At 61.1% G+C, this 51,398-nt stretch carries 52 protein-coding genes, 5 tRNA genes and 1 other RNA gene (1 of these 58 only partly in view); 34 read left to right on the top strand and 24 right to left on the bottom strand.

Annotated features, from left to right (window positions below; all coding sequences use genetic code 11):
• A partial coding sequence (gene aceE / locus CQ020_RS17825; RefSeq protein ID WP_181151936.1) for a pyruvate dehydrogenase (acetyl-transferring), homodimeric type occupies window positions 1–2,126 on the bottom strand: 2,126 nt, incomplete at its 3' end.
• A 380-nt stretch (window positions 2,127–2,506) separates the two neighbouring features.
• Between aceE and CQ020_RS17820 the strand changes: the two genes are divergently transcribed.
• The 7 genes from CQ020_RS17820 (at window position 2,507) to CQ020_RS17790 (ending at window position 7,439) form a co-directional block, all read left to right on the top strand.
• Entirely contained in the window at window positions 2,507–2,926 is a 420-nt protein-coding gene (locus CQ020_RS17820) for a DUF3052 domain-containing protein (protein ID WP_024817136.1), read from the top strand.
• Window positions 2,923–3,420 carry a peroxiredoxin gene (locus CQ020_RS17815; RefSeq protein ID WP_105693057.1) on the top strand — a complete coding sequence of 166 codons (498 nt, stop codon included), beginning with the start codon at window positions 2,923–2,925 and terminating at the stop codon, window positions 3,418–3,420. The genes CQ020_RS17820 and CQ020_RS17815 overlap by 4 nt, the downstream gene beginning before the upstream one ends.
• Window positions 3,421–3,449: 29 nt before the next feature.
• Window positions 3,450–4,379 (top strand): NAD-dependent protein deacetylase, encoded by a 930-nt coding sequence (locus CQ020_RS17810; protein ID WP_181151935.1) that lies wholly within the window; start codon window positions 3,450–3,452, stop codon window positions 4,377–4,379.
• A 66-nt stretch (window positions 4,380–4,445) separates the two neighbouring features.
• A tRNA-Val gene (locus CQ020_RS17805) sits at window positions 4,446–4,521 on the top strand.
• Window positions 4,522–4,631: 110 nt separating this feature from the next.
• A complete protein-coding gene (locus tag CQ020_RS17800) occupies window positions 4,632–4,922 on the top strand; it encodes a hypothetical protein (protein WP_146116651.1) in 291 nt (96 codons plus the stop codon).
• Between the two features lie 222 nt (window positions 4,923–5,144).
• Entirely contained in the window at window positions 5,145–5,939 is a 795-nt protein-coding gene (locus CQ020_RS17795) for an IclR family transcriptional regulator (protein ID WP_105693054.1), read from the top strand.
• 141 nt (window positions 5,940–6,080) lie between these two features.
• Window positions 6,081–7,439 (top strand): MFS transporter, encoded by a 1,359-nt coding sequence (locus tag CQ020_RS17790; RefSeq protein ID WP_105693053.1) that lies wholly within the window; start codon window positions 6,081–6,083, stop codon window positions 7,437–7,439.
• Between the two features lie 91 nt (window positions 7,440–7,530).
• Here CQ020_RS17790 and CQ020_RS17785 read toward each other — a convergent pair whose 3' ends face one another.
• Window positions 7,531–8,034: a hypothetical protein gene (locus CQ020_RS17785; RefSeq protein ID WP_146116650.1), complete on the bottom strand. Its 504-nt coding sequence runs from the start codon at window positions 8,032–8,034 to the stop codon at window positions 7,531–7,533.
• A 102-nt stretch (window positions 8,035–8,136) separates the two neighbouring features.
• Complete coding sequence (locus CQ020_RS17780) at window positions 8,137–9,204, bottom strand: D-2-hydroxyacid dehydrogenase (RefSeq protein ID WP_105693051.1); 1,068 nt, start codon at window positions 9,202–9,204, stop codon at window positions 8,137–8,139.
• Between the two features lie 70 nt (window positions 9,205–9,274).
• Between CQ020_RS17780 and CQ020_RS17775 the strand changes: the two genes are divergently transcribed.
• From CQ020_RS17775 to CQ020_RS17765, 3 genes are read left to right on the top strand one after another with little or no spacing between them, the layout of a single operon-like run.
• Window positions 9,275–10,183 carry an NAD(P)-dependent oxidoreductase gene (locus CQ020_RS17775; protein ID WP_105693050.1) on the top strand — a complete coding sequence of 303 codons (909 nt, stop codon included), beginning with the start codon at window positions 9,275–9,277 and terminating at the stop codon, window positions 10,181–10,183.
• Between the two features lie 53 nt (window positions 10,184–10,236).
• Window positions 10,237–11,007, top strand: a complete 771-nt coding sequence (locus CQ020_RS17770) for an SDR family oxidoreductase (protein WP_105693049.1) — start codon at window positions 10,237–10,239, stop codon at window positions 11,005–11,007.
• Window positions 11,007–12,056, top strand: a complete 1,050-nt coding sequence (locus CQ020_RS17765) for an L-idonate 5-dehydrogenase (RefSeq protein WP_105693048.1) — start codon at window positions 11,007–11,009, stop codon at window positions 12,054–12,056. Before CQ020_RS17770 ends, CQ020_RS17765 begins: the two co-directional genes overlap by 1 nt.
• A 4-nt stretch (window positions 12,057–12,060) precedes the next feature.
• Here the strand turns inward: CQ020_RS17765 and CQ020_RS17760 are convergent, their stop codons facing one another.
• Window positions 12,061–12,789 (bottom strand): FadR/GntR family transcriptional regulator, encoded by a 729-nt coding sequence (locus CQ020_RS17760; RefSeq protein ID WP_024817125.1) that lies wholly within the window; start codon window positions 12,787–12,789, stop codon window positions 12,061–12,063.
• A gap of 210 nt (window positions 12,790–12,999) precedes the next feature.
• Here CQ020_RS17760 and gndA point away from each other — a divergent pair, with 210 nt between their 5' ends.
• The gene (gene gndA, locus CQ020_RS17755) at window positions 13,000–14,436 is read left to right on the top strand and encodes an NADP-dependent phosphogluconate dehydrogenase (protein ID WP_105693047.1); all 1,437 of its coding nucleotides are present in this window, start codon (window positions 13,000–13,002) and stop codon (window positions 14,434–14,436) included.
• 119 nt (window positions 14,437–14,555) lie between these two features.
• Entirely contained in the window at window positions 14,556–15,395 is an 840-nt protein-coding gene (locus tag CQ020_RS17750; RefSeq protein WP_105693046.1) for an oxidoreductase, read from the top strand.
• Here the strand turns inward: CQ020_RS17750 and epsC are convergent.
• The 3 genes from epsC to msrA all read right to left on the bottom strand — a co-directional run bounded on the left by epsC (window position 15,392) and on the right by msrA (window position 17,544).
• Window positions 15,392–15,976, bottom strand: a complete 585-nt coding sequence (gene epsC, locus CQ020_RS17745) for a serine O-acetyltransferase EpsC (RefSeq protein ID WP_024817122.1) — start codon at window positions 15,974–15,976, stop codon at window positions 15,392–15,394. The two genes, CQ020_RS17750 and epsC, sit on opposite strands and share 4 nt — an antisense overlap.
• A 41-nt stretch (window positions 15,977–16,017) precedes the next feature.
• The gene (cysK, locus tag CQ020_RS17740) at window positions 16,018–16,953 is read right to left on the bottom strand and encodes a cysteine synthase A (protein WP_024817121.1); all 936 of its coding nucleotides are present in this window, start codon (window positions 16,951–16,953) and stop codon (window positions 16,018–16,020) included.
• 66 nt (window positions 16,954–17,019) lie between these two features.
• The gene (msrA, locus tag CQ020_RS17735) at window positions 17,020–17,544 is read right to left on the bottom strand and encodes a peptide-methionine (S)-S-oxide reductase MsrA (RefSeq protein WP_105693045.1); all 525 of its coding nucleotides are present in this window, start codon (window positions 17,542–17,544) and stop codon (window positions 17,020–17,022) included.
• A gap of 145 nt (window positions 17,545–17,689) precedes the next feature.
• On the opposite strand from msrA, the gene CQ020_RS17730 reads away from it, so the two are divergent.
• Entirely contained in the window at window positions 17,690–18,601 is a 912-nt protein-coding gene (locus CQ020_RS17730) for a Nif3-like dinuclear metal center hexameric protein (RefSeq protein WP_105693044.1), read from the top strand.
• Between the two features lie 88 nt (window positions 18,602–18,689).
• Window positions 18,690–19,427: a zinc ribbon domain-containing protein gene (locus CQ020_RS17725; RefSeq protein ID WP_105693043.1), complete on the top strand. Its 738-nt coding sequence runs from the start codon at window positions 18,690–18,692 to the stop codon at window positions 19,425–19,427.
• A 30-nt stretch (window positions 19,428–19,457) separates the two neighbouring features.
• Here the strand turns inward: CQ020_RS17725 and CQ020_RS17720 are convergent, their stop codons facing one another.
• On the bottom strand, window positions 19,458–20,222 hold the full coding sequence (locus tag CQ020_RS17720) for a YaaA family protein (protein WP_105693042.1): 765 nt from the start codon (window positions 20,220–20,222) through the stop codon (window positions 19,458–19,460).
• Window positions 20,223–20,280: 58 nt separating this feature from the next.
• Here CQ020_RS17720 and rnpB point away from each other — a divergent pair.
• The 4 genes from rnpB (at window position 20,281) to CQ020_RS17700 (ending at window position 23,667) form a co-directional block, all read left to right on the top strand.
• An RNA gene (rnpB, locus tag CQ020_RS17715) (RNase P RNA component class A) lies at window positions 20,281–20,673 on the top strand.
• Window positions 20,674–20,937: 264 nt separating this feature from the next.
• Complete coding sequence (locus CQ020_RS17710) at window positions 20,938–22,425, top strand: glyceraldehyde-3-phosphate dehydrogenase (RefSeq protein ID WP_105693041.1); 1,488 nt, start codon at window positions 20,938–20,940, stop codon at window positions 22,423–22,425.
• Window positions 22,426–22,498: 73 nt separating this feature from the next.
• Window positions 22,499–22,708 (top strand): hypothetical protein, encoded by a 210-nt coding sequence (locus CQ020_RS17705; protein ID WP_105693040.1) that lies wholly within the window; start codon window positions 22,499–22,501, stop codon window positions 22,706–22,708.
• Between the two features lie 158 nt (window positions 22,709–22,866).
• Window positions 22,867–23,667, top strand: coding sequence for an HNH endonuclease family protein (locus tag CQ020_RS17700; protein WP_105693039.1), 801 nt, complete (start codon window positions 22,867–22,869; stop codon window positions 23,665–23,667).
• Here the strand turns inward: CQ020_RS17700 and CQ020_RS17695 are convergent.
• The 4 genes from CQ020_RS17695 to orn all read right to left on the bottom strand — a co-directional run bounded on the left by CQ020_RS17695 (window position 23,652) and on the right by orn (window position 26,089).
• The gene (locus CQ020_RS17695; RefSeq protein ID WP_105693038.1) at window positions 23,652–24,518 is read right to left on the bottom strand and encodes an acyltransferase domain-containing protein; all 867 of its coding nucleotides are present in this window, start codon (window positions 24,516–24,518) and stop codon (window positions 23,652–23,654) included. The two genes, CQ020_RS17700 and CQ020_RS17695, sit on opposite strands and share 16 nt — an antisense overlap.
• Window positions 24,519–24,521: 3 nt before the next feature.
• Entirely contained in the window at window positions 24,522–25,094 is a 573-nt protein-coding gene (gene def, locus CQ020_RS17690; protein WP_024817041.1) for a peptide deformylase, read from the bottom strand.
• A 151-nt stretch (window positions 25,095–25,245) separates the two neighbouring features.
• Window positions 25,246–25,321: transfer RNA gene (locus tag CQ020_RS17685), tRNA-His, on the bottom strand.
• A 132-nt stretch (window positions 25,322–25,453) separates the two neighbouring features.
• Complete coding sequence (orn, locus tag CQ020_RS17680; RefSeq protein ID WP_105693037.1) at window positions 25,454–26,089, bottom strand: oligoribonuclease; 636 nt, start codon at window positions 26,087–26,089, stop codon at window positions 25,454–25,456.
• Window positions 26,090–26,236: 147 nt separating this feature from the next.
• Here orn and mptB point away from each other — a divergent pair, with 147 nt between their 5' ends.
• Window positions 26,237–27,793 (top strand): polyprenol phosphomannose-dependent alpha 1,6 mannosyltransferase MptB, encoded by a 1,557-nt coding sequence (gene mptB, locus CQ020_RS17675; RefSeq protein WP_105693063.1) that lies wholly within the window; start codon window positions 26,237–26,239, stop codon window positions 27,791–27,793.
• A 34-nt stretch (window positions 27,794–27,827) separates the two neighbouring features.
• Here mptB and CQ020_RS17670 read toward each other — a convergent pair whose 3' ends face one another.
• Window positions 27,828–28,514 (bottom strand): DNA alkylation repair protein, encoded by a 687-nt coding sequence (locus CQ020_RS17670; RefSeq protein WP_105693036.1) that lies wholly within the window; start codon window positions 28,512–28,514, stop codon window positions 27,828–27,830.
• A gap of 100 nt (window positions 28,515–28,614) precedes the next feature.
• On the opposite strand from CQ020_RS17670, the gene map reads away from it, so the two are divergent.
• Window positions 28,615–29,382 carry a type I methionyl aminopeptidase gene (map, locus tag CQ020_RS17665; protein WP_105693035.1) on the top strand — a complete coding sequence of 256 codons (768 nt, stop codon included), beginning with the start codon at window positions 28,615–28,617 and terminating at the stop codon, window positions 29,380–29,382.
• Window positions 29,383–29,409: 27 nt separating this feature from the next.
• Here the strand turns inward: map and CQ020_RS17660 are convergent, their stop codons facing one another.
• Both CQ020_RS17660 and CQ020_RS17655 read right to left on the bottom strand, forming a co-directional pair.
• Window positions 29,410–30,006 (bottom strand): GNAT family N-acetyltransferase, encoded by a 597-nt coding sequence (locus CQ020_RS17660; protein WP_105693034.1) that lies wholly within the window; start codon window positions 30,004–30,006, stop codon window positions 29,410–29,412.
• A gap of 63 nt (window positions 30,007–30,069) precedes the next feature.
• Window positions 30,070–30,624 (bottom strand): single-stranded DNA-binding protein, encoded by a 555-nt coding sequence (locus tag CQ020_RS17655; protein ID WP_105693033.1) that lies wholly within the window; start codon window positions 30,622–30,624, stop codon window positions 30,070–30,072.
• Between the two features lie 220 nt (window positions 30,625–30,844).
• On the opposite strand from CQ020_RS17655, the gene CQ020_RS17650 reads away from it, so the two are divergent.
• Window positions 30,845–30,917: transfer RNA gene (locus tag CQ020_RS17650), tRNA-Arg, on the top strand.
• Between the two features lie 48 nt (window positions 30,918–30,965).
• On the opposite strand, the gene CQ020_RS17645 is transcribed toward CQ020_RS17650, so the two are convergent.
• Complete coding sequence (locus CQ020_RS17645) at window positions 30,966–31,415, bottom strand: SRPBCC domain-containing protein (RefSeq protein ID WP_105693032.1); 450 nt, start codon at window positions 31,413–31,415, stop codon at window positions 30,966–30,968.
• Between the two features lie 109 nt (window positions 31,416–31,524).
• Between CQ020_RS17645 and CQ020_RS24560 the strand changes: the two genes are divergently transcribed.
• Window positions 31,525–32,013: a DUF6993 domain-containing protein gene (locus tag CQ020_RS24560; protein ID WP_258142057.1), complete on the top strand. Its 489-nt coding sequence runs from the start codon at window positions 31,525–31,527 to the stop codon at window positions 32,011–32,013.
• Window positions 32,014–32,069: 56 nt separating this feature from the next.
• Window positions 32,070–33,752 carry an energy-dependent translational throttle protein EttA gene (ettA, locus tag CQ020_RS17635; protein ID WP_105693031.1) on the top strand — a complete coding sequence of 561 codons (1,683 nt, stop codon included), beginning with the start codon at window positions 32,070–32,072 and terminating at the stop codon, window positions 33,750–33,752.
• Window positions 33,753–33,834: 82 nt separating this feature from the next.
• Here the strand turns inward: ettA and CQ020_RS17630 are convergent, their stop codons facing one another.
• On the bottom strand, window positions 33,835–34,740 hold the full coding sequence (locus tag CQ020_RS17630; RefSeq protein WP_105693030.1) for an acyl-CoA thioesterase II: 906 nt from the start codon (window positions 34,738–34,740) through the stop codon (window positions 33,835–33,837).
• A gap of 63 nt (window positions 34,741–34,803) precedes the next feature.
• On the opposite strand from CQ020_RS17630, the gene CQ020_RS17625 reads away from it, so the two are divergent.
• Complete coding sequence (locus tag CQ020_RS17625; protein ID WP_105693029.1) at window positions 34,804–35,475, top strand: hypothetical protein; 672 nt, start codon at window positions 34,804–34,806, stop codon at window positions 35,473–35,475.
• Between the two features lie 3 nt (window positions 35,476–35,478).
• Here the strand turns inward: CQ020_RS17625 and CQ020_RS17620 are convergent, their stop codons facing one another.
• Both CQ020_RS17620 and CQ020_RS17615 read right to left on the bottom strand, forming a co-directional pair.
• The gene (locus tag CQ020_RS17620) at window positions 35,479–35,955 is read right to left on the bottom strand and encodes a globin (protein WP_105693028.1); all 477 of its coding nucleotides are present in this window, start codon (window positions 35,953–35,955) and stop codon (window positions 35,479–35,481) included.
• The gene (locus CQ020_RS17615) at window positions 35,948–36,646 is read right to left on the bottom strand and encodes a mechanosensitive ion channel family protein (RefSeq protein WP_105693027.1); all 699 of its coding nucleotides are present in this window, start codon (window positions 36,644–36,646) and stop codon (window positions 35,948–35,950) included. Before CQ020_RS17615 ends, CQ020_RS17620 begins: the two co-directional genes overlap by 8 nt.
• 87 nt (window positions 36,647–36,733) lie before the next feature.
• On the opposite strand from CQ020_RS17615, the gene CQ020_RS17610 reads away from it, so the two are divergent.
• Window positions 36,734–37,765 (top strand): epimerase, encoded by a 1,032-nt coding sequence (locus tag CQ020_RS17610; RefSeq protein WP_105693026.1) that lies wholly within the window; start codon window positions 36,734–36,736, stop codon window positions 37,763–37,765.
• On the opposite strand, the gene CQ020_RS17605 is transcribed toward CQ020_RS17610, so the two are convergent.
• Window positions 37,762–38,241 carry an OsmC family protein gene (locus tag CQ020_RS17605; RefSeq protein ID WP_105693025.1) on the bottom strand — a complete coding sequence of 160 codons (480 nt, stop codon included), beginning with the start codon at window positions 38,239–38,241 and terminating at the stop codon, window positions 37,762–37,764. The genes CQ020_RS17610 and CQ020_RS17605 overlap by 4 nt on opposite strands.
• Window positions 38,242–38,299: 58 nt before the next feature.
• Window positions 38,300–40,861: an aminopeptidase N gene (gene pepN, locus CQ020_RS17600; RefSeq protein ID WP_105693024.1), complete on the bottom strand. Its 2,562-nt coding sequence runs from the start codon at window positions 40,859–40,861 to the stop codon at window positions 38,300–38,302.
• Between the two features lie 133 nt (window positions 40,862–40,994).
• Between pepN and CQ020_RS17595 the strand changes: the two genes are divergently transcribed.
• From CQ020_RS17595 to CQ020_RS17585, 3 genes are all read left to right on the top strand, one after another.
• Complete coding sequence (locus tag CQ020_RS17595; protein ID WP_105693023.1) at window positions 40,995–41,999, top strand: hypothetical protein; 1,005 nt, start codon at window positions 40,995–40,997, stop codon at window positions 41,997–41,999.
• Between the two features lie 79 nt (window positions 42,000–42,078).
• Window positions 42,079–42,561, top strand: a complete 483-nt coding sequence (locus CQ020_RS17590; RefSeq protein ID WP_374955190.1) for a ribose-5-phosphate isomerase — start codon at window positions 42,079–42,081, stop codon at window positions 42,559–42,561.
• Window positions 42,561–43,448, top strand: coding sequence for an Fpg/Nei family DNA glycosylase (locus CQ020_RS17585; protein ID WP_105693021.1), 888 nt, complete (start codon window positions 42,561–42,563; stop codon window positions 43,446–43,448). Before CQ020_RS17590 ends, CQ020_RS17585 begins: the two co-directional genes overlap by 1 nt.
• A gap of 91 nt (window positions 43,449–43,539) precedes the next feature.
• On the opposite strand, the gene CQ020_RS17580 is transcribed toward CQ020_RS17585, so the two are convergent.
• Window positions 43,540–43,610 (bottom strand) — tRNA-Gly (locus tag CQ020_RS17580).
• Between the two features lie 128 nt (window positions 43,611–43,738).
• On the opposite strand from CQ020_RS17580, the gene CQ020_RS17575 reads away from it, so the two are divergent.
• The 6 genes from CQ020_RS17575 (at window position 43,739) to CQ020_RS17550 (ending at window position 48,992) form a co-directional block, all read left to right on the top strand.
• Window positions 43,739–43,813 (top strand) — tRNA-Pro (locus tag CQ020_RS17575).
• Window positions 43,814–43,882: 69 nt separating this feature from the next.
• Window positions 43,883–45,265, top strand: a complete 1,383-nt coding sequence (gene tig / locus CQ020_RS17570; RefSeq protein ID WP_105693020.1) for a trigger factor — start codon at window positions 43,883–43,885, stop codon at window positions 45,263–45,265.
• A gap of 220 nt (window positions 45,266–45,485) precedes the next feature.
• Window positions 45,486–46,097 carry an ATP-dependent Clp protease proteolytic subunit gene (locus CQ020_RS17565; protein WP_024816919.1) on the top strand — a complete coding sequence of 204 codons (612 nt, stop codon included), beginning with the start codon at window positions 45,486–45,488 and terminating at the stop codon, window positions 46,095–46,097.
• A gap of 39 nt (window positions 46,098–46,136) precedes the next feature.
• Entirely contained in the window at window positions 46,137–46,796 is a 660-nt protein-coding gene (locus CQ020_RS17560) for an ATP-dependent Clp protease proteolytic subunit (protein WP_024816918.1), read from the top strand.
• 182 nt (window positions 46,797–46,978) lie between these two features.
• Complete coding sequence (gene clpX, locus CQ020_RS17555; RefSeq protein WP_024816917.1) at window positions 46,979–48,268, top strand: ATP-dependent Clp protease ATP-binding subunit ClpX; 1,290 nt, start codon at window positions 46,979–46,981, stop codon at window positions 48,266–48,268.
• Between the two features lie 79 nt (window positions 48,269–48,347).
• A complete protein-coding gene (locus CQ020_RS17550; RefSeq protein ID WP_105693019.1) occupies window positions 48,348–48,992 on the top strand; it encodes a DsbA family protein in 645 nt (214 codons plus the stop codon).
• 10 nt (window positions 48,993–49,002) lie between these two features.
• Here the strand turns inward: CQ020_RS17550 and CQ020_RS17545 are convergent, their stop codons facing one another.
• Both CQ020_RS17545 and valS read right to left on the bottom strand, forming a co-directional pair.
• Window positions 49,003–49,878 carry an Fpg/Nei family DNA glycosylase gene (locus CQ020_RS17545; protein WP_181151933.1) on the bottom strand — a complete coding sequence of 292 codons (876 nt, stop codon included), beginning with the start codon at window positions 49,876–49,878 and terminating at the stop codon, window positions 49,003–49,005.
• A gap of 367 nt (window positions 49,879–50,245) precedes the next feature.
• On the bottom strand, window positions 50,246–51,398 hold the 3' portion of the coding sequence (gene valS / locus CQ020_RS17540; protein WP_105693017.1) for a valine--tRNA ligase. 1,469 nt of this gene lie beyond the right edge of the window; the window shows 1,153 of its 2,622 coding nt (coding positions 1,470–2,622); its start codon lies beyond the right edge, outside the window; it ends in the stop codon at window positions 50,246–50,248.

Here is a 51,398-nt window from a genome sequence, read left to right as displayed (position 1 = left end):
CTGTTTTCGCCGTACATTTGTTCGAGGCCGTGGCGGATGATGTGGCCGATTTCGTAGCCGTAGGCGGGGTCGTAGGTTTTCACGGCGGGGTTGGTGGAGGCCAGCAGGGGTGAGTGTCCGTCGGCGTGTTGGAGTCCTTCGCCGGTGAGGGTGGTTCGTCCTGCGGTGGCGCCGATGATGAACCCGCGGGTCATTTGGTCCGCTGCTGCCCAGAAGGAATCTCCGGTGCGTTGGAAGCCGAACATGGAGTAGAAGACGTAGATCGGGATCAGGGGTTCGCCGTGGGTGGCGTAGGAGGTCCCGGCGGCGGTGAACGCTGCGACGGCGCCTGCTTCGTTGATGCCGGGGTGGATCAGTTGGCCGGCGGGTGATTCTTTGTAGGCCAGGACGAGGTCGCGGTCCACGGAGAGGTAGTTCTGGCCTTTGGGGTTGTAGATTTTCGCGGTGGGGAAGAACGCGTCCATCCCGAAGGTCCGGGATTCGTCCGGGACCACGGGCACGAACCGGGCACCGAAGTTCTTATCCCGCATCAGGTCTTTGAGGAGCCGGACGAAGGCCATGGTGGTGGCGGCTTGTTGTTTCCCGGATCCGCGTTTGGCCACTTCGTAGGATTTGGCGTCCGGGAGGACTACCTCGGTGTGGTTGCGGCGGCGTTCGGGGAGGAACCCGCCGAGCTCTGCCCGGCGTTCCATCAGGTACTTGATTTCGGGGGCGTCCATGCCGGGGTGGTAGTACGGGGGACGGTAGAGGTCAGCGTCGAGCTGGTCATCGCTGATGGGGATGCGGAGGTGGTCACGGAAGGCTTTGAGGTCTTCCATGGTCAGTTTCTTCATCTGGTGGGTCGCGTTGCGGCCCTCGAAGTGCGGGCCCAGGCCGTAGCCCTTGACCGTTTTGGCCAGGATGACGGTGGGTTTGCCCTTGAACTCGGTGGCTGCCTTGTAGGCGGCGTAGACCTTGCGGTAGTCGTGACCGCCGCGTTTGAGGCCCCAGATCTGCTCGTCGTCCAGGTCCGCGACCATGTCTTTGGTCTGCGGGGATTTCCCGAAGAAGTGTTCCCTCACGAACCCGCCGGACTCGGCTTTGTAGGTTTGGTAGTCACCATCGGGGGTTTCGTTCATGATTTTCACCAACGCCCCGTCGGCGTCGTTTTCCAGGAGGGTGTCCCATTCCCGGCCCCAGACGACCTTGATGACGTTCCAGCCCGCGCCGCGGAAGAACGCTTCGAGTTCCTGCATGATTTTGCCGTTGCCGCGGACCGGTCCGTCCAGGCGCTGGAGGTTGCAGTTGATCACGAAGTTCAGGTTGTCCAGGTTCTCGTTCGCGGCGAGCTGGAGCAGGCCACGGGACTCGGGCTCGTCCATTTCCCCGTCACCAAGGAACGCCCAGACCTGCTGATCGGAGGTGTCTTTAATGCCACGGTTTTGCAGGTACCGGTTGGACTGGGCCTGATAGATCGCGTTCATCGGGCCGATACCCATGGACACGGTCGGGAATTCCCAGAAATCCGGCATCAGGCGCGGGTGCGGGTAGGAGGACAGGGCGTGGCCTTCTTTGGACTTTTCCTGACGGAACCCGTCCAAATCCTCTTCCGTGAGGCGGCCTTCCATGAACGCGCGGGCGTACATGCCCGGAGACGCGTGGCCCTGGAAGAACACCTGATCCCCGCCAGAGGGGTGGTCCTTGCCGCGGAAGAAGTGGTTGAACCCCACCTCATACAACGTCGCAGCACCGGCATAGGTCGAGATGTGCCCGCCGACACCAATATCGGAGCGCTGCGCACGGTGAACCATCACCGCAGCGTTCCACCGCATATACGCACGGTACCGGCGTTCGAACTCCTCGTTCCCCGGGAACGGTGCTTCCTGGTCCACCGGGATCGTGTTCACATAATCAGTGGTCGTCACCATCGGCACACCCACCGACCTCGCACCAGCACGCTGCAACAAACTCCGCATAATGTACTGGGCACGCTCGGTACCCTGCTCCGCGATCAACGCATCAAGGGACTCAATCCACTCCGCGGTCTCTTCCGGATCACGATCAGGCAGCTGGGCAGTCAACCCGCTGAGGATGTGTGAGGTCTCTTCTCCTGCAGCCACGTCCAACCTTCCTTTAGGCGCATGCATCGGCGCCTCAAGTCCGGCAGGGTATCTGCCCGTCGTGAACGCGTCGTGTGCGACAACTATGTTTCAACAGCCCGGTCGGATGCGCCGGGCAGGTCTTGTGAGCGCTTGGCTGCCTGTGGAACTTCTCGGGGCGGTCGCCCTGCAGCCGTAGCGCTCATGGCCACTCTAGCTTTCGTGGCGTCACGATGCGTAGCCGCGGGCTCTGACGGGCGTTGTATGTCACACTCCCGCTGCCTCCGTGACGCAAAGCACGCAATCCCCATGGCCCCGAAACACCTTATGGAATGCGGAATATGGCCGCTGGCTGGGACAATGGCTTGAAGCACGCGCCCAAAGGGTGTTGGCTGTTAGTAATGGAAGTCACTGCAAAAGGAGGAAACGTGAGCGAGGCCGACGCCGCCACATCGGTAAATGTGGCGGAAAGAATGGGTTTCAAAGATGGGGATCTGATTCAGGAACGCGGCTACGACGACGACGTCGATTTCGACTTGCGTGAGGACATCGAGGATGTCACAGGCTCTGAGTTGTTGGATGAAGATGATCATGACGTCGTGGATGCTGTTGTTTTCTGGTGGCGGGACGGCGACGGTGACCTTGTTGATGCCCTCATGGATTCGCTCACTAACCTGAAGGAAGGTGGAGTTGTTTGGGTGCTGACGCCAAAGTCAGGCCGTGACAACTACGTATCTCCGGCAGACATTCAGGATGCCGCACCCACCTCCGGACTTCACCTCACCACCTCGGCAGGGGTTTCAAAGGATTGGAGCGCCACGCGTTTGGTGCCCAAGAAGAACAAGTGACTGAGGTCCAGCAGGCTCCTGTTGCAGTCTTGGCCCCCCGCGCAGGGCAGCTAGCACCGGATTTCGAACTGTTGAATCAGTACGGGGAGCCTGTTCGTTTGGCGGACTTTCGGGGCCGCAACGTTGTTGTCGTGTTTTTTCCCTTTGCCTTCTCCGGCATTTGCACAGGAGAGCTCTGTGAGATTCGCGACAACATCGCAGCCTTCAAGGATTCGAACGCCACGGTCTTGGCGGTTTCTGTCGACAGTAAGTTCGTGCAGCGGGCCTACGCTGAGCATGAGCAGTTCGGCTTCGACCTGCTGGCAGACTTCTGGCCTCATGGAGCGGTAGCAAAAACGTATGGCGTTTTTGACGAAGCGAGTGGAATGGCGCTGAGGGGGACGTTCATCGTCGACGCTTCGGGAATTGTCCGCTACGCCGTTGTCAATCCACGCGGTCAGGCAAGGGACTTTTCCGAATATCGCCGGGCATTGTCGTCCTTGGCGGAGCAGTAGTCGTGAGCCATCGCGGGCCCGGAGTGGGAATGACTGGATTCGCCAGCATGGCACCCGCGCCGGTGGCGGAATTGGGCCCCCAGGAAAGGACGGCCCTGAGGGCTGCCTTGGATCTCCTTGCTGGAAAGCGTATGGCTGTCCTGACGGGCGCCGGCTTAAGCACCGATTCGGGGATACCTGATTATCGTGGCCCTGGCTCTGCGCCCCGGAATCCCATGACCTACCAGGAGTTCATTGGGAGTGAGGCAAACCGCAGGCGCTACTGGGCGCGGAACCATATTGGCTGGTCCCATCTCAGGCATGCCGATCCTAATGCCGGCCATGCGGCTGTCGCCCTCCTGGAGCGTCGCGGATTGATGACAGGACTCATTACTCAAAACGTGGACAGGCTGCATGAGGACGCCGGAAGCGTCAATGTGGTGGACCTGCACGGCCGCTACGACCAAGTTGTTTGCCTCAGTAACGGGCACACCTTCAGCAGGCGTTTGATTGCGGCGATCCTTGAAGAAATCAATCCTCGTTTCGTCGAAGCTGCTGTGGAGTCCGGCGAAGTGGAGATGGCTCCGGATGCTGATGCGACAGTCGAGGACTCTGAGCTCATTACCTCGTTCGTCATGGCTGTTTGTCCCATCTGCGGTGGGACGTTGAAGCCGGATTTTGTCTACTTCGGCGAGAACGTCCCCAAGGATCGTGTGGCCCGCGCTTATGAGATGGTGGATCACTCAGAGGCCCTCCTGGTGGCGGGATCTTCGCTGACGGTTCAGAGTGGACTGCGGTTCGTGCGCCACTCGGCAAAAACTGGCAAGCCAGTAGTCATCATCAACCGCGGAGCTACCCGTGGAGATGAATTTGCTGAGCTGAAACTGGAGCTGGGAGTCAGCGGCGCTTTGGACTACTTGGCACGCTCTTTGCCGGATCTTCCACGGGCTTCGGAGCCGATTGGTGTTTCCGGCGGATGATCATGTAGAGTCATTGTTCGTTGGTTGAAGCGCTGAGGAAGTTACGAAGCGTGGAAGCCGAAGTTCGGGTCTTTAGCTCAGCTGGTAGAGCGCCACGTTTACACCGTGGATGTCATCGGTTCGATCCCGGTAGGACCCACCAAACAAACCCCGTCATTCAAGTCGCAAGGCTTGGAAGGCGGGGTTTTTTGCGTCTCAGTGTTTTCCTCTCCAAGATCTTTAATGTCGGTGCAGCGCCCTACCGTTTTCTCTATGGAGCACGTAGATATCCCCACGGTCGAGCAAGGCGCCCCGGCAATAGTAGTGAGGGGAGGCCACGAATGGCACATGGTGGTGGAACCTGTCCGCTGGTTTGAGCGGGTGGCGTGGTGGGAGGAATCCCGGCGGATGCCGCGAGGGCAGGGGCGGGTTGATGTTGAAGTCTGGCAGGTCCAGGTCCGTTTGGGGAACAACCCGGCATCCGGCATCATCACTTGGGAATTAGTGCGGGACGACTCCGGTGGGGGCTGGTCCATCCGGGGTGAGGAACTCGCTGCTGCGTAGCGCTGGTCCTGGAAATGGATGAGCTCTCCACCACGACTATTGGGGGATGCCGCGGTGGAGAGCTCGAAGATGAATATACAGAGAACTTTCGTGTTTGAAAAGTAAGGCCCTCGCCAAGGGGAAGTGCGGCTTGGCGTCGGCCCTTCTCCACCTTCCACATTCCACTATGATGAGTACTGTTCAGCAGATTGAACAATCGAATTGCGATGTTGAAGGAGAATCATGGCCGATTCCCGCTCCTCCCGTTCCGAAGGGCTGGGCGCCTCATCGCCGGCGCCTGCCGTCACCCGCGCCGCTGCGGTACTGGAGGCGCTTGCCGAGTCGCCTTCAGGCCGGTTGACGCTGAGCGATCTCTCGCGTGAACTCGGCATTCCCAAGTCTTCCACCTCCAATTTGCTGTTGGCCCTCGAGGAAGCGCGCCTCATCACCAGGCAGGGTGCGGATTTTGCCTTGGGTAGAAAGCTGGTTGAACTGGGCGCCGCTTATCTCAGCCGACTCGACGAGGTCCAGGAGTTCTACAAGTACTGTGAGCAGGCACCCACGCTTTCCGGAGAGACTGTGAGGATCGCGATGCTCGACGGTGATCACGTCATCTACCTGGCGAGATACGAGGGTCATCCGGCGGTCAGGTTGACGTCCAACATCGGCGACAAGATGCCCGTCTCGCTCTGCAGCGTAGGTAAGGCCCTGGTTGCGCAGCTGCACGATCACGATATCGACTCCATGTTCCCGGATGGCATGGCGCTGCCCACTATGACTGCCAATTCCCTCAAGACTGCCGAGGAGCTCAAGGCGCAGATTTCCGCTATTCGCAAGCAGGGGTACGCGTTCGAGGACGAGGAGTCCACGGTGGGTGTGGTGTGCCTGGCTGTTCCCGTCCCCACGCATGGAGCCCATGGCCCGAGCCTCGGCCTGTCCGTGACAGCACTGAAGGCCACCTATTCCGAAGAGCAAGGCGCGCTTATGGTCAAGGAACTCAAGGAATTGGCGCGCTCACTGGGCAACCCCATGGGCTAGATTCACAACCCTGACTAATAAATCTGATTACAACCTTGGCAGCGCGTTCAACAAGCTGTACGCTGTTCATCATAGTGATCTTGGCGGTGATGCCATCACTATCTCGCTGGGCCAACGGGGGCCCGGGGTGATTTTGAGGGAGTGCTTGTGATAACTCGTGCAAATGAAAAGCTCGCAGCCGAGGCTGACGACGCTGTAGTTGAGCCGGAACAGCTCCGCAGGGCAACGCTGGCCAGCTCTGTAGGTTCCGCGCTGGAGTACTACGACTTCTACATTTACGGCCTTGCGTCGGCGCTGATCTTCGGCCCGCTGTTCTTTTCCCCACTGGGCCCAGACGGTGCTCTGATTGCTTCGTTCGCCACTTACGGCGTTGGCTTCGCTGCACGACCGTTCGGCGGTTTGATCTTCGGCTACATCGGGGACAGGTTCGGCAGAAAGATGGTCCTGATCCTGACCATCGCCTTGATGGGGACAGCGAGCTTTGCCATTGGCCTGCTGCCCACGTTTGAACAGGCCGGAATGCTCGGGGCTGTTCTGCTGGTTACGCTGAGAATCATCCAGGGACTGGGAGCCGGGGCCGAGCAGGCCGGCGCGACGACACTTATTTCGGAAGTGGCCCCGCGCCGCCGTCGTGGGTTTTTCGCTTCGCTGCCGTTCGTCGGCATCCAGCTGGGCACGCTCCTCGGCGCCGGGACTTTTGCGCTCATCACCTTGGCGGACAAGTCCGTCCTTCAGGGCTGGTTGTGGCGCGTACCCTTCCTGGCCAGCTTCATTCTGATCGCAGTGGCCATCTTCATTCGACTCAAGCTCAAGGAAACCCCGGCGTTCCAGGAGCTGGAGAAGCACAAGAATGTGGTCAAGAACCCGATTGGTGCGCTCTGGAAGCACTCCAAGAAGAACGTGCTTATTGGCATCGGCCTCCGAATGGGCGAGAACGGCAATTCTTCGATCTATTCCGCGCTCCTGGTGTCCTTCATGAGCATGCCGGCGGGGGTCTTTGCGGGAAATAACTCCATCGGTCCGGTTGGCCTCCTGATTGCTGCCGGCTTCGCTGCCGTCATGGTTGTGACATTCGGTGCCTTGTCCGATCGATACGGTCGTGTGCCCGTGTACCGCTATGGTGCCCTCTTCCAAGCCATCATTGCCGTTCCTGCCTTCTATCTGGTGACCCTTGGCAACGTCACCCTCGTGTGGGTTGTCATGGCTGTTGGCATCGCAATCGGCGTCCAGTCGATGCTTGGCCCCCAGTGCCCGCTGCTGCCGGAACTTTTCGGATCTCAGTACCGCTTCACCGGGGTGGCTATGAGCCGCGAGATCTCGGCCGTCCTGGCCGGTGGACTCGCGCCGCTGCTGGGCGCGCTCATGTTGGCTGCCACGAACCATTCGTGGCTGGTCCTTGCCATCTACTCCCTGGTCCTGGCGCTCATCTCCTTCGTGACCACGTTCTTCACTCCGGAGACTGTAGGCAGGGACCTGGTCAGCACGGAAGACGCGAAGTAGCTCCCCAAAGAACAATCAGCAACAGCGCGGCACCCTCCAATGTGGAGAGTGCCGCGCTGTTGTTGTGTGGATAGGGGCATGAGGCCACCTACTAGCCCTGTCCGGACGATGGTGGCCTGAAAACGTTGCCTGAAAGCGGGGAGGACGCGTACCACCCGGTTCCTTCGCCTCGTGCTGTGGCTGCACGTGCGCGCGAGATTCTTTCCTGTTCCACACGAAGTGCTGCCGTCAGCGCATCAAATGCTGCAACTGCCCGGGGGTTGGGAGACTGTGCTCCGCGGAACCTGTGTGTTCGGGCGTTTTCCTCATACGATCTGAACTCGATTTCATAACCGTCGCCGAGTTCATCGGCTACGCGCTGGGCCAGGCGATGACCTTCAGCGGCGTACTTGGTGGCCCGGTCCGAGGATTTCCAGTTGAAACCAGGTGTCAATGACTCGTAGTAAAACTGTTCCCAGTCCCGGAGCTCATTCACCAGATCGTCCGTCAGGTCCGTGACGTCGTAGTTGATGGGACCATCGAGCCAGAGCACTGTATCCCCATAGTCCGGAAACAGGCGCACGACGGTGCGTTTCGGGCTTTCCGACGGCTTCATGTGGCGATGATACTGCAGGTAATGGGCGCGGCCGGGATTACTTCCTGGCCGCGCCCATTTCACGGAACTCATGTAAGCCACCGCGGGTGGCTGTATGGAGGCTTAGTAGAAGTGGATCGGATCAACCAAATGGGGCAATTCGCCACCGTCCAAGAAGGTCCGCAGGTTGCCGCAGAAGCGTTCTGTGATGAGCCGGTTTTCGGCGGCGCTCAGTGCTGAGGTGTGCGGTGACACAAGGACCTTGGGGTGACTCCACAGGGGGCTGTCCTGGGGGAGCGGCTCCACGGCGAAAACGTCCAGGCAGGCGTAGGAAACCTGGCCGTTGTTCAGCGCCTCCAGTAGAGCGTCTTCATCCACTACGGTTCCGCGGCCCACGTTGACGAAGACGGTTCCCGGTTTCATGGCGGAGAAGATTTCCTTGTTGAACAGCTTCTCTGTGTACGGCGTGCCGGGCAGTGTGTTGACCACCGCGTCCGCCTCGGCCAGCAGGCCAGGCAGGCCATCGTTGTCGGTGACTTCGTCGATCCCTTCGATGGCTTCAACGTTGCGCTTGGTTCCGCTGACTTTCATCCCCAACGCCCGGGCGATTCGGGCGGTTTCCATGCCGATTTCACCGAGACCCGTGATGACCACTTTTGATCCGTTGGCCAGTTTGGTGGGCGTCCTCAGCTCGGGCCACACCTTGGAGGCTTGGTCGTGTGCCATTTCTGCGCTGCGCTTGAAGCCGTTAAGGATGCCGAAGGCTGAAAACTCTGCCAGCGGCAGCGCGTGGACACCCGCGGACGTTGTCACACGGAACTTCTGCAGGGTTTCGGTGTCGAGTCCGGAAGCCTTCACCGCGCCACCGGCACCTGCCGCCATGGCGTGGATCCATTGAAGGTGGGGGTTGCTGCCGGCGATGCGCGCCAGTCCGGCCGGGCTTTCGTTGGGGAAGCCGTACAGGATCTGGGCCCGGTTCAGCATGTCCCAGTAGCGTTCCTCCTGCTCCGGTGTGCGCTTGAATCCGGGATCACCGGCGTGGTCGGCCGGGAAGCGTTCCGGCGGAAGAAGCTCGGGTTCGTAGAGAACTGTTACGGAAGGATCTACGGCGCGGATCAGCTCTACATGCTCGGCTTCGAGGGGTACAGCGATGGCGATGGTAAGTTCATCAGTCGTCATAGTGTTCATCATACTGAATGGAGGCTAGGATATTGAACAGAATTCGCGAAGATGACCACAAAGAAGTGAGGTATTACCTGCCATGACAAGCACACGCGTCGGCTTTGTTGGCTTGGGTCTCATGGGAGCGCCCATGGCCTCAAACATCGCAAAGGCCGGTTGGAACGTCACCGCCTGGAACCGCTCCGGTGCCGCCTTTGAAGGCTTGGCCGTCCAGCGTGCAGCCAGCGTCGCCGAACTGCGCAACGAGGACGCCATAATCTTCATGCTCCCCGACCTCCCCTTTATCGAGGAGGCTTCGACTGACTTGCTTGAGTCCTGGCGGAGCAATCCGCCGAAGCCGGGTACCGCCGTCGTTATCATGAGCAGCGTTTCCCCCACAGCGGTCCAGCAATTCGGCGAAACTGTTCAGCAGGCAACCGGCGGCAATGCGGTGGTGGTGGATGCGCCGGTCAGCGGCGGCACCGCGGGTGCGCAAAGCGGAACCCTTGCCATCATGGTGGGAGCGACCCAAAGCCAGTTCGAAACGCTGAGCCCGCTGCTCGGCACCATGGGAACCACAGTGCGGCGCATGGGGCCGCTTGGATCGGGGTCGCTCGCCAAAGCCTGCAACCAGCTCATTGTGGGAACCACGACGGCGGCCCTCGCCGAAGCAGCCGAACTCGCCGAACGCTCCGGCATGGAGGTGAAGGCCCTCTTCGAGGTCCTCTCCGGAGGGCTTGCCGGAAGCAAGGTGCTGGACAATGTTGGCCCCCGGCTGGCCGCCAAGGATTATGCCCCCACCGGGCCGGCAAAGTTCATGCACAAGGACCTGGGCTTCGTGGTGTCCAGCGCGGAAGCTGTTGGTTCCGCCGTTCCCATGGCGTCGGCGGCGATTGACCTGTACGCCGAACTCAAGCGCCAAGGCCTGGGTGATCACGACCTCGCCGTCGTCCGGCAAGCCATCGCAAACCTCAGCCACGCATCTGCCGCATCAGCCAGCACCAATTGAACCGGCAGCAGTAACTGAACCGGCCCAACCGAAGAAGGAATGAAAAACAGACTATGAGTGGACTTTTTGATCTGACCGGGCGGGTTGCCTTGGTCACTGGTTCCAGCCGCGGGATTGGTAACGCCCTGGCCAGGGGGCTGGCAGACGCAGGCGCCACGGTGGTGTTGAACGGCATCAGTCCGGACCGTCTCGAAGCAGCCCAGCAGGCCATGGAGGTTGACTATCCGCAAGGGCGGGTCCGCAGCCGCGCGTTCGACGTCACCGATGCCACGGCCGCGGCTGACGGAGTGGCCTGGATCGAGGAGAACGTCGGGCCGCTGGACATCCTGGTGAATAACGCCGGAATCCAGCACCGTGTGCCCATGCTGGACCTGGACGTCAAGGACTGGGACCGTGTCATCACCACAAACCTGACCAGCGCCTTCCTGGTGGGCAGGGAAGTGGCAAGGCACATGATCCCCCGGGGACAAGGGAAGATCATCAACATCTGTTCGGTCCAGACAGACTTGGCCCGCCCCACCATCGCTCCCTACGTGGCGTCGAAGGGTGCGCTCCGTAACCTGACCCGCGCCATGACCGCAGAGTGGGCGGCCAGCGGCTTGCAGATCAACGGCATCGCGCCGGGGTACATCCATACGGAAATGACGCAGAACCTGGTGGACGATCCCGATTTCAATTCCTGGATCCTCGGCCGGACGCCGGCCAACCGTTGGGGAACAGTGGCCGATCTGGCCGGGCCGGCCGTATGGCTCGCCTCGCAAGCGTCCAATTTTGTGAACGGTCAGACGATCTTCGTCGACGGCGGAATGACGGTGGTGGTCTGATGAGCATCACCCTCCCCACTTCAGGTCCAGCTGTGGTTGCCCACGGCAAGGGCGACCTCCGCATCGAAGACATCCCACTCTCCACGCCCGCTTCCGACGAATCGATCGTGGAGATCGCCTACGGCGGCATCTGCGGTTCGGACCTTCACTACTGGTTGCACGGAGCAGCCGGGGAGTCCATCCTCAAGGAACCCATGGTCCTTGGGCACGAAATTGTTGGCGTTGTGGTCCAGCAGGCAGCCGATGGTACGGGCCCCGCAGCTGGAACGCCTGTGGCCGTCCACCCTGCCACGCCGGCCGCCGGAGATGTCAGATACCCCGAGGACCGGCCCAACCTCTCTCCGGGCTGCACGTATCTGGGCAGTGCTGCACGGTACCCCCACACGGATGGCGCTTTCAGCCGCTATGCCAACCTGCCGGCCAGGATGCTGCGCCCGCTGCCGGAGAACTTGGAGCTTCGCACCGCTGCGCTCGTGGAGCCTGCCAGTGTCGCCTGGCATGCCGTGGGCCGTGCGGGCGATGTCGTGGGAAAGACCGCCTTGGTGATTGGCAGCGGCCCTATCGGCGCACTCGCCGTCGCCGTTCTCAAGCGGGCCGGAGCGGCCCGGATCGTCGCCGTCGACATGCATGACAAGCCCTTGGAAATTGCCCGTGCCGTAGGCGCCGACGAGGTCCTCAAGGGAGATGACGCCGAGGCCATTGCGGCAGTGGACGCCGACGTCGTCATTGAATCCTCGGGAAGCCATTTCGGCCTTGCCTCGGCCATCAAGGGCGCCACCCGCGGCGGCAAAGTGGTGATGGTGGGGCTTCTGCCCTCAGGACCCCAGCCGGTCTTCATCTCCCTTGCCATCACCCGGGAGTTGGAGCTGCTGGGCTCGTTCCGCTTCAATGACGAGATCGACGATGTCATTGCTGCCTTGGCCGACGGTTCGTTGTTTGTGGACCCCGTGGTGACGCACGAGTTTGAGCTCTCCCAGGGGTTGGAAGCTTTTGACGTTGCGAAGAACTCGGCCGAATCCGGCAAGGTGCTGCTGAACTTCCAGCAGTAACCAATCAGTTCTTAGCGACGGGGACGAACACGCGGGGCTGGTCATTCCAGCTGGGAGCCAGCTCCGCAATGGTCTGCCGCATGATTTTGGCGGCGGCATCGCGGGCGAGGGAGCCGTCTCCCGCATCTATCGCGTGGGCCACGTCCATATGCCACTGGAGCGCCTGCTTCTGGGGGTGCTCGGGCATCAGCCCGTGGACGGTTCTGCCAGTGAGGGTCTCTGTGACCTGGCCTATCAGGTTGGCGAACATTTCGTTGCCGGAGCCGGAGAGGACCAGCGCATGGAACCGGATATCGAGGTCAAGGAACCGGGCCATGTCACCGGCATCGCCGGCTTCCTTCATGGCCAGGGAGATGCCCACCAACTCCTGCCGAAGACTTTCCGGGGCGTTCCCTGCTGCCAGTTCCGCCGCAACCGGCTCGACGGCGGAACGCAGCTCAGCCAGCGACCTCAACTGGGCGCCCCGCCCCTCGCCGGCCAGCCGCCAACGAATCACCAAAGGATCGAAAGGGTTCCAGCGATGTGCAGGCAACACACGGATACCCACTCGCTTGATGGTCTCCACAAGCCCCAGCGACTGCAGAACACGGACGGCTTCACGGACCACGGAGCGCGAGACGTTGAGCTCGTCTTCCAAATGCTCGGCCAGCATGACATGGCCCGTGGGAAGGGCACCGCCGACGATTCTGGTGCCCAAGTGCTCTACGGCGCGGTGGTGGAGGCTGGTTGACATAGAGGTAAGCATAGTGGCGCGGCACCGTCAGGTGCGCAGAGGAATCCGGGGCGGCATCATAGACTGTTTATGACGCGGCACCGTTCCAAAACGTGGGCGCCGCTTTCCCGCACCTGGCTTAAATACGTATGGTTTATTACAGCCCCTGGTTTTGAAATCGCTTCCTGCGTGTCCGCAGGACTGTTTGTATACGAACGAATTGGAGTTTTGATGTCAGCACACATCGGTGTCACCGGCCTTGCGGTGATGGGCGCCAACCTGGCCCGCAACCTCGCCCGTAACGGCTTCACGGTGGCTCTCCACAACCGCTCCGTGGAAAAGACTGACGCCCTGCTCGAAAAGCACGGCACGGACGGCGACTTCATCCGCACGGAAACGCTGCAGGAACTCGTAGACTCCCTCGAAAAGCCCCGCCGCGTCCTGATCATGGTCAAGGCTGGCGCTCCCGTTGACAACGTGATCGAGCAGCTCGAGCCGTTGCTTGAGGCCGGGGACATCATCATTGACGCCGGTAACTCGCACTATGAGGACACCCGCCGCCGGGAAGCCGCGCTGGCCAAGAAGGACCTGCACTTCGTTGGCGTCGGTGTTTCCGGTGGCGAAGAGGGCGCCCTGAACGGCCCCTCCATCATGCCCGGCGGCTCCCGTGAGTCCTACGACGCCCTCGGCCCGCTGCTTGAGAAGATTTCCGCGAAGGTCGACGGCGAACCGTGCTGCGCATGGATCGGCACCGACGGTGCCGGTCACTTCGTCAAGATGGTCCACAACGGTATCGAATATGCCGACATGCAGGTCATCGGTGAAGCGTTCGACCTCCTCCGCTCCGGCGCCGGCATTGAGCCTGCAGAGCAGTCCAAGATCTTCGCTGAGTGGAACAAGGGCGATCTGTCCTCCTTCCTGATCGAAATCTCCGCCGAGGTCCTTGGCCACGTTGACGCCAAGACCGGCAAGCCGTTCGTGGACGTTGTGGTTGATGCTGCAGGGCAGAAGGGCACGGGCCGCTGGACGGTCATCTCCGCGCTGGAACTGGGTTCCCCGGTCTCCGGCATCGCTGAGTCTGTGTTTGCCCGTGCGCTGTCCTCCCAGACCGAGCAGCGCAAGCTTGGCCAGGAACTGCTCGCCGGTGAAGAAGCCACGGTGGAAATCCCCGAGACGTTCGTTGAGGACGTCCGCCAGGCACTGTACGCCTCCAAGCTGGTCTCTTACGCCCAGGGCCTGGACATGCTGACCTCCGCTGCCAAGGAATACGGCTGGGACCTCAAGCTGGACGAGATCGCGTCGCTGTGGCGTGCCGGCTGCATCATCCGCGCAGAACTCCTCAAGGACATCACCCAGGCCTACGCCGCTGAGGAGAAGCCCGCAAACCTGCTGTTCGCACCGGCCTTCACCAAGGCAATCGCCGAGGCACTCCCGGCATGGCGCCGCGTGGTGGCCACAGCAGTCCAGCTGGGCATCCCGGTACCGGTGTTCTCCTCCTCCCTGGCCTACTACGACGGCCTGCGCCGCAAGCGCGTTGCCGCTGCCTTGATCCAAGGACAGCGCGACCTCTTCGGTGCACACACCTACGGTCGCGTGGACACCGAGGGCACGTTCCACACCCTCTGGGGCGAAGACAAGTCGGAAATCTCGGCAGTCGACACCCACTAGCAACAGTTCCCGTCAAAGGCCGGTTCCACCCAGTTACGCTGGGGTGGGCCGGCCTTTGCCGTGTCCGAAGTCTTGCTTTACCTCACTGAATGGCTATACCTAACTGAAGGAGACCAGCCATGGCAGCCCGTGTTGCGCTTGTCACCGGGGCCTCCACCGGCATCGGTTTTGAAACGACCATCGCCCTTAGAGCGGCCGGGTTTACGGTCTACGCGGGTGCACGCCGTGTAGGCAAGATGGAGTCGCTGAAGCAACACGGGATCGCTGTCCTGTCTTTGGACGTCACCTCGGAGAAATCGATGACGTCCGCGGTGGCGTTGATCGAAGCGGCCCATGGACGGATTGACGTGCTGGTCAACAACGCCGGCTACGGTTCCTATGGCTCGCTGGAGGAAGTTCCGCTGGCTGAGGGAAGGCGACAGTTTGACGTCAATGTCATGGGCCTGGCAAGGATGACCCAATTGGTGATTCCCGGCATGCGCAGGGCGGGATCAGGCCGGATCATCAACATCACCTCAATAGGCGGCAAAATCTATGAGCCGTTGGGCGCGTGGTACCACGGCACCAAGTTTGCGGTGGAGGGAATGAGCGATTCCCTGCGCCTGGAACTGAAGCCCCACGGAATCGACGTCGTCATTGTTGAACCGTCGGGAACAGATAGTGAGTGGGGCGGCATAGCGGGGGAGGGCCTGTTGATGGCCTCGGGCAGTGGGCCGTACAGGGAACAAGCTCATATTGTGGCGGCCGCGTTGGCATCGACGTCCGGAACCGGCCATGTGTTGTCTACGCCGGCAGCGGTTGTAGCAAGAGCCATTGTTCGCGCCGCAACGGCAAAACGCCCCAGGACCCGTTACCCGGTGGGCAGGGGTGCCTGGAGCGTCCTGGCAATGCGCAGAATTCTTCCGGACCGCGCCTTCGATTTCGTCTTTTGGAACTTCTACCGAAGGCTTGCCGGCTAGATCCGGTATTCGATGTAGTACTCCGCCGGATCCACGGCCGGTTTGGTTTCGGATCGGGCATCGCGGTGCCGCCAGGTGGCGGGAATGCCCGTGATGATGGACTCCGCTGGTGCGTCCTTGACCACCACGGCATTGGCGCCGATCGCGCTGCCGGCGCCGATGGTGATGGGGCCCAGGACCTTTGCACCGGCACCGATCGTGACGCGGTCACCGATGGTTGGGTGACGCTTGACCTTGGCCAGCGAACGGCCGCCGAGCGTTACGCCGTGATAGATCATCACATCCTCACCGATCTCGGCGGTCTCACCAATCACTACTCCCATGCCGTGATCAATGAAGAACCGCCGGCCAATGGTTGCACCGGGATGGATTTCGATGCCGGTCAGGAATCTTGCCAGCTGGGAAATCAGGCGGGCTGGAAAACGCAGCGCCGGATTCTGCCAGAGCCGATGCGTTATCCGATGAGCCCAGATGGCGTGCAGGCCGGAGTAGGCGAAAAAGTTCTCAAAAGAGCCTCGAGCCGCCGGGTCGTGGGACCGGGCGGCATCGAGGTCTTCCTTAAGCCTTGCGAAGAAGCTCACAAAGACCTTTCTACAGGAAATGAAGTCGTTCCGGCGTTGTGTTAGCCGCGGATGTCGTCGAACAGCACGGTGGAGATGTAACGCTCTCCGAAGTCACAAACGACGGCAACGATCAGCTTGCCCGCGTTCTCAGGGCGCTTAGCCAATTCAAGGGCACCCCACACAATGGCACCGGAGGAAATGCCGCCCAGGATACCTTCACGTGCGCCGAGTTCACGGGCTACGCGGACCGAGTCTTCCAGGGTGGCGTCAAGGACTTCGTCGTAGACGTTGGTGTCCAGGATTTCAGGAACAAAGTTGGCGCCGATGCCCTGGATCTTGTGCGGGCCAGGGGCTCCACCGTTGAGGATCGCCGAATCTTTGGGCTCGATGGCGACAATCTGCACACCGGGCTTGCGCTCTTTAAGGACCTGACCAACACCTGTGATGGTGCCGCCGGTACCTACGCCGGCAACAAAGATATCTACTTCACCGTCGGTGTCTTCCCAGACCTCTTCGGCAGTGGTGGCGCGGTGAATCGCAGGGTTGGCCTCGTTGGCGAACTGCTGCGCCCAGATGGAGTTCTCCGTGTTGGCGACGATTTCCTGTGCCTTCTCGACGGCGCCGCGCATGCCTTCGGAGCCGGGCGTCAGGACGATTTCGGCACCGTAAGCACGCAACATCACGCGGCGCTCGGTGGACATGGTCTCAGGCATGGTCAGGATGACCTTGTAGCCGCGTGCTGCACCCACCAGGGCAAGTGCGATGCCGGTGTTACCCGAAGTGCCCTCGACGATGGTTCCACCTGGCTTCAAGGCGCCGGACTTCTCGGCAGCATCAATGATGGCCACGCCGATGCGGTCCTTGACGCTGTTGGCCGGGTTGTAGAACTCGAGCTTGACTGCAACGGTGGCGTCGAGGCCCTCGGTGAGCCGGTTCAAACGAACCAGCGGAGTCCGGCCGACCAGCTGCGTGACGTCGTCGTAGATCCTTGCCATGAAAATTACGCCTATCTCTGAAGAGGGAATGCTGAGGTCAGCCTAACCAGCGGGATCGAAACCCTGCTAAGCAATAAGCCATGCAGAGTAATATTTCCGGGCCTTAGCCAACTTCGGGTTGATGATCACCTGGCAATACCCCTGATAAGGGAACTTTGCATAGTAATTCTGGTGGACTTCCTCGGCCTCATGAAACTCGGGAAGTCGGCTGACCTCGGTCACAATCGGATCGGACCAGAGGGACTGGGCGCGTTCGATTGCTTCCTCGAACAACACCTTTTCCTCCGTGGTTGTGTAGAACATTGATGAACGGTACTGGGTGCCCACGTCATAACCCTGGCGATTCAACGTGGTGGGATCGTGGAGGGCAAAGAACATGTCCAGGATGACTTCTTCCGGAACGACCGTTTCATCGAAGGTCACAGCCACAACTTCCGCGTGGCCAGTGGTTCCGGAACATACCTCGTAGTAATCGGGATTGCGGACGTGGCCGCCGGTGTAGCCGGACACCACCGAGCTCACGCCGCGGGTCTTCTGGTAAACGGCATCAAGGCACCAGAAGCAGCCGCCGCCAAGTACGAAAGTTTTCATGTTCTCTTCAATGGATCGGAGGGCTTGATGATTCCCGTTTCACCTTACGGGAGAATTACGGCACCGGGGAGGTGCCACGGAGCGGCACATACCTGATGAGGGCTCAGTAGGGAAGAAATCCGGCTCAGTAGGGAAGAATAAGAGCATGGAAGCAGTAAACACCCACATCTCTGATGTGGATTCCGTCGAAGAGGACGAAACAGCGGACGCCAGCGGTGATCCCACGCTCGGCCAGGTTTTGCTGGCCGTCGAGGAACTATGGCCCGAGTCACTGGCTGAAGACTGGGATGAGGTGGGTCTTGTTGTAGGCCGCCCCAATGTTCCCGTCACCAAAGTTCTCTTCGCCGTGGATCCCACGCTGGCCGTGATCGATGAGGCCGTGGAGTGGGGAGCGGACCTGCTGATCACCCATCACCCACTGCTTCTCAAGGGGGTGAACTCCGTGGCAGCCACGTCAGCGAAGGGACTTGCCGTGCACCGGCTGATAGAGGCCGGGACAGGGCTGTTGACCGTGCATACCAACGGAGATTCAGCCGTTGGTGGAGTTTCCGACGTCCTGGCTGACGCCTTCGGCCTGGAGAACGTCACACCCTTGACTCCGGCAAGCAACGGCTTGCCCGAGGAGGGTATTGGCAGGGTAGGGGACCTTCCTGACCTTGAAACGCTCGGTGATTTCGCTGCGCGGGTCTTTGAAATGCTGCCCGCCGTCGCAGGCGGAGTCCGGGTAGCCGGAGACAAAGACGGCCTGGTCCGGCGCGTTGCCGTGTGCGGTGGAGCCGGGGACAGCTTGTTCGATGCCGTTCGCGCCAGCAACGCTGATGTGTACGTCACAGCAGACATGCGTCACCACCCTGCATCCGAAGCCCGCGAAGGCGCCACCAATGGCAGGCCCTATTTGATTGACGTCTCGCACTTTGCCAGTGAATGGCTATGGCTGCCTGCTGCCGCTGAAGCGTTGGGCAATGTGCTCGCGGACCAAGGCTACGACGTCGAGATCCGTGTCAGCGGAACCAACAGCGATCCTTGGGACTTCATACTCACTCCCGGCGGGGACTAGAGTCTAGAAAGATATGGACAGCCCTGACGGATAGCGGCGGTTCGGCCGGACCTGATCCCCAGGCCGGTGGCTAACAGCGGAGGTAAGCGTGGCGAAAGCAGCACCGGCAGAACAATTGAAATTGCTTGAACTGCAGGGACTGGATGCCAAGCTCAGGTCACTTGCCGGCCGCCGGAAGGTTCTGGAAACGGATCCACGCATCACCGACCTCACGGACGCGCTGAGCGTGGCCAACGGTGAGCTTGGCGCGGCCAAGGTTGCCGTCCATGATGCCGAAACCGAACTTCGGCGTGCGGAGGCCGACGTGGAGCAGGTAGCCACCCGTATTCAACGCGACGAGACCCGGCTCAACAGCGGCACCGGTCTGTCCAAGGATCTGGTGGCCTTGCAGAGCGATATTGCTTCCCTCAACAAGCGTCGCTCTGACCTGGAAGATGTTGAGCTCGAAATTCTTGAACGCCTGGATACTTTGCGGGGGCGTCAGGCCGCTCAGCAGTCGATCGTTGACGACATCCAGGGTTCTTTTGGCAGCATCCGAGCTGAACTGGATGAAGCTATTGCCGAGATCGCGGCAGAAGAAACGGTGGTTCGGGGGCAGCGCGCGGCTTTCGCTGAATCCCTGGACGCGGGAATTCTTGCCATCTACGAAAAGACCATTGCCAAGCGTGGAGTCGGTGCAGCCCGTCTGTTCCATGGCAAGTCCGAAGGTTCCGGCATGATGCTCAGTCCAGGCGACCTCGCCGAAGTCAAAGCAGCAGCGGAGGACGATATTGTCTTTTGCCCGGATTCAGGTGTCATCCTGGTCCGTTCGGCGGAGTGGAACTGACGCAGCCCGGCTTAGCTTACAGCGGCAAGGTCAGCTGGACAGGATGACGTTGAGCGCGTGCGGCTTGCGGGCCGTACCCTCAACGAGTTCCGTCCTCCAGATTTCGCGCGCAGCCTTCAGGAGCTGCTCAGGCGTTGCCGGCGCCTTGCCGCGCCGGGTCAGCAAGTGCCGCGCCAGTTCGCCGCGGGTGTGCTTGGCGAAATGACTGACCACCGTGCGCTTGCCGTTCGCCTCGTTGAAGACGTTGACATTGACTGTCTGCGACGCCGGGGGAGCCCAGGCTGCGGCGTAGGTGCTGGAACGGCAGTCCACCAAAAGGTTGCCTTCGGCGCGTGAGGCGAGGGCGGCGTTAAGCTGCGGCTTCCAGTAAGAGGCGAGACGGCCGACGTCCTGCAGTGCGGTTCCCATGGACAACCGGTAGGCAGGTACGTGGTCGCCAAAGCCGATGGCACCCCAGAGCGCGGAAACCACCAGGATGGACTCGTTGGCCTTGCGGCGCTGTGTCGACGTCATGCTGTTGTAACCCAAGGCGTCGTACAGGACCCCCGAATAGACCTGATGCGCGGGAGCGGCCGGCTCGGCATGCAGCCGGGTATTGCGTTCGACGTCGTCCCTCAGGGAGGCGCCGACCCCCAGCAACGCGAGGGCGTCCTCGTGCGCGCTCACCGTCCCCAGCGCTTCGAGCACCTTGGCCCGGTAGGGGTTCAGTTCAGGAAAGCTGAGCCCATCCCAGTCGATGGAGGGGCCGTTGGCAGCGGGGGTCTTGCCTTCGGAAGGCGGCAGCAGAATCAGCACCAGTCGATATTACCGCCGGACTTTGGCACGTCCCGACGCCGGTAGACTGGACAGCGGATGGGTCGACCAGGCGGTCGCGCGTCACGAAAGTGGCTCGAGGAACGTCCGGGCTCCGCAGGGCAGGGTGGTGGGTAACGCCCACTCGGGGTAACCCGCAGGCCAGTGCCACAGAGAACAGACCGCCTGCGTCCGGTGATGTTTTGCATCGCAGGTCAGCAGGTAAGGGTGAAACGGTGGTGTAAGAGACCACCAGCTCCCTGGGTGACCGGGGAGGCTAGGTAAACCCCACCCGGAGCAAGGCCAGACAGGACACGTTTGAGGGCTGCTCGCCCGAGTGTCCGGGTAGGCTGCTGGAGGGCGTCGGCAACGGCGTCCGTAGATGGATGGCCGCTACTCCCTTGCTGGTAACAGCAGGGGATGACAGAACCCGGCGTATCGGTCGACCCATCCATTTATGACCGCCTGAAAACCGGCGTGTGAGTGATTTCACGCCTTCGAGGGGCCTGGGCAGCTTCCTTCCGCCCTAGAATAGTTACTGAACGTAGATGTTCTGCCGCCGGGACTGCGTTCGCAGCCGGCGGATTTTTCTTTGCTCTCGTTCAAGGCGCTGTGGGTGGACCGAAGCCCGCCGGCGCATGTGCCGCAGGACTACTCCGGGCGGCCGCTGCCATCTGCATACGAGGACGTATGTGGTTGACCCAAGGAAGGTAGTTCTGTGAGCCAGACGTCAGATTCTTGTCTTGATAAGTGGATGGGCCGGGAGGCTCTCGCCGAGGCCATGATTCCGGTAATCGGCCGGTTGTACCGGGAAAATAATGTGGTCACGAGCATCCACGGCCGGAGCCTGATCAACAAGTCCACCATGAACATCCTGAAGGCCCACCGTTTTGCGCGCCGGATGAGCAACCACGAACTGCTGCTCGAAGAGACCGCACCGCTGTTGAACGCGCTCTCTGAGTTGGAACTCGGCGCAGCCGCCATTGATATTGCACGCTTGACCGAGAAGTTCCGGGCCGAAGGCAACGGCGCTTCGCTGGATGAATACCTGCGTGCCGAGCTCGCAGAGATCGTGGGAAAGCGTGGCGCTGACGACCGCACCAGCACCGACGTCGTGCTGTACGGATTTGGCCGCATCGGCCGTCTCCTGGCCCGCATCCTGATTGAGAAGGCCGGCGGCGGACACGGGCTGCGCCTCCGTGCGATCGTTGTGCGCAAGGGCTCTGATAACGACCTCGTGAAGCGTGCCTCCCTGCTCCGCCGTGACTCCGTGCACGGCTCCTTCGAAGGCACCATCCGGGTGGACGAAGAAGCCAACACCATTACCGCCAACGGCGTACAGATCCAGGTCATCTACTCGGACAACCCGGCCACAGTGGACTACACCGCTTTTGGCATCAAGGATGCCTTGGTAGTGGACAACACCGGCCGCTGGCGCGACGCCGATGGGCTTTCCCAGCACCTGCAAAGCAAGGGCGCAGCACGCGTGCTGCTCACTGCGCCGGGCAAGGGCGAACTCAAGAACATTGTTCACGGCATCAATCACCGCGACATCTCCGATGACGACAAGATCGTCACCGCAGCGTCCTGCACCACCAACGCGATTACGCCGGTGCTCAAGGCCATCAACGACAAATTCGGCATCATTCACGGCCACGTGGAGACGGTCCACTCCTTCACGAATGACCAGAACCTGATTGACAACTTCCACAAGGGAGATCGCCGCGGACGTTCCGCAGCGCTGAACATGGTCATCACGGAGACCGGTGCCGCGAAGGCCGTTGCCAAGGCGCTTCCTCAACTGCAGGGCAAGCTCACGGGCAATGCCATCCGCGTACCCACCCCGGATGTCTCCATGGCTATCCTGAACCTCAACCTTGAGAAGGGCACCACCCGGGATGAAGTCAACGACTTCCTCCGCGAAATGTCCTTGCACTCGGACCTCCGCAAGCAGATCGATTACATCGACTCTCCGGATGTTGTCTCCACCGACTTCGTTGGCTCACGCCGCGCGGGCATTGTTGATGGCCTCGCAACGATTGCCAACGACAAGAACCTCGTTCTGTATGTTTGGTACGACAATGAGTTCGGCTACTCCTGCCAGGTTGTTCGTGTGATGGAGGAGATGGCCGGTGTGAACCCGCCGTCATTCCCCGCACGTGACGTGGTTGCTCCCATCGCCGTACTTGAGGCGGCTGGAGCCTAGAAACTCCGAAGTATCCGCAGGTTTCCCGGCTGGGTCACTGGCATCAGCCGGGAAACCTGACCAAAATGGGGTCATGGAAAACGAATCGACGTTGGAACATGAAACCACCCTTGAACACGCCTTGGACGTAGCAAAGGCCAATCACAAGCAAGCCCAAAAACTTCTGGAGCAAGCCATCGCAGCCAACGCGTCCGGTGACGTCACCGACCAGCGCGTAGAGCAGTTGCGCGGCCTCCTCACAGTGGCAACGGAAGACCTGCAGCGTGTGATGCGGGAGCAATAAGCCGGCGGAGCCTGCCGCCTCCACCGAGATACTCCATGCCCGCCGTGAGACTTGTCCTCAACACTGTGACTTGTCCTCCACACTGTGGATATTGGCTCTGACTGTCGGTGCCTTGTCCTACGCTCGTAGGACATTGCTTTCCCTCTGGATGGAGTCTTTTGAGTACCACTTGGTCTGCCTATAAACGCGCCCGCAGACGGTCAAGGCAAGCGTGGGCCATTCTTGGATTGGCCGCTGCAACAGTCGTAGCAGGGCTCTCTTGGTTCTTCACCACCGGACAGTTCACCGCCGCAGATCCGTGGGCGGCAGGCCCCAGCGAAGCCCCCGTTTTCAATCCTGGCTGGATGAAACCACTGCGGGGGGCGGCACCTGTTGCCCCTGAGAAGGCAAGCGATGCGTTGGAACGGCTCACGGTCAAGGGACGGGCGGCGAAGTCGGACTACGACAGGGCCGCCTTCGGCCAAGCTTGGGCAGACGCAGACCGCAATGGGTGCGATACCCGAAACGACATTCTGCGCAGGGACCTTTCCGCGGTCGAATTCACGGAGGGATCATCCTGTAAGGTCTCCGGCGGTAGCTTTCACGAACCCTACACAGGGGCGCAGGTAACTTTTCGAAGAGGCCAGGACACCAGTGCTGCCGTACAAATCGATCACGTGGTTGCCCTCGCCGACGCCTGGCAAAAGGGCGCCCAGCAGCTCACTGTCCAGCAGCGGCAAATGTTCGCGAACGACCCCCTGAACCTGATCGCTGCCGACGGCCCCGCCAATGTAAAGAAAGGCGCGGGAGACGCGGCCACCTGGCTGCCCGCCAACAAGAACTTCCGCTGCCACTATGTCGCCCGGCAAGTCTCCGTGAAAGCTGCCTACCAACTCTGGATCACTCAGGCCGAAAAGGACGCCATGAAGAGGGTTTTGTCTTCCTGCCCGGAACAGCAAACCATCTACAGCTTCAGGTGACCGTGCCCAAGCTGCCAGGTGCCGCCGTCGTCGATCCGCTCCAGGACCACGCGCTGCAGTGAGGTTTCCCGTGGCAGCTTATCCAAACCCTCGAGTCCCCGCTGCCTGAAGGTGAAGTAGATGGCGTCGGTAGGAGCATCAGAGCAGCGGTCCAGCGTGAAGCGCCGCGCGAAAGACGCGATGTTGCTCTCAGGCAGGCGCTCTACCAGATACGGGTCCAGCATCCATGAATCGCAGGTGGCTATGCGGGCGGGCTTGTCAGGAAAAGACTGCGTGAAGAAGGATCTGGCCTCCGCGAAACTGGCATCCACCAAGTCAGGGGAGAGGCCACCGTCTTCGGGGATATGGACGCCAAGAACCCAGTCCGAGTCCTGGCCTTCGGCAGGCACCAGGTGGAACTGCAGGCGGCCCAGCCGGAACAGATTTCCGGCCATATGCAGGGTCAGCCAGGCCCAGGTATCCAGTCCAAACTGACCGTGGACCCGCCGGTTGATCCGGAGCTGTAGACCCAGGTCTGCCAGGGATGCCGCCGATACCGCTGAGTCGATTCCAAGATCCAGATGGTAAGCGTGGACTGACGGGGCGAACCGGAGGAGCGCTTCGATCCAGACAGTCTCCACGGCGCCGTCATTGTGCTCAGTGGTCTCCTCCTGCACAGTGCTCTTAGCCTGCACAGCGCTGTCCACCCGAATGCTGTCTGCCGGAAAGGTCCCGAGCCTCTCCCGCAGTGCAGTCATCGCACGCAGGACGGGCTCATCCGGAGGCGTGTCCAGGAGATGCGCACACTCAGCAGCGTCTTCGCCGGTGATATCCAGGAGCGTGAACAGCTCCGCATGAGGGCTGGCGGCCACGGCTCAGTGTCCGAACGGATCGGGATCGACACCAGGCATCCAGGTCAGGCCGGGCACGCCCCAACCGTTCCTCTTGGCCTGCTTGAGTGCCTTTTTTGAGTAGCGGTCCACCAGGCGGTTGACATACAGTTTGCCGTCCAGGTGGTCGAACTCATGCTGCAGGATTCTGGCGAACCATCCTGTTGCCTCAAAATCCAGCGGATTGCCGTCACCGTCGAAGCCTTGAACCCGAGTCCATTCAGCGCGCTGCAACGGATAATATTCGCCCGGAAAGGAGAGGCATCCTTCAACGTGTTCGTCGGGGTCGGGAAGGGCCCCGGAAACCTTGGAAAGCGTCAGCACAGGGTTGACCACTACGCCCTGCTCAGGAACGTCGTCGTCGTTGGCGTATTTGTAGACGAAGAGGCGCTTGCCCACGCCGATCTGCGGGGCGGCGAGCCCAACCCCGTTGGCGGCATCATTTGTCTCGAACATGTCCGCGATCAAGCCGCGGAGTTCGTCGTCGAAAGCTTCCACCTCGCTTGCCCGGCGGTGCAACACGGGTTCGCCCCAGATGGTGACTGGCAGGACGGTCATCTCAGTAATTCCTTCGTCTAGCGCTGTAGTCCGGTGGCGGCCAGCTCGGGGCCGCGGTCCGACTTCTTGGGCCCGCCCGGGGTTAAAAGCAAAGGCCGCACCGGGTAACCGGTGCGGCCTTTGTGGAAACCGGCTCTGGAGCCAATCTCGGTGGGGTGAGCTACGGGGGTTGAACCCGCGACCTCCTGGACCACAACCAGGCGCTCTGCCAACTGAGCTAAGCCCACCATGTGCCTTTTTGGGTTGAACCGTTTGACCGGCTTTCCTTCGAGGCAACGACAAATAGCTTACCTGCTGTTTTGGGCTGCAATGTCCACTTTTGCCGGTTTTAGCGAAAAAACCTCAAAAAATGGTGCAGATCACACCCTTTCGCTGGATCCCAGGGTCTCGGCAGTGGCAATGATGTCCTTGGAAATCCGCTGGGCCGTGGCGGTGTCCGGTCCCGGCGCCGGAACAAAAACTGCCTGGCGGTAGTACCGGAGCTCGTCAATGGAGTCCTTAATGTCGCCCAACGCGCGGTGGCCACCATGCTTGGCGGGGGACTGGAAGTACGCACGCGGGAACCAGCGGCGTGAGAGTTCCTTGATGGTGCTGACGTCGATGACGCGGTAGTGAAGGTGTTCCACAATGTTGGGCATGTCCCTGGCCAGGAACATCCTGTCCGTTCCCACGGAGTTTCCGCCCAAGGGGGCCTTGCGGGGATCCGGAACCCACTTCTCGATGTACTCGAGGACCTGTGCCTCTGCCTCGGCCATGGTCTTTCCCTGGGGGAGCTCGTCCAAGAGCTTGGAGCGGGTGTGCATGTCCCGCACAAAGTCGTTCATTTGCTCCAGCGCAGCGTCGTCGGGCTTGATGACGACATCTACGCCGTCGCCCAGAATGTTGAGCTCGGAATCCGTCACCAACGCGGCAACCTCGATCAAGGCGTCGTTTATGAGGTCCAAGCCGGTCATTTCGCAGTCGATCCAGACGATGCGTTCATTAGTAATAGGCACGCGCCCAGCCTATCGCTCAGTAGCTTCCAAGTGCTCCGATGGTACGATTTTTGAGCGCGGCAGTGTCGTTTATTCCTGTTGCCGAAAGCCCCCATGACGCAGAATTTTGACCCGAACACAGCGGGTGAACGATTGGATGACGACCACATGACGGTGCCAGTACCCGCCGCCCAGTTGGCAGGGGCAGCAACGCCGTCAGCCGACGCTGTAGCCGGCGAGGTAGATAACGCACGTTCGCCATTGATCGCCGGCTTCATTGGTTCGATGTTCATGGTGTTCGGCTCGTTGGGCGTTGGCTGGCTTGCCCCGGTCTCTGAACTCCGTCGTTTACCTCTCTTTATCTGGATGCGCACCGAAGGCGTGGGCGTTGGCCTGTCCATTGTGTTGTTGGCCATCGGTGGCATGCTGCTGGTCCGCGCCTGGCTTCGGCTGGGCCAACGTGTCCGGGTGTGGGGATTGGAAGCCCGAAAGGCGACGCTGCAGGCCGTAGCGGCCTGGGGTTTGCCCATGATGTTCACTGTTCCCCTCTTCAGCAGGGACGTCTACGCCTACATCGGTCAAGGCCGGTTGATGGTGGAAGGCATAAATCCCTATGAGAACGGGATTTCAGCCCTGCCCAACTACTTCCAGCTTGGCGCTGACAAGATGTGGACAGAGGCGCCGGTTCCCTACGGCCAGTTGTTCCTGTGGATTGAGCAGTTTGTGGTGTGGGTAACCAATGTGCAGCCCGAAGCAAGCATTATGCTTTTCCGGCTTGTTGCTGCAGCGGGCGTCGTCCTCTGCATCATTTATGTGCCCAAGCTGGCAGAGCTCCACGGCGTGAATCCGCACAGGGCATTGTGGCTGACAGCTGCCAATCCGCTCTTCCTCACCAACTTCATTGCCAGTGTCCACAACGACGCCTTGATGATCGGGCTGGCACTGGCCGGCCTCTACTACTGCGCAACCCGCCGTGTCATTCAGGGGCTGGTGCTGGTTACGCTCTCCGTTTCGATTAAGCCAATCACCGTTGTTTTCCTCCCCTTTATTGGACTTTTGTGGGCCGGCAAGCATGCCTCATGGCCGCGCAAATTCCTCTACTGGTTCCTCACTGCGGCTCTGAGCTTTGGTCTTCTCTACGCCTTGAGCCTGGTCAACGGTTTCGGATTCGGTTGGATCAACGGCCTGTCAGCTCCCGGCAGCGTGTGGATCTGGTATGCACCCGTTGGTCTCATCGGAATGGTTGTCGCCCTGATCTTCAACGCCTTTGGCTTGGATGGCTGGGCCTTGGCGAAATGGGTTTACGACGCCGGCAAGGTGCTGATGGTTGCAGCAGTGGCTTGGCTGATTTTCCGGGGCGACTACGATCGCCTGATGCGCCGCCTTACCCTGGCGTTTGCTGTTATTGTCCTTCTCGCCCCCATGATCCAGTCGTGGTACGTGGTGTGGTTGATACCGCTTTTTGCTGTGACCGGTATCCGCAACGACTGGCAAGTCAAGGCGCTCTACTTCATCGTTTCGTTCTTCATGGTCTACGCGATCTCGGACCAGCTGGACGTTTTTCCTTATCTTCAGAGCGAAGACCTGGGACTAGCCCTCATTTTGGCCCGTTACGGTGCCGCCCTCATTGCGCTCTTGTTCGCCATTTACCTGATCTTCGTGGACCCGAAGACAAAGGGCTTGTTCCGTGTGCGGGACGAAGCGGGGTTGCGTCCTATTATCTAGGGTCCTTCTTTGGCCGGGCCCACGTCGTTTACCCTTAGCTGGACGGCAACAGCCGCAGGGCTTCGCGGGTGGATAACGGACTCAGGGCGTCCGCGTTGCGGGAAGCGAATGCCCTGACCCACGCAGGGTCCGTTTTGCTGTACTCGCGCAGCGCCCATCCAATGGCCTTACGAATGAAGAATTCGTTGTCAGCGAGATTTGAGGAGATCACTGCTGCCAGGAGGCCTGCATCAGTCTTTGACTTGGCTCCCAGTTGTGCAGTGATAGCCGCGCGACGGACCCACATGTCATCATCCTTGGCCCATTGAAGAAGAACCGGTGCCATGGTGGATCGGTGGGCGAGAAGGAGCCCACAGATCCGGTGCGCGACTCCGTCCACGAGGTCCCACCAAGCTCCTGTCCGAATAATCTCCTCGTAGACGGACAACATTTGCAGGTCATCCTTGACCATTCGCAGGCCCGTCAGGTCGATGGCTGCGTACCGCTCTTCACGGGCCTCAGCATGACGCCACAGCTCAAGTACGGCGTTTCGCAGGTCATCTGGTGACGTCACCGGGAACTGTTTCGCTGCCGCCTTCACAATTCTGCGTACCTCTGGAACGCGGACACCCAAAGAGGGCATCTCCGATTTCATGTACGCCTGGGCCCCAAGTCCCCGCGTTGCGTCAGCGGCTGAATGGAGACCAGACCGGATGGAGTGCACCAGGACATTGTTGGTCATGCCATAACTCTAGGGCGGGTATTGGGCCAGCAGGGTTCCAACGATGACCGTCGGCCCCGCGGGCCTCGCTCCCGCTGAAGGGCAGCCGTAGAGTGGGCGTATGTCGATGCTGAAATCACCGGACCAGATTGCGATGATGCGTGAGGCCGGCCGCATTGTGGCCAATGCACTGTCCGCCGTGCGGGAGCAGGCTGCCGTGGGCATTTCGCTTAAGGAGCTCGACGACGTCGCAGCAGCCGTGATCTCCGACGCCGGAGCCAAGCCCGCCTTCCTCGATTACCATCCGCGGTGGGCGGCAGTTCCGTTCCCGGGCGTGATTTGTACCAGCGTCAACGACGCCGTGGTCCACGGGATCCCCAATGGATACGTTCTGGAGGACGGCGATCTGCTCAGCGTTGATTGCGGCGCTTTCCTGGAAGGCTGGTGTGGTGATGCGGCCGTCAGCTTTGTTGTAGGCACCGCTGACCCGGAGGACCAGGACCTGGTGGAAGCCACAGAGGCGGCACTCGCGCGCGGCATCGACGCAGCCCGTGTCGGCAACAAGATGGGTGACCTTGCCTATGCAATCGGCGGTGAGGCGAAACGCGCGGGCTTTGGGTTGTTGGCTGATCATGGTGGGCATGGCATCGGCCGGACAATGCATGCCGAGCCTCCCGTTCCCAACCTGGGCCGGCCTGGCCGGGGCATGAAGCTCGAAGCCGGTCTGGTCATTGCCATTGAACCCATGTTGATACTGGGCGGCAAGGACGACTATTACCACGACGAGGACGAATGGACTCTTCGTTCAGCAAACGGCCGACGCGCCGCCCACAGTGAACACACCATAGCTATCACCGCGGAGGGGCCGGTCATCCTGACGCTGCCGTAAGCGAGACCTCCGGTCTAATGAACCGCTCTACTGTTTGTGGAGCCGCACAACTGGCCGGCCCAGGACTGATTCGGATACTGCACGGAAGCCGGCTGCCGTGAAAAGCGAGAGTGCGCCGTGGAACAAGTCCGAGGCTGTCGCCTTGGTTCGTTGATCAGTATCCACCGGATAGGCCTCAATCACGTTAGCGCCGTGATGGAAAGCATGGTCAACCGCTGCAGACAGCAGCGCGGTGGAGACGCCGGTCCGCCTGTGCTGAGGTGCCACGACGAAGCAACTAACTGCCCACAGATCAGCTCGGTCTTCGGTGGCTGCATCAGCCCCTGCCCTGAGCACCTGCGATCTCTTCAGCCGCGGATAACTTTGCCGCGGTTCTACTGCGCACCAGCCGACTGGGTGTCCATCCCGGAACGCCAGAACGCCGGGCGCCGGGCCTGTTTGGAACGCTGACTTCAACAATTCCTTACGGTCACCCGGCGATGAACTGGTCCAGTCTTTGGCGGTAAGGGCGAACCACCGGCACCAGCACCGGGACGGTTCGCCCTTGGTTCCGAACAATTCCTCAACGGCCGCCCAGGTAGCAGGAGCCGTTTCGATCCTCGCAGGAGCATGGTCGTGTGGCATGGACCCAGAATAGGCCCGGCACGCAGGGCTGGTCCCGCAGGCCTCCGAGTCTTGGCGCGCCGGTCAAACGCCGGCACCCACCAATTCCCCCGTTGTGGTGTTGACCAGTAGAGGGCCGGTACCGTCTGGGTTGTCGATGGTGCTGGCGATGGATACGTCTTCGGGCGGATTTGTCCCCTGGTCTTCGGGGTCCCACTCATTGTTGCTGTCAGGGGTCCCGGGCGCTTCCACAGGAGGTGCCGAGTCAGCAGGGGCTGAGGTGCCATTCATTCGGGTGAAGTTGGCAGAGCCCCACATGAGGTCATGCCCTACCGATTCGGCATCGATTTCGGCCACATGGTAGACGCGGCCCTCATGTTCCCATTGCCGCAGCCGTAGCCTCCCCATGACGAGCACCCGTTGTCCCTTTTTGATGCTGCATCCAACATGCCCGGCGAGGAAGCGGAATGACTGAACGGTGTACCAGTTGGTGTTTCCGTCCACCCAGGTGCTGGTAGCGCGATCATAGCGGCGCTCCGTGGTTCCAAGGCGGAATGATGCGGTGGCAGTGCCCCGCGTAGTGGTGGAGCTCTTGACCTCCGAGGCCACGAAGCCCCGGACGCTGATCATGTCATTCATTGGTGGTCCTTCTCGGTGTAGGGAAGTGCCTGTCCGGCTCTTTCAGCTTCATCCAGGGAAGACAGGGAGGGGAGTGCCAAGATCAGTTATGTGCATAACCGTGGCGATACAGCCGCTGTGGAGGAGTAGAAGCTGATTGCGTGTGGTGGCAGGCTGTCGGGCGATCGCACTGTAAACTCTTTGTGGCGCCAGCGGCCCACAGTGGTCATGGCGTTAGTGCGCCCCAGTAGCTCAGGGGATAGAGCAGCGGCCTTCTAATCCGCCGGTCGGGGGTTCGATTCCCTCCTGGGGCACAAAAACTACCCCCTTGGAGTCATGTCCAAGGGGGTAGCCCCTTAAGGCTATGACTCGAGAAGTTCCTTGAGGTTTTTAAGAACCAGTTGCCAGGTTGCGGTGGATTGCTCCACTTCCTCCTGATTCGAATTGTTGCCCTGCCTGATGGTTACGGTAGTAAGACCGGAATCCTCAGCTCCGTCAGAGTCTTCAGACACCCTGTAGTCGACGGTGTGGTTGTTCTCGGGAGTGTCCGGAAGCCCCGAGGATGGACTGTAATGTGTGGTCCTCAGCAACGTCGGAGGATCGAAAGCAAGGATCGTTCCCGTGTCCTGGTACGGCTTGCCGTTGTACTCGCCAGAGTAGGTGATCGGATCGCCTACCCGCCACGTCGTGGTGACTTTGGTGCCCAGGAAATATTGCTGAATGAGAGCCGGATCAGTCAGCGCCTCCCACACCCTTTGCCGCGGGGCAGCAATAGTGGTCGACGCGACAGCATCCTGGATTTTTTCGCTCATTGTGAAGCCCCACCTTTCGTCACCTGCGAACCCATCTGATGAAACGCTACGCCGGTCAGTGCGCCACGTGAATGGTGCATCCACCGGCGAATGGCAGAATGGCTAGGTGATGAGCAGGCGAACCGCACAGGCAAACGGCAGGGCAAAAGACGTATCGAGAGTCGGCGTCGCCGGAATGATGCTGATGATTGTTGCTGCATTGACCATGACGGCATGCACGGCAGCGCCGGGTTCTTCCACCGAGCAGCCTGCGGCTTCCCCTTCCCAGACAGTCAGCCCGGAAGCCACAGCCACGGTTGATCCGGCTGTTGCGGCAACCACATCGGCCGTGGAGTCCACCCTGAAAACCCTGGTTGCCGGCAACCCCAAGCCGGACCGGGAAGCTCTAAGGGCTGCCTTGGTCTCCGCGGGCATCCCCAAAGACAATGTTGAGGTGTCCGTGAGCCGAACACCTACCGGGCTGGACGTTGACGCCATGGAAGCTGCGGCTCGGACGGGCGATAGTTGCATCATGGGGCAGATCCGCGATGGCGGGGTAGTGGTCACGGTGCTGCCCGTGTTGGCCACCGGAAAGTGCTTCGTGGGAGACGCCCGCTAGTTCCATCGCAGCGCTCGAATGTGAGTTAAGTACGCCTACCCATTAGATTTAAGGGCATGGCGGAATTCATTTACACAATGACCAAGGCTCGCAAGGCCGTTGGCGACAAACTTATTCTGGACGATGTCAGCATGTCGTTCTACCCTGGCGCGAAGATTGGCGTTGTGGGCCCGAACGGTGCTGGTAAGTCCACCATCCTGAAGATCATGGCCGGACTGGACACCCCGTCAAACGGCGAGGCCCGCCTGAGCCCCGGCTACACCGTGGGCATCCTCCTGCAGGAACCGCCGCTGAACGAGGAGAAGACCGTCCTGGGCAACGTCCAGGAGGGTGTTGGCGAGATCTATGGCAAGATCCAGCGCTTCAATGAGATCTCCGAAGAAATGGCCAACCCGGATGCCGACTACGAGACGCTTCTGGATGAGATGGGCAAGCTTCAGGAGGCCATTGATGCCGCGGATGCCTGGGATATTGATTCCCAGCTTGAGCAGGCCATGGATGCGCTGCGCTGCCCGCCGGCTGACTCCGATGTCACCGTCCTCTCCGGTGGTGAACGCCGCCGCGTAGCGCTCTGCAAGCTTCTCTTGCAGAAGCCTGACCTTTTGCTCCTTGACGAGCCCACCAACCACTTGGACGCTGAGAGCGTCCTTTGGCTGGAGCAGCACCTCTCCCAGTACCCCGGCGCAGTTCTTGCCGTGACCCACGATCGCTACTTCCTGGATCACGTGGCTGAATGGATTGCAGAAGTCGACCGCGGGCACCTCTACCCGTACGAGGGCAACTACTCCACCTACTTGGAGAAGAAGAAAGCCCGCCTTGAGGTCCAGGGCAAGAAGGACGCGAAGCTCTCCAAGCGCCTTACCGAAGAACTTGAGTGGGTGCGCTCCAACGCCAAGGGCCGCCAGACCAAGTCAAAGGCCCGTCTGGCCCGCTATGAGGAAATGGCCGCAGAGGCTGACCGCACCCGCAAGCTGGACTTCGAAGAGATCCAGATTCCGCCGGGACCGCGCCTGGGCTCCTTGGTCATCGAGGCCAAGAACCTGAAGAAGGGCTTCGACGATAGAGTACTGATCGATGGCCTCTCCTTCTCTCTGCCCCGCAACGGCATTGTGGGCGTCATCGGCCCCAACGGTGTGGGTAAGTCCACGCTGTTCAAGACGATCGTTGGCATGGAGCCTTTGGACGATGGTGAGCTCAAGATCGGCGAGTCCGTGAAGATCTCCTATGTGGACCAGTCCCGTGGCGGTATCGATCCCAACAAGTCCCTCTGGGAAGTTGTTTCCGAAGGCCATGATTTCCTTCAGGTCGGTCACGTTGAAATGCCTTCGCGAGCCTACGTTTCCGCTTTTGGTTTCAAGGGCCCGGACCAGCAGAAGAAGGCCGGTGTGCTCTCCGGTGGTGAGCGCAACCGCCTCAACCTGGCACTGACGCTCAAGCAGGGTGGCAACCTTCTCCTCCTTGACGAACCTACTAACGACCTCGACGTCGAAACCTTGGGCAGCCTCGAGAACGCCCTTCTCGAATTCCCGGGCTGCGCTGTAGTGGTATCGCACGATCGCTGGTTCCTGGACCGGGTGGCCACCCACATCCTCGCCTACGAAGGTGACGACGAGAACCCCTCCAAGTGGTACTGGTTCGAAGGCAACTTCGACTCCTACGAGGAGAACAAAGTGGAGCGCTTGGGCCCCGATGCCGCAAAGCCGCACCGTGTGACGCACCGCCGCCTGACCCGCGACTAATACTCAGCCGCAACCACCAAGAGGCCGGTCCCGACAGGGACTGGCCTCTTGGCTTTAACAAATAGGCTGCGGAGACACCGAGCTACGGAATCCGCACCATGCCCTCCTGTGCCACCGTGGCAACGTGAACGCCGTCCCGGTTGAAGATACGTCCGGTGGCGAGTCCACGGGCGCCTTGGGCACTGGGGGATTCCTGGACGTAAAGCATCCACTCATCCACACGCACGGGGCGGTGCCACCACATGGCGTGGTCAAGGCTGGCGACGCTCATTCCCGGTGTCATCCACGCGAGGCCGTGCGCACGGAGAATGGGCTCCAACAGGGTGTAGTCGCTCGCGTACGCCAGTGCTGCCCGGTGGAGGTTGTGGTCATCCGGGAGGGGGCCCATGGTCTTCATCCAGACAGCGTTGGTGGCCACGTGATCGGCGGGCGGGGACACATACAGGGCGGGATCGATGTGCCGGACGTCAAAGGGCCGCTCGGAAGACATGTGGCGCGCCATGGGATGGTCGAACTGGGACAGCAACTCAGCAGTGCTGGGAAGGGATTCCGGATCCGGGATGCCTTCGGGCATCTGCGACTGATGGTCCAAGCCGCTGTCTTCCACCTGGAAGGAAGCGATCATGGAAAGGATCGGCACCCCGTCCTGGTAGGCGTGGACACGGCGGGCGGAGAAAGACCGGCCGTCCCGAAGCCTCTCCACCCCGAAGGTGATGGGCTTGTTGGCATCACCTGGACGCAGGAAGTAGCCGTGCATGGAGTGCGCCACCCGATCCGGCTCCACGGTCCGCATGCCTGCAACCATGGACTGCGCCAGAACCTGGCCACCGAAAACACGATGCCGGGGTTGCCTTTGGGACGGGCCCAGGAAGATGTCCTCGTTGGTCCGGGCGCCGTCAAAGTCACCGAGGTCCAGCAGGCCGATCAGCACTTCCATGGGGTCTTCTACGGGTGCTTCCACCTCGAGGCCAGCGTTCGTCTCAGTCATGGTTCGACTTTAGACGCCGCTCCGACCCCTCTCAACCGGGGACATGCCGGTAGAGTCGATGATGTGACAGACGTCCTGACCCAGTCCTTCCGCTTCGCCGATCCCCGTGACCTCGCAGACCTGCGAACCTTCGTCACCAGGGCAAAAAGCATCGACGACGGCGCCATCCGCCTCCAGGCCTCGGGCAACGTCCTGGCCGCTTACGTATGCGTCCTGAGGCCGCGCATCCTGGGCGAATCGACCCCCACCATCCTTGGTTTGAGGACCATGGCGCTCGCTGAGCCTGCCCATGCGGACGTCACCGTGACGCTCGCGTCCGTCATGGACCGGCTGGCCCGATCAGGAGCCGAAGATGTGGAGCTGCCCATCCCGCCGTCGACCGTTTCTGAGTCCTGGGCGGGCGTGGGCGCACCCCGTAGCGGGTGGGAACCCCAAGGAACAGTTCCGGACTCAGCCCTGAAGTCAGCCGCGGAAGCCGGCATCGCCGAGGTGGCCGGCGTCGTTCCCGCTCTGGCGGGCGCCCCGGTGGTGAACACCGCCAGGGCGGCAGTGTGGGGCCGGGAACTGCCCGGTCTGGACGAGCTGCCGGCGGGCGCAGCCTTCGCTGCTTTCGCCTTGGGTTTCCTGGGTGATGCCGAGCAGAAGGTCTTCCGCAACGGCCGCTGGTTCCGCCTGAGCGGACCCCGCGGCCATGTGCTGGTCAGGACCGGGGCGGGCCTGGGACTCGGCTTCTAGAGCTTAGGCGCTGGCTGAAGGACTGTTGATCATGGTCAGCGCTGCCCGCTCCATGTAGTCCCACAAGGTGCCCTCGTGCAAGGGCGAAAGCTCCAGCGAGTCCACGGCCGTCCGCATGTGGAACAACCAGCGGTCCTTGGCTTCCGGTGTCACCCTGAAGGGCATGTGGCGCATGCGCAGCCGGGGATGGCCGCGTTCCTCGCCGTAAGTGGTGGGTCCGCCCCAGTACTGCTCAAGGAACATCAGGAAGCGGCGCTTCGCCGGTCCGAGGTCTTCCTCGGGGTACATGGGCCGGAGCAGGGGATCGGTGGCAACGCCGTCGTAGAAGACGTCGATCAGCTTGACAAACGTTTCGTGGCCGCCAACTGCTGCGTAGAAGCTGTCCGTGTAGGCGGGCTGGCTGAACGGATCGTTCTGCATCAACTGGCGCCGGGGGCCGCCCTGCGGCGCCGTTGGCTGCCCACCTGCGATGTTACTCATTGGACTTCTCCTCGGCTTTGGTGACGCGCGGTGCGCCAGCTGTGACGGGCGCAGCTGCGGCGCCGGGTTGGTCGCTGGGGTCAGTGGTTTCCAGCGGCACGTAGTCGCCCTGTGATCGGTTGCCCACACGGAGGATTTCACCGTTGCGCAGGTACCAGATGGCTCCGTCCTCAGCACGGACCCGTGTAATGCGCAGGCCCACCGACTCAACGGTACCAATCACTTCGCTGGTGACGATCACGTCGCCGATTCCATATTGGTCCTCAATGGTGATGAAGATTCCTGCGAGGAAGTCGCGGATCAGCTGTTGGGCGCCGAAACCAATGGCTACACCGAGGATTCCCACGCTGGTCAACAGCGGCGCGACGTCCACGTCCAAGTATTTGAGGACGTAGATGATCACGATCACCACCACCACGACGCTCACCAGGCTGGTGAGCAGCGAACCGATGGTTTCTGCGCGCTGCGAGCGGCGTTCGTGGTCCAGTGCGCGGAAGGCAGGTTGCACCCACTTGAAGTGCGGCTTCTTGAAGAACGTACTGCCCGCGGACACTCGTCGGGTGATGCGCAGGATGATGAAGCGTGCCACGATCCACACAGCCAGGCCCACGCCTACTGTGATGAGGATTGCCATGAGGTCGATCTTCTCGGGTTCGATGTTGATGGCTTCCGCCAGGGGGATGGAGGTCAAGGTGGAATAACTCCTTGTCGTCGGCCCGTGTTCGCCGGGCGCGGAACACTCTGTCCACCTACAACCCTAGCGCCGTAGCGTGACCGTATGCGCATCCTGGTCTTGGGCGGTACCGCCTTCCTGTCGGCAGAAATCGCACGGCAGGCCGTTGCTGCCGGACATGATGTCACCTGTCTGGCGCGCGGTACGTCAGCCGGCCCTCCCGACGGCGTCACTTGGGTCAGGGGCGACCGCGCCCTGGGGGCCGCGGCCTTCGCGGAGGTTGCCGGAGGCTGGGACGAGGTGGTGGATGTCTCCCGTGACCCTGTACAGGCACGTGTGGCACTGGACGTCCTGGGGCCCACCGCCGCTCATTGGACTTTCGTCTCCAGCTGCTCTGTCTACGCGGACCACTCGGTACCCGGCGCTGATGAGAGCTCGGCACTCTTGGAGCCCTTGACTGAAGGGCAGACGGGCACCCCGGAGACTTACGGAGAGTCCAAATCGGCGATCGAGCACATGACGCTTTCCGCCGTGGGGGAGAAGGCACACATCGTCCGAGCCGGGCTGATTGGCGGGCCGGGGGACGGTACCGACAGATACGGCTATTGGCCGGGTCGATGTGCGGCGAACTCTGATCCTGTCCTGGCCCCGGATATCCCGGATGACGCTACACAGATCATTGATGTCCGGGATCTCGCCGCATGGATCCTGCAATCCGCCGGACAAGGGCTGACGGGTAGCTACAACGCCCTGGGAGACGTGGTGCGGTTTGAGGACTACCTCGCCGAATCACAGCGCGCGGCCGCCGCCCTGGCAGGGGACGGAACCGCATCAGGGGACAGGGCGGCCCAGGACGTTATCTTGGCTGATGAAGACTGGCTTGCAGCGCACGGTGTCGACTACTGGGCAGGGCCGGATTCCATGCCTCTCTGGCTGCCGGCAGGCCACGACGGCTTTCAAGCCAGGACGAACCGCGCTGCACGTGAGCGCGGCATGGTCCTGCGTCCCTGGCAGGAGACACTGGCAGCCACTCTCCAGGACGAACGTGGGCGAGGCTTGGACAGGGAGCGTAAGGCCGGGCTGCGCCGCGACACCGAGCAGAGGCTTGTGGCACTGTGGCGGCGCGAACAGCGTTAGGCTGCCTCCGCCGTCGTCAGTGGTTCGTGGAGGACCGGGAAGTTGACGCTGCGGGCAATGAAGCAAACCTGGTTGGCTTCATGATGCAGCTGCGGGATCAAATCTGCGTGGGCGGGATCAGCAATGGTGACGTGCGGCTTCAACGTGACACTTTCGAACTGCCCGCTGCCGTCCCTGTTGAGCTTCATGAGGCCTTCAGCGTTGTCCTCGTAGCCGGTCACTACCACTCCGTGTTTGACGGCCACGTGCAGGAAGGACAACATGTGGCACTGCGAGAGGGCTGCGAGTAGCAGCTGTTCCGGGTTGTATCGGCTCCGGTCCCCATGGAACGTGGGATCTGCTGAACCCTTGAGGGTCGGAAGGCCGCTGATTTCAACGTCATGATCGCGGGAATACGCCCGGTAGCCGGCAGTGCCCTCCCCGAGGTTGCCGGTCCAGCGGACGGTCAGCGCGTAATGGTGTTCGTGGAGGCCCATGCGGACAGTTTAGCCATGGCATGGCCACTGTCCGCACGGGCCTCCTAAGAGACGGGTTTTAGAGGTCCGCTGCCCGTGCTCGCAGGGCCCGGGCTACGCCGTCGCGGTTTTCCAGCATCATGCGGCGCAGAGCTGCGCTCTCTTCGGGAAGTCCGGCCAGGAACTCGTCGGTGCGGTCCACTGTTGCCTGTGTTGTGAGCTGTGCCGGGTAGAGACCCACCACGATCTGCTGGGCCAGGGCATGCGTGCGTTCCTCGACGATTCCCGGCACGGCCGCGAAGTACTTTTCCGCGAAAGGCTCCAACAAGGCGGTGTCAGTCACACGCATGAAACCTGCCACTGCGGAGGCTTGCAGAGCGTTGGAGAGTTCTCCCTTGACCACGATCGAGTCCCAGGCTGCTGCCTTGGCTTCAGGGGTGGGAAGGGCTGCTGTGGCCAGTACTGCTGCATTCTGGCCGTTGGAGGTGTTATCGCGTGCCAGCTCTTCATCGATGCGGGCCTGGTCCTGCCGTCCACCGGCGACCAGTGCTGTGAGTAACTCCCAGCGCATGTCCTGATCAATGCTGAGGCCTTCGAGTTTTTCCGTTCCGTCCACAAGTGCCTGAAGGCGGTCGAACTGAGCGCCACTGCGTGCCAGCTGGGCATAGGACTTGGCGAATTGCAGCTGGGCATCCGATCCCGCCACAGCGGCGGAAGCGAGGTCCCACAGCTTGTCAGCGGCAGTGATGGTTGTTTCCAACTTGTGGTCGGCAGCCACGTAGTACCCAAGGGTGGTGGCGAGCTGACGCAGCTGGACCAGGATGACAGATGAGTCTGTTTCAGAGGCGATGTTTGCGAGGATCAGGTCCACGTAGCCGCGTGCCGGAGTTTCGCCGTCGCGGGCTGCATCCCATGCCGATCCCCAGACCAAGGTACGCGGAAGGCTGGCCGCGAAGTCTTTCAGGTGGGCTTTGGCGGTGGCGAGGGAGTGCTCGTCCAGGCGGACCTTGGCGTAGGCGAGGTCGTCGTCGTTGAGCAGGATCAAGTCCGGCCGGGCTTTGCCAACCAAAGCAGGTACTTCGGTGCGGGGACCATCGACGTCGAGTTCCTCGCGGTGGGTCCGCTCCAGCTTGCCGTCACCGGAGAGCGAATAGAAGCCGACGGCGAGGCGGTGCGGGCGGAGGGTGGGCTGCTCATCGATCGCGGTCTGCAGGATCGCGAAACCGGTGATGGCGCCATTGGCGTCTACGGTCAGCTCGGGAGCGAGAGTGTTCACTCCAGCAGTTTCGAGCCACAGCTTGCCCCATGCGTCCAGGTCCCGGCCGCTGGCGGCCTCGAGTTCCACCATGAGGTCGGCGAGCTCGGTGTTCTTCCAGGCATGCTTGGCGAAGTACGTGCGGACGCCGGCCATGAAGTGTTCCGGACCCACCCAGGCCACCAACTGCCGCAGTACCGAGGCGCCCTTGGCGTAGGTGATGCCATCGAAGTTCACCTCAACGTCTTCGAGATTGTTGATTTCGGCGAAGATCGGGTGCGTGGTGGGCAGCTGGTCCTGCTTGTAGGCCCACGACTTTTCCACCGAAGCAAAAGTTGTCCAAGCCCGGTCGAATTCAGTGTTTTCCACGGCCGCCAGGTGCGACATGTACTCGGCGAAGGATTCGTTAAGCCAGAGGTCGTTCCACCAGCGCATGGTCACCAGGTCCCCGAACCACATGTGCGCCAGTTCATGCAGGACCGTGATGGCGCGACGCTCAATTTGGGCGCCAGTGACCTTTCCGCGGAAGACGTAGCCTTCCAAGATGGTCACAGCTCCGGCATTTTCCATGGCTCCGGCGTTGAACTCCGGGACAAACAGCTGATCGTATTTCTCAAACGGGTATGGGAAACCGAACTGAGCCTCGAAGAATTCGAAGCCCTGGCGGGTCAGCTCGAAGATGTTGTCCGCGTCGAGGTACTGCATGAGTGACTTGCGGGCAAACACTCCCAGCGGAATCACGCGGCCGTCGGAGCTGGTGACCTCCGAACGGACTGATTCGTACGGTCCGGCAATCAACGCGGTGACGTAGGAGGACAGACGCGGAGTGGGGGAGAACTTCCACACCGAACGCGCAGTACCGTCCTCCCCAGCGGGGGCTTCAACCGGAACCGGCGTGGGGGAATTGGAGATGACATCCCAGGACGACGGCGCCGTGACGGCAAACGTGAAGCTTGCCTTCAGGTCGGGCTGTTCAAAGACGGCGAACATGCGTCGGGAGTCAGGAACTTCAAACTGCGTGTAGAGGTAGACCTCGCCGTCAACAGGGTCAACGAAGCGGTGGAGTCCTTCGCCGGTGTTCATGTACGGAGCATCCGCCACCACCACGAGTTCGTTGTCCGCCGCCAAATCCGGGAGCTGAATGCGGACGCCGTCGGAGACCTCTGCCGGGTCCAGTTCAACGCCATTGAGCGTCACGCTGTGGACTGCGGCCGTGATGGCATCGATGAACGTGGACGAGCCCGGCTCCGCCGCGAACTTAACAACGGTGGTGGAGCCGAAGGTTTTCGCTCCTTGGGTCAGGTCCAAAGTGACGTTGTACGACTCGACGTTGAGCAGTTCGGCGCGTTTCGCGGCTTCGTCGCGCGTGAGGTTCAGGCCTGGCAAGTGGTGCCTCCGAAGATTTTTGGGATGGCCGGCCGGTCATGGCCGGACGCTGGTGTGAAGCCATTCTTTCACTCCGAGCCGGGAAGGCAAGGAGCTGGAACCATAGTGTCGCCCCACGGAGTAGCGTTGGATCATGGCATCGTTCCGGGAAACCCTTGACTTCCGCGCGCTGAGGTTTGCGGTGGTTTTTCCGCTGTTGCTCGCCGTCGGGTTTGTTGTGTGCGCCCAGATGCTGCGCAACAACCTCCCCAGCCCTGTTGCGGTGATGTGGAACGCCGACGGCGGAACGTCCTTTGCGCCCTTCGGCGCCTACGTGGCCGGCGGGGCTTCCCTCATCATTTTCTGTGGCTGGGCAGTCTTCCTTCAAGCAGTGTCTATCACCCGGCCTGTGGTGATGCGACGCGTCATGATGGGCCTTGGACTGACGGTGAGTCTCTTCATCACCACCGTGGTGGCGGCCGGACTGGTGGGCCAATCCGGCCTGGCGGACGCGCGCGGGTCCCACGTTGACCCGATAGTGCTGGCCATGGGCAGCGGCGCCGCCGTGGCTTTGGGCGTCGTGATGATGTTCGCTTTCAAACCTGACCCGCGCTGGACCAGGGAAGATGACGTGGCGCTGCAGGAAGAACTGCGGCTTCTTGAAGATCCCGATCTCGCCCGCGACACGCTTCGGCTTTGGGTGCACGCCCGGAGTTCCGTGTTCATCATGATCGTTGTCTCGGCACTGTTCCCTGCCGCGCTGATAGCAGTCGCTGTCCCATGGCTGGGCGCGCTGGTTGCAGTGGCTGCGGTGGTTGGCGCAGGTTTCCTGTTTGCGAGGGTTCGCGCCGATAGGGGAGGGCTCCAGGTATTTGCCGGTGGCATTGTGCGGGTCCTGACCGTTCCCGCCGTCGATATCGCCGCTGCCGCTCCAGCAGATGTGAAGGCCGCAGATTATGGCGGGTGGGGCTGGCGGCACCACGATGACGCAACCGCCATGCTCGTAGGAAGCGGCCCCGCCGTCGTCGTAAGGAAACTTAATGGGGGCCGGGTGGCGCTCAGCGCCGGGACCCAGGCTTCAGCCGACAAACTGGCCGGGGTTCTCAACCGGGCGGCGCATCGGGCCCACGGCGATGGGCAGTCCCAACAACCCGGGTAGCGGTACCCTAGGTAGCGCATCCCTCATCGCCGCGTCAGGCCACATGCCATACCCGCGCGCCAGAAAGAACGGACTTCCTGTGACTACACCCCGCGTCCACATCGCTACGGACCACGCCGGCATGGAACTGAGTGCCCACTTGGTCAGCCACCTCACGGCCAAAGGCTACGAAGTGGTGGATCACGGGCCCAAGGAGTACGACGCCTTGGATGATTACCCGTCCTTCTGCATCAACGCCGGCGTTGCTGTGGTGGCAGACCAGGAAGCCGGCGTGCACGCACTCGGCATCGTTCTGGGCGGCTCGGGGAATGGTGAGCAAATCGCCGCCAACAAGGTCAAGGGCGTTCGGGCTGCGCTTGCTTGGAACCTCTCCACGGCCAAGCTGGCCCGGGAGCACAACGACGCCAACGTGGTGGCCGTCGGAGGCCGCCAGCACAGCGTTGAGGAAGCCACGGAGCTGATCGAGGCTTTCCTGCAGGAGCCGTTCAGCAATGACGAGCGGCACGTCCGCCGTATCGGGAAGATCGCCGTGTACGAAACCACCGGCGAGATCGTCGAGTAGTGCCGGAGGGGCATTCGGTCCACAGGCTGGCCCGCCAATTCCAGGATGTTTTTGGCGGCCGGCGCTTGGACGTTTCCAGCCCGCAGGGACGTTTTGCTTCCGGCGCGGAGCTGCTGACCGGGCACACCATGGTGGACGCCATGGCCCATGGAAAGCAGTTCTTCCTCAGGTTTGATCACGAATTGTTCCTTCACGTCCACCTGGGCCTGTATGGAGCGTGGAGCTTTGGCGGCGACAGTTCGTTCACCGGAGCCTCCAGTATTGGTGCGCCGCGTCGCATCGGCGAGCGGGAGAGCGGTTCGGCTTCCGAAGATGGCGAGTACGCGGGACCGCCCGCGCCGATCGGCGCGGTGCGCGTCCGACTTGTGTCTGACCACGGCTGGGCCGATCTCCGTGGTGCCACAACCTGTGCAGCCATCACCGCTGCTGAGGCTGAGGCCGTGCTGGCACGCCTCGGCCCGGACCCGCTGCATAACCGGCCCGGTGACCGGGACGAGTTCATTCGACGCCTGCGTCGCCGTAAGACGGCAGTAGCGCTGCTGATGATGGACCAGTCAGTGTTGGCCGGCGTCGGGAACATCTACCGGGCCGAAGTTTTGTTCCGGCAGGCAGTTGACCCCTGGACGCCCGGAAGCAGCATTGACACGGAGACTGCCGCCCGCTTGTGGGATGACACGGTGGCCACCATGTCCGACGGCGTCCGCGACGGACGGATTGTTACGACGCCCCCGACGCTTTGGACAGGGGATGGCAGAACAGCGCCCGACGCCGATGCCCACTTTGTCTACAAGCGCGACGGCATGCCCTGCCGGGCGTGCGGGACGCTGGTGGGGATGACGGAAATTGGTGCACGCAAGCTGTACTGGTGTCCCGGCTGCCAGGTTTAACGCGGTTTCACTGGCTCGACGTCAGCTAAGAGCGAGCGACGTCAGCAAACAAAAAGCGCCCCGATCCGAGGATCGGGGCGCTTTCTTTGAGAGGGGACGACGGGAATCGAACCCGCGTAATCAGTTTGGAAGACTGAGGCTTTACCATTAAGCTACGTCCCCAGGACGGATATCCTTGTTCTGGACATCTTCCTGGTGGCTGTTGAAGCCGGGTACAACTAAACCTAATTCCGGCGGCAGTGTCAAATGTGCATTCCTGGCTCGCTTGCCCGTAGACTGTCCTGTGCGTTCGGGGTGTAGCTCAGCTTGGCTAGAGCGCCTGCTTTGGGAGCAGGAAGTCGCAGGTTCAAATCCTGTCACCCCGACTCTGTGTTTGTGTCCGCTCCAGGGACACGACAGAACCCCATACCCACGAAATCAGGAGTACTTAGACTGTGAAGAGCGCTGTCGAGAACCTCACCGCAACGCGGGTCAAGCTCAACGTTGAGGTTCCCTTTGAGGAACTGAAGCCGAGCATCGATGCCGCGTACAAGACCGTTGCTTCGCAGATCCAGGTTCCCGGATTCCGCAAGGGCAAAGTTCCCTCCAAGCTGATCGACCAGCGCGTTGGCCGTGGCTACGTTCTGGAGACCGCCATCAATGATGGCCTCAACGGCTGGTACCAGGCTGCAGTTCAGGAAACGGGCGTCCGCCCCCTGAGCCGTCCCGAAGTTGAAATCACCGAAGTTCCGGACCCGTCCGCAACCGATGGCGAGCTCAAGTTCCAGGTGGAGATCGATGTCCGCCCCGAAATCGAGCTGCCGGACTACGCCGGCATCAAGGTTGAGGTTGCTGCTGCCGAGTCTTCCGAAGCTGACGTCGACAAGGCCCTGGACGAACTTCGCGGCCGCTTCGGCACGTTGAAGTCCGTTGAGCGTCCTGCCAAGAACGACGACTTCCTGACCATCGACATCACCGCCACGATTGATGGCGAAGACATCGATTCCGCTTCCGGCCTTTCTTACCAGGTTGGTGCCGGCACCATGCTCGAAGGCCTCGACGAAGCTGTAACCGGCCTCTCCGCCGACGAAGAAGCAATCTTCGAGACCACACTGGTTGGCGGCGACCACGCCGGCGAATCCGCTCAGGTGAAGGTTGTTGTCAAGGCCGTCAAGGAGCGCGAGCTCCCCGAGGCAAACGACGACTTCGCTCAGCTCGCCTCCGAGTTCGACACCCTTGCCGAACTCCGTGAGGACCTCGCCAAGCAGGCTGCCGATTCCAAGGTAGTGGAGCAGGGCGTCGAAGCACGCGACAAGGTCTTGGACAAGCTCGTTGAGCTTGTTGAGGTCCCCGTTCCGGATTCCGTCGTTGAGGAGCAGATTGAAGCTCACTTCAACCCGGAGAACGCACACGGTGAAGGTGACCACGACACCGAGGAGCACCGCGCCGAGGTCAAGGCCAACACCGAACGTGCCTTCCAGAACGAGGTCATCCTCGACGCCATTGCTGACAAGGAAGAAGTGGACGTCAGCCAGAACGAGCTGATCGACTACATCGTCACCACAGCAAGCCAGTACGGCATGGACCCCAACCAGTTCGCCCAGATCATTGATCAAAGCGGCCAGGTTCCCATGATGGTTTCCGAGGTCCGCCGTCGGAAGGCCCTGGCAGTTGTGCTGGGCCAGGCCGAGGTAGTGGACTCCGAAGGCAACAAGGTTGACCTCACCGACTTCGTCCGCCCCGCAGGCGAAGCAGCAGCCGAAGAGGCCGCAGCGGTTGAAGCAACCGAAGAAGCTGAGGTTGCCTCAAGCGATGACCCCGCAGCAGTGAAGTTCTAGTCAACGACTCCTACCGGCCCCGGATCACATGATCCGGGGCCGGTTTGCTTTAAGGCTGAACATTGGTGCTGAACGCAGACGTGCGCCGTCAGCGAACAGCGCGATTTCGGCGAACAAATCGCCCGTGAAAACGGTTAGTGTCCAAGTAGTGAAGTTCAGTGAGGTCACTGGCACCAGCGAGAGGTAAGTACTTATGTCACAGCAATCAGAGGCTCCCCGGATGGCAACTGTCGATCCCGCAGCCCAGGACAACTACATCTACAACCGCCTGCTGAAAGAGCGCATCATTTGGCTCGGCTCTGAAGTCCGTGACGAGAACGCCAACGCCATCTGCTCTCAGCTGCTCCTCCTCTCGGCTGAAGACCCGGAGAAGGACATCTACCTGTACATCAACTCCCCGGGTGGTTCGGTGACGGCCGGCATGGCCATCTACGACACCATGCAGTTCATCCCGAACGACGTCGTCACCGTGGCAACCGGCCTGGCAGCGTCCATGGGACAGTTCCTCCTGTCCTCCGGCACCAAGGGCAAGCGTTACGCAACTCCCAACGCCCGCATCCTGATGCACCAGCCCTCGGGCGGCATCGGTGGCACGGCCTCGGACATCAAGATCCAAGCCGAACTGATCCTGCACATGAAGAAGGTCATGGCCGAATTGACGGCAGAGCAGACCGGGCAATCCGTTGAAACCATCCTCAAGGACAACGACCGCGACAAATGGTTCACGGCGCCTGAGGCGCTGGAGTACGGCTTCTTCGACAAGATCTCGGCGCACGCCGGTTCTGTTGCAGGTGGCGGCGGAACGGCCAACCAGTCGAACTCCGAAAACTAACCGGCACAAAGAACCACTGAAACCCCAGGAGTAAAGAACATGAACTACAACTTCGGATGGTCTGCCGGTAATCTCCCGTCCAGCCGTTACGTCCTGCCCCAGTTCGAGGAGCGCACGCCCTACGGCTTCAAGCGCCAGGACCCGTACACCAAACTGTTCGAGGACCGCATCATCTTCCTCGGCGTCCAGGTGGACGACGCTTCCGCTGACGACATCATGGCGCAGCTGCTGGTCCTTGAATCGACTGATCCGGACCGCGACATCACCCTTTACATCAACTCGCCGGGTGGCTCGTTCACTGCCATGACGGCCATCTACGACACCATGCAGTACATCCGTCCGGAGATCCAGACGGTCTGCCTGGGACAGGCGGCCAGTGCGGCTGCAGTCCTGCTTGCCGCCGGTACGCCCGGTAAGCGGCTGGCCCTGCCGAACGCCCGTGTTTTGATCCACCAGCCGGCGCTTTCCGGTGGTCAGGGCGGACAGGCTTCGGACCTCGAGATTCAGGCGGCGGAAGTCATGCGCATGCGTACCTGGCTTGAAGACACGTTGGCGCACCACTCGGGCCGTACGTCCGAGCAGGTCAACAACGACATCGAGCGAGACAAGATTCTCACTGCTGCGGACGCCCTGAGCTACGGTCTCATCGACCAGGTTTTGGACTCCCGGAAGATCAAGCCCCAGGCAATCACCCGGTAGCGCACGGATTTGAACGCCGGTGCGGTTCACGAAATATGGACCGCACCGGCGTTCTGTTTCCACCCAAGCAGCCCATTGTGACTTAGAGTGGATGTTGTCACGGTGGTGCCATCCGCGGCCCGGCCGCACACTTGAGTACGGCGCGGAACCGCATCACCCGCATGCAACGAAGGGATTCACACATGGCTCGGATTGGCGAGAGCACGGATCTGCTGAAGTGTTCTTTCTGCGGAAAGAGCCAAAAGCAGGTACGGAAGCTGATTGCCGGGCCCGGTGTCTACATCTGCGATGAGTGCATCGAGCTTTGCAACGAGATCATCGAGGAAGAGCTCGCTGAAGTCTCCGATCTTGGTAGTTTTGAACTTCCCAAGCCCCGTGAGATCTTCGACTTCCTGCAGGAATACGTCATCGGCCAAGAGCCGGCCAAACGTTCCCTTGCAGTAGCCGTCTATAACCACTACAAGCGCATTCAGGCGGGTCACGCTCCCAAGGCCGGCAGCCTCGGCGAGGGATCGCATCACGAGGATGTGGAGATCGCCAAGTCCAATATCCTTCTGATCGGCCCTACAGGGTGCGGAAAGACCTACCTCGCCCAGACACTGGCCCGTCGGCTTAACGTGCCGTTCGCCGTAGCCGACGCCACTGCTCTGACGGAAGCAGGCTATGTTGGTGAGGACGTCGAGAATATCCTCCTCAAGCTCATCCAGGCTGCTGACTACGATGTCAAAAAGGCCGAGCAGGGCATCATCTACATCGACGAGATCGACAAAATCTCCCGTAAGAGCGAGAACCCGTCCATCACCCGTGACGTCTCCGGCGAAGGTGTGCAGCAGGCTTTACTTAAGATCCTTGAAGGCACCGTCGCCTCGGTTCCTCCCCAAGGTGGCAGGAAGCACCCGCATCAGGAATTCATCCAGATCGACACCACCAATGTTCTGTTCATTGTGGCCGGTGCCTTCGCCGGGCTGGAAGACATCATTGGTTCGCGATCCGGGCGCAAGGGCATCGGGTTCGGTGCCCCGCTCAACGAGGCCCGGGACAACGTTGATACCTACGGTGAAGTCATGCCGGAGGACTTGCTCAAGTTTGGCCTCATTCCGGAGTTCATTGGGCGGCTCCCAGTGATCACCACAGTCTCCAGCTTGGACCGGCCGGCATTGATCCAGATCCTTTCCACGCCAAAGAACGCGCTGGTGAAGCAATACCAGAAGATGTTCCAGCTCGATGGCGTGGAGCTGCAGTTCGATGACGACGCTTTGGACGCCATAGCAGACCAAGCCCTTGAGCGTGGAACTGGCGCACGTGGCCTCAGGGCCATCATGGAAGATGTGTTGCTGCCCGTCATGTTCGACCTCCCCAGCAGGGACGACATCGCAACCGTGGTGATCACGGCTGACGTTGTGGCCAAAACGGCCCAGCCCACCATGATCGCCCACGACGTCGTGGCCAAGCGCCGGAATAAGTCGGCTTAGCCCCCTGTTGGCCTAAACAAGACGTGGTTCCTCCGGGACCGCTGTCATGTCGCTTTCACACCCTTCAGAGGAGTTACCTGTGCCCGAACAGATCGTGCCCGAACAGACTGTGTCCGAAGAGAACGTCAACAAGGCTGATTTCTGGTTCGACCCCGTCTGCCCGTTCGCATGGATCACGTCGCGCTGGATCGGCGAAGTGGAGCAGGTCCGGGGCATCGAGACCACATGGCACGTCATGAGCCTCTCAGTGCTCAATGAGGGCCGGGACCTCCCCGAGGACTACAGGGCCATGATGGATGACAGCTGGGGACCCGTGCGGGTGATTATCGCGGCACAGGAGCTCCATGGCAGCAGCTACGTGAAGCCCTTGTATGACGCCATGGGTGAGCAGATCCACCACGAAGGTAACAAGGACCGCGCCTCGGTCATCCAGAAAGCCCTGGCTGAGACGGGACTGCCCGCTGACTTGGCACGCTTCGCGGATTCAGACCACTACGATGCCCACTTGCGTGCCAGCCACGAGGCCGGTATTTCATTAGTCGGACAGGACGTCGGAACTCCCGTGGTAGCCGTCAACGGCACGGCGTTCTTCGGCCCGGTGCTCACTCGTATTCCCCGGGGTGAAGAGGCCGGGAAGATCTGGGACGCCACGGTGACTTTGGCCGGCTATCCCCACTTCTTCGAGCTGAAGCGCAGCCGTACTGAAAGCCCCGAATTCAACTAGCGGTTAACTTCTATTTCAGGAACCGCGAGGTACGTCTGTCTGCGAGGATCTTCCCGTGGGTCTGGCACGTGGCGCAATACTGAAGTGAGGTGTCCGCAAAGGACACCTCACGCACGGTATCCCCACACACCGGGCAGGGCTGACCGGTCCTGGCATGTACCCGGAAGTTGCTGCGCTTGGTGTCTTTAAGTTCGCTTGATGGTTTGCCGGCTGCTGCGCTGACGGCACCCACCAGGACCTCCTGCATGGCTTCATAGAGCCGGTTCACCGTTGCCTGGTCGAGGGTTTTTGCGGTGGCAAAGGGCGAAATCCTGGCGGCGTGGAGAATCTCGTCGCTGTAGGCGTTGCCGATTCCAGCAATCACGCTCTGGCTGCGCAGGAGGCCTTTGATCTGCTGCGAGCTTGATCCCACAATGCCTGCCAGCGCAGCAACGTCAAAATCGGGGCTGAGGGGTTCCGGTCCCAGCGTGGCTATCCCTGGAACATCCTGAGGATCCTTCACCACATAGATGGCGAGGCTCTTCTTGGTTCCTGCTTCGGTCAGGTCCACGCCAATGTGGGCGTCGTCGGCAGGCCGGTGGAGCAGGAGTCGCGCCGAGATGTTGCTTTTGCCCATGCGCAATCCGGCAGAGGACGGGTGTTCGGTGTACCTGACCCAGCCGGCCTTTGCCAAGTGAAACACAAAGAACAGGCCGTCTGCGTCGAGGCAAACGAACTTACCGATGCGCTGTGCACCAAGGATCGTCCGGCCTTCAAGAGCCGTATAGGGAGGATCCGCCGTCTTGAGCGCAGAAAAGGAGTTGATGCGGACCTCGGTCAGCACGGCTCCATGGAGTTGGGTGTCCAAGTACATGCACAGGCCGTGCACTTCGGGGAGTTCCGGCATGATCAATACTCTGCCACAGCTGGCTGATCAACGGCAGGAAAACTACAGGTTTGTAGTTCTTCCAAAGGCCTTGTGCATCATCCTCAACGGGACAACAATGGTTCTTACCCACTTCGAAAGAAGAGGGACACGGAAACCAAAGATTCAGTGATTGCAACCAACGCAGCCTTCGGCAAAGTTGGAAGTAACCTACCAGTGATGAGGTAGGAAGACCTGAAATTCCAAGGATTCCGCCAGACTGTCAAGACATCACCAGACAGCCGAAAAGTCGAAGCCCCACCAACGGCAAAACGCTGATGGGGCTTCCCCTTTGCCCAAAATCGGATTGTCCCAAAATCGGGCGGCCCATGATCATGGGCCTATCTTGCTAGGACGCAGGCGTTTCCTCGGCGGGAGCCAGAACGACGTCGCTGACAGTCAATTCACCCTCGCCGGATTGGAGCGTGATTTCCTGCGCGTTCGCGGCGGCCTTCAAGTCACCCAGGCCGGCCTTCAACTGGGCTACCAGTACCTCGGATGCAGTGATGGCTGCCGAGAGAACCGCGGTCCGCTGCTTGACCTTGGCCTCGGACTTGGCCTTGCGGATACCGCTGAGTGCTACACCCACTGTGCCGAGCATGGTGGTATCGCCATCGGTGATCTCCAGGGCCGCCGGCCAGTCTGCACGGTGAACTGATCCTGAACGCCACCAGCCCCAGACCTCTTCGGTTGCGAAAGGCAGGAACGGTGCGAAGAGGCGGAGCAGCGAGTCCAGCGTTGTCGCCAACGCGGCCAGGACGGATGCCTGCTCGGTGTCGCCCGCGGCACCGTAGGCACGGTCCTTGATGAGCTCCACGTAGTCGTCCGTGAACTGCCAGAAGAACGACTCGGTGATCTGGAGTGCACGGGCGTAGTCGTAGTTCTCGAAAGCCTTGGTGGACTGGGCAACGACGTCGGACAGTTGCGCGAGCAGCGCACGGTCCAACGGGTTGGTCAACACTGAGAGGTCGCCGGACACTACCGAGTTCTCAGTTGCGCCGAGGTTCAAGACGAACTTTGAGGCGTTGAGCAGCTTGATGGCGAGGCGGCGGCCGATCTTCATCTGGGCGATCTCGTAGGCCGTGTCAGCACCGAGCTTGGCTGAAGCTGCCCAGTAGCGGACGGCATCAGAACCGTACTCATTGAGCACCTCGGTGGGCACTACAACGTTGCCCTTGGATTTGGACATCTTCTTGCGGTCCGGGTCAAGGATCCAGCCGGAGATGGCCGCGTGCTTCCACGGGGCGCTCTTCTGCAGGGCATCCGCGCGAACGGCCGAGGAGAACAGCCAGGTGCGGATGATGTCGTGACCCTGCGGACGGAGGTCGAAGGGGTAGACCTTGGAGAACAGGTCCTCGTCACGGCTCCAGCCACCCACAATCTGCGGGGTCAGGGAGGACGTTGCCCACGTATCCAGAACGTCGGCGTCACCAGTGAAGCCGTTGGCCTGATCGCGCTGCGACTCCTCAAAACCGGGAGCAGCGTCCGCGGCAGGGTCTACC

The organism is Arthrobacter sp. MYb23 (genome assembly GCF_002979775.1).
In the GTDB taxonomy this organism is placed as follows: Bacteria; Actinomycetota; Actinomycetes; order Actinomycetales; family Micrococcaceae; genus Arthrobacter.
The sequence above is the reverse complement of the archived record's forward strand: the minus strand, read 5'-3'. Positions and strand labels throughout refer to the sequence as shown.

What these genes read in the sequence shown, in the direction of transcription:
- CQ020_RS17620 (WP_105693028.1), bottom strand. Translation starts at nt 35,955, where the DNA reads ATGAGTAACATCGCAGGTGGGCAGCCAACGGCGCCGCAGGGCGGCCCC.
- cysK (WP_024817121.1), bottom strand. Translation starts at nt 16,953, where the DNA reads ATGGCAAGGATCTACGACGACGTCACGCAGCTGGTCGGCCGGACTCCG.
- CQ020_RS17655 (WP_105693033.1), bottom strand. Translation starts at nt 30,624, where the DNA reads ATGAATGACATGATCAGCGTCCGGGGCTTCGTGGCCTCGGAGGTCAAG.
- CQ020_RS17750 (WP_105693046.1), top strand. Translation starts at nt 14,556, where the DNA reads ATGGCAGCCCGTGTTGCGCTTGTCACCGGGGCCTCCACCGGCATCGGT.
- CQ020_RS17800 (WP_146116651.1), top strand. Translation starts at nt 4,632, where the DNA reads ATGGAGCACGTAGATATCCCCACGGTCGAGCAAGGCGCCCCGGCAATA.
- CQ020_RS17560 (WP_024816918.1), top strand. Translation starts at nt 46,137, where the DNA reads ATGAACTACAACTTCGGATGGTCTGCCGGTAATCTCCCGTCCAGCCGT.
- CQ020_RS17770 (WP_105693049.1), top strand. Translation starts at nt 10,237, where the DNA reads ATGAGTGGACTTTTTGATCTGACCGGGCGGGTTGCCTTGGTCACTGGT.
- CQ020_RS17705 (WP_105693040.1), top strand. Translation starts at nt 22,499, where the DNA reads ATGGAAAACGAATCGACGTTGGAACATGAAACCACCCTTGAACACGCC.
- CQ020_RS17780 (WP_105693051.1), bottom strand. Translation starts at nt 9,204, where the DNA reads ATGATGAACACTATGACGACTGATGAACTTACCATCGCCATCGCTGTA.
- CQ020_RS17730 (WP_105693044.1), top strand. Translation starts at nt 17,690, where the DNA reads ATGGAAGCAGTAAACACCCACATCTCTGATGTGGATTCCGTCGAAGAG.
- CQ020_RS17670 (WP_105693036.1), bottom strand. Translation starts at nt 28,514, where the DNA reads ATGACCAACAATGTCCTGGTGCACTCCATCCGGTCTGGTCTCCATTCA.
- CQ020_RS17595 (WP_105693023.1), top strand. Translation starts at nt 40,995, where the DNA reads ATGGCATCGTTCCGGGAAACCCTTGACTTCCGCGCGCTGAGGTTTGCG.
- CQ020_RS17610 (WP_105693026.1), top strand. Translation starts at nt 36,734, where the DNA reads ATGCGCATCCTGGTCTTGGGCGGTACCGCCTTCCTGTCGGCAGAAATC.
- mptB (WP_105693063.1), top strand. Translation starts at nt 26,237, where the DNA reads ATGACGGTGCCAGTACCCGCCGCCCAGTTGGCAGGGGCAGCAACGCCG.
- gndA (WP_105693047.1), top strand. Translation starts at nt 13,000, where the DNA reads ATGTCAGCACACATCGGTGTCACCGGCCTTGCGGTGATGGGCGCCAAC.
- CQ020_RS17765 (WP_105693048.1), top strand. Translation starts at nt 11,007, where the DNA reads ATGAGCATCACCCTCCCCACTTCAGGTCCAGCTGTGGTTGCCCACGGC.
- clpX (WP_024816917.1), top strand. Translation starts at nt 46,979, where the DNA reads ATGGCTCGGATTGGCGAGAGCACGGATCTGCTGAAGTGTTCTTTCTGC.
- ettA (WP_105693031.1), top strand. Translation starts at nt 32,070, where the DNA reads ATGGCGGAATTCATTTACACAATGACCAAGGCTCGCAAGGCCGTTGGC.
- msrA (WP_105693045.1), bottom strand. Translation starts at nt 17,544, where the DNA reads ATGAAAACTTTCGTACTTGGCGGCGGCTGCTTCTGGTGCCTTGATGCC.
- CQ020_RS17545 (WP_181151933.1), bottom strand. Translation starts at nt 49,878, where the DNA reads ATGCCGGAACTCCCCGAAGTGCACGGCCTGTGCATGTACTTGGACACC.
- CQ020_RS17775 (WP_105693050.1), top strand. Translation starts at nt 9,275, where the DNA reads ATGACAAGCACACGCGTCGGCTTTGTTGGCTTGGGTCTCATGGGAGCG.
- CQ020_RS17605 (WP_105693025.1), bottom strand. Translation starts at nt 38,241, where the DNA reads ATGGGCCTCCACGAACACCATTACGCGCTGACCGTCCGCTGGACCGGC.
- CQ020_RS17630 (WP_105693030.1), bottom strand. Translation starts at nt 34,740, where the DNA reads ATGACTGAGACGAACGCTGGCCTCGAGGTGGAAGCACCCGTAGAAGAC.
- CQ020_RS17760 (WP_024817125.1), bottom strand. Translation starts at nt 12,789, where the DNA reads ATGTCAACCAGCCTCCACCACCGCGCCGTAGAGCACTTGGGCACCAGA.
- CQ020_RS17785 (WP_146116650.1), bottom strand. Translation starts at nt 8,034, where the DNA reads ATGAAGCCGTCGGAAAGCCCGAAACGCACCGTCGTGCGCCTGTTTCCG.
- CQ020_RS17795 (WP_105693054.1), top strand. Translation starts at nt 5,145, where the DNA reads ATGGCCGATTCCCGCTCCTCCCGTTCCGAAGGGCTGGGCGCCTCATCG.
- CQ020_RS17645 (WP_105693032.1), bottom strand. Translation starts at nt 31,415, where the DNA reads ATGAGCGAAAAAATCCAGGATGCTGTCGCGTCGACCACTATTGCTGCC.
- map (WP_105693035.1), top strand. Translation starts at nt 28,615, where the DNA reads ATGTCGATGCTGAAATCACCGGACCAGATTGCGATGATGCGTGAGGCC.
- CQ020_RS17660 (WP_105693034.1), bottom strand. Translation starts at nt 30,006, where the DNA reads ATGCCACACGACCATGCTCCTGCGAGGATCGAAACGGCTCCTGCTACC.
- CQ020_RS24560 (WP_258142057.1), top strand. Translation starts at nt 31,525, where the DNA reads ATGAGCAGGCGAACCGCACAGGCAAACGGCAGGGCAAAAGACGTATCG.
- CQ020_RS17810 (WP_181151935.1), top strand. Translation starts at nt 3,450, where the DNA reads ATGACTGGATTCGCCAGCATGGCACCCGCGCCGGTGGCGGAATTGGGC.
- CQ020_RS17565 (WP_024816919.1), top strand. Translation starts at nt 45,486, where the DNA reads ATGGCAACTGTCGATCCCGCAGCCCAGGACAACTACATCTACAACCGC.
- def (WP_024817041.1), bottom strand. Translation starts at nt 25,094, where the DNA reads ATGACCGTCCTGCCAGTCACCATCTGGGGCGAACCCGTGTTGCACCGC.